The 57,671-nt window shown below is 71.3% G+C and carries 40 protein-coding genes and 2 pseudogenes (2 of these 42 running past the window's edge); 16 read left to right on the forward strand and 26 right to left on the reverse strand.

Going from position 1 to position 57,671, the window contains the following annotated elements; genetic code table 11:
• Both O0S08_RS34765 and O0S08_RS34770 read left to right on the forward strand, forming a co-directional pair.
• On the forward strand, positions 1–345 hold the 3' portion of the coding sequence (locus O0S08_RS34765; RefSeq protein ID WP_269033743.1) for a hypothetical protein. The gene continues 462 nt to the left of window position 1, outside the view; only the last 345 of its 807 coding nucleotides appear in the window; the start codon falls outside the window, past its left edge; it ends in the stop codon at positions 343–345.
• Between the two features lie 330 nt (positions 346–675).
• A complete protein-coding gene (locus O0S08_RS34770) occupies positions 676–2,487 on the forward strand; it encodes a hypothetical protein (protein WP_269033744.1) in 1,812 nt (603 codons plus the stop codon).
• Positions 2,488–2,496: 9 nt separating this feature from the next.
• Here the strand turns inward: O0S08_RS34770 and O0S08_RS34775 are convergent, their stop codons facing one another.
• The 4 genes from O0S08_RS34775 to O0S08_RS34790 form a co-directional block, all read right to left on the reverse strand.
• Positions 2,497–2,865: a hypothetical protein gene (locus O0S08_RS34775; RefSeq protein ID WP_269033745.1), complete on the reverse strand. Its 369-nt coding sequence runs from the start codon at positions 2,863–2,865 to the stop codon at positions 2,497–2,499.
• Entirely contained in the window at positions 2,865–3,998 is a 1,134-nt protein-coding gene (locus tag O0S08_RS34780; RefSeq protein WP_269033746.1) for a D-Ala-D-Ala carboxypeptidase family metallohydrolase, read from the reverse strand. The genes O0S08_RS34775 and O0S08_RS34780 overlap by 1 nt, the downstream gene beginning before the upstream one ends.
• Positions 3,999–4,162: 164 nt before the next feature.
• The gene (locus O0S08_RS34785) at positions 4,163–5,278 is read right to left on the reverse strand and encodes an immunity protein Tsi6 family protein (RefSeq protein WP_269033747.1); all 1,116 of its coding nucleotides are present in this window, start codon (positions 5,276–5,278) and stop codon (positions 4,163–4,165) included.
• Between the two features lie 15 nt (positions 5,279–5,293).
• Positions 5,294–6,316 (reverse strand): PAAR domain-containing protein, encoded by a 1,023-nt coding sequence (locus O0S08_RS34790; RefSeq protein WP_269033748.1) that lies wholly within the window; start codon positions 6,314–6,316, stop codon positions 5,294–5,296.
• Positions 6,317–6,566: 250 nt separating this feature from the next.
• Here O0S08_RS34790 and O0S08_RS34795 point away from each other — a divergent pair, with 250 nt between their 5' ends.
• From O0S08_RS34795 to O0S08_RS34810, 4 genes are all read left to right on the forward strand, one after another.
• Positions 6,567–9,425: a protein kinase domain-containing protein gene (locus tag O0S08_RS34795; protein WP_269033749.1), complete on the forward strand. Its 2,859-nt coding sequence runs from the start codon at positions 6,567–6,569 to the stop codon at positions 9,423–9,425.
• 479 nt (positions 9,426–9,904) lie between these two features.
• The gene (locus O0S08_RS34800) at positions 9,905–10,810 is read left to right on the forward strand and encodes an NAD-dependent epimerase/dehydratase family protein (protein WP_269033750.1); all 906 of its coding nucleotides are present in this window, start codon (positions 9,905–9,907) and stop codon (positions 10,808–10,810) included.
• Entirely contained in the window at positions 10,807–13,155 is a 2,349-nt protein-coding gene (locus O0S08_RS34805; RefSeq protein ID WP_269033751.1) for a glycosyltransferase, read from the forward strand. Before O0S08_RS34800 ends, O0S08_RS34805 begins: the two co-directional genes overlap by 4 nt.
• Positions 13,152–13,880: a WG repeat-containing protein gene (locus O0S08_RS34810; protein ID WP_269033752.1), complete on the forward strand. Its 729-nt coding sequence runs from the start codon at positions 13,152–13,154 to the stop codon at positions 13,878–13,880. Before O0S08_RS34805 ends, O0S08_RS34810 begins: the two co-directional genes overlap by 4 nt.
• 96 nt (positions 13,881–13,976) lie before the next feature.
• Here the strand turns inward: O0S08_RS34810 and O0S08_RS34815 are convergent, their stop codons facing one another.
• The 3 genes from O0S08_RS34815 to O0S08_RS34825 all read right to left on the reverse strand — a co-directional run bounded on the left by O0S08_RS34815 (position 13,977) and on the right by O0S08_RS34825 (position 19,131).
• On the reverse strand, positions 13,977–17,267 hold the full coding sequence (locus tag O0S08_RS34815) for a glycosyltransferase family 4 protein (protein ID WP_269033753.1): 3,291 nt from the start codon (positions 17,265–17,267) through the stop codon (positions 13,977–13,979).
• 52 nt (positions 17,268–17,319) lie between these two features.
• The gene (locus tag O0S08_RS34820; RefSeq protein WP_269033754.1) at positions 17,320–18,225 is read right to left on the reverse strand and encodes an NAD-dependent epimerase/dehydratase family protein; all 906 of its coding nucleotides are present in this window, start codon (positions 18,223–18,225) and stop codon (positions 17,320–17,322) included.
• Between the two features lie 474 nt (positions 18,226–18,699).
• Positions 18,700–19,131: a carboxymuconolactone decarboxylase family protein gene (locus O0S08_RS34825; protein ID WP_269033755.1), complete on the reverse strand. Its 432-nt coding sequence runs from the start codon at positions 19,129–19,131 to the stop codon at positions 18,700–18,702.
• Positions 19,132–19,519: 388 nt separating this feature from the next.
• Between O0S08_RS34825 and O0S08_RS34830 the strand changes: the two genes are divergently transcribed.
• From O0S08_RS34830 to O0S08_RS34840, 3 genes are all read left to right on the forward strand, one after another.
• On the forward strand, positions 19,520–28,072 hold the full coding sequence (locus O0S08_RS34830) for a non-ribosomal peptide synthetase/type I polyketide synthase (RefSeq protein WP_269033756.1): 8,553 nt from the start codon (positions 19,520–19,522) through the stop codon (positions 28,070–28,072).
• A gap of 151 nt (positions 28,073–28,223) precedes the next feature.
• Positions 28,224–28,916: an MYXO-CTERM sorting domain-containing protein gene (locus O0S08_RS34835; RefSeq protein ID WP_269033757.1), complete on the forward strand. Its 693-nt coding sequence runs from the start codon at positions 28,224–28,226 to the stop codon at positions 28,914–28,916.
• A gap of 335 nt (positions 28,917–29,251) precedes the next feature.
• The gene (locus tag O0S08_RS34840; protein WP_269033758.1) at positions 29,252–30,346 is read left to right on the forward strand and encodes a PQQ-binding-like beta-propeller repeat protein; all 1,095 of its coding nucleotides are present in this window, start codon (positions 29,252–29,254) and stop codon (positions 30,344–30,346) included.
• Between the two features lie 166 nt (positions 30,347–30,512).
• Here the strand turns inward: O0S08_RS34840 and O0S08_RS34845 are convergent, their stop codons facing one another.
• The 3 genes and pseudogenes from O0S08_RS34845 to O0S08_RS34855 form a co-directional block, all read right to left on the reverse strand.
• Positions 30,513–31,097, reverse strand: coding sequence for a sigma-70 family RNA polymerase sigma factor (locus tag O0S08_RS34845; RefSeq protein ID WP_269033759.1), 585 nt, complete (start codon positions 31,095–31,097; stop codon positions 30,513–30,515).
• A 45-nt stretch (positions 31,098–31,142) separates the two neighbouring features.
• The gene (locus O0S08_RS34850; RefSeq protein ID WP_269033760.1) at positions 31,143–31,535 is read right to left on the reverse strand and encodes a cupredoxin domain-containing protein; all 393 of its coding nucleotides are present in this window, start codon (positions 31,533–31,535) and stop codon (positions 31,143–31,145) included.
• Positions 31,536–31,617: 82 nt separating this feature from the next.
• Positions 31,618–34,133, reverse strand: a pseudogene (locus O0S08_RS34855) (heavy metal translocating P-type ATPase).
• A 167-nt stretch (positions 34,134–34,300) separates the two neighbouring features.
• On the opposite strand from O0S08_RS34855, the gene O0S08_RS34860 reads away from it, so the two are divergent.
• A complete protein-coding gene (locus tag O0S08_RS34860) occupies positions 34,301–34,531 on the forward strand; it encodes a heavy-metal-associated domain-containing protein (RefSeq protein ID WP_269033761.1) in 231 nt (76 codons plus the stop codon).
• Complete coding sequence (locus tag O0S08_RS34865; RefSeq protein WP_269033762.1) at positions 34,528–36,792, forward strand: amidohydrolase family protein; 2,265 nt, start codon at positions 34,528–34,530, stop codon at positions 36,790–36,792. The genes O0S08_RS34860 and O0S08_RS34865 overlap by 4 nt, the downstream gene beginning before the upstream one ends.
• 9 nt (positions 36,793–36,801) lie before the next feature.
• Here O0S08_RS34865 and O0S08_RS34870 read toward each other — a convergent pair whose 3' ends face one another.
• Entirely contained in the window at positions 36,802–37,104 is a 303-nt protein-coding gene (locus tag O0S08_RS34870; protein ID WP_269033763.1) for a hypothetical protein, read from the reverse strand.
• 219 nt (positions 37,105–37,323) lie between these two features.
• Here O0S08_RS34870 and O0S08_RS34875 point away from each other — a divergent pair, with 219 nt between their 5' ends.
• Positions 37,324–37,749 (forward strand): DUF309 domain-containing protein, encoded by a 426-nt coding sequence (locus O0S08_RS34875; protein ID WP_269033764.1) that lies wholly within the window; start codon positions 37,324–37,326, stop codon positions 37,747–37,749.
• Between the two features lie 124 nt (positions 37,750–37,873).
• Here O0S08_RS34875 and O0S08_RS34880 read toward each other — a convergent pair whose 3' ends face one another.
• Positions 37,874–39,217 carry a TolC family protein gene (locus O0S08_RS34880; RefSeq protein WP_269033765.1) on the reverse strand — a complete coding sequence of 448 codons (1,344 nt, stop codon included), beginning with the start codon at positions 39,215–39,217 and terminating at the stop codon, positions 37,874–37,876.
• A gap of 375 nt (positions 39,218–39,592) precedes the next feature.
• Positions 39,593–40,945: a multicopper oxidase family protein gene (locus O0S08_RS34885; protein ID WP_269033766.1), complete on the reverse strand. Its 1,353-nt coding sequence runs from the start codon at positions 40,943–40,945 to the stop codon at positions 39,593–39,595.
• A gap of 342 nt (positions 40,946–41,287) precedes the next feature.
• Here O0S08_RS34885 and O0S08_RS51120 point away from each other — a divergent pair, with 342 nt between their 5' ends.
• Positions 41,288–43,924, forward strand: coding sequence for a DNA-directed RNA polymerase subunit alpha C-terminal domain-containing protein (locus O0S08_RS51120; protein WP_276082557.1), 2,637 nt, complete (start codon positions 41,288–41,290; stop codon positions 43,922–43,924).
• 51 nt (positions 43,925–43,975) lie between these two features.
• On the opposite strand, the gene O0S08_RS34900 is transcribed toward O0S08_RS51120, so the two are convergent.
• The 6 genes from O0S08_RS34900 to O0S08_RS34925 all read right to left on the reverse strand — a co-directional run bounded on the left by O0S08_RS34900 (position 43,976) and on the right by O0S08_RS34925 (position 48,487).
• Positions 43,976–44,968, reverse strand: a complete 993-nt coding sequence (locus O0S08_RS34900; RefSeq protein WP_269033767.1) for a LysR family transcriptional regulator — start codon at positions 44,966–44,968, stop codon at positions 43,976–43,978.
• 136 nt (positions 44,969–45,104) lie between these two features.
• Positions 45,105–45,536, reverse strand: a complete 432-nt coding sequence (locus tag O0S08_RS34905; protein ID WP_269033768.1) for a cupin domain-containing protein — start codon at positions 45,534–45,536, stop codon at positions 45,105–45,107.
• 100 nt (positions 45,537–45,636) lie between these two features.
• Positions 45,637–46,134 carry an Ohr family peroxiredoxin gene (locus O0S08_RS34910; RefSeq protein ID WP_269033769.1) on the reverse strand — a complete coding sequence of 166 codons (498 nt, stop codon included), beginning with the start codon at positions 46,132–46,134 and terminating at the stop codon, positions 45,637–45,639.
• Positions 46,135–46,141: 7 nt separating this feature from the next.
• Positions 46,142–46,897, reverse strand: coding sequence for an SDR family oxidoreductase (locus O0S08_RS34915; protein WP_269033770.1), 756 nt, complete (start codon positions 46,895–46,897; stop codon positions 46,142–46,144).
• 171 nt (positions 46,898–47,068) lie between these two features.
• Positions 47,069–47,986, reverse strand: coding sequence for an RNA polymerase sigma factor SigJ (sigJ, locus tag O0S08_RS34920; RefSeq protein ID WP_269033771.1), 918 nt, complete (start codon positions 47,984–47,986; stop codon positions 47,069–47,071).
• Between the two features lie 159 nt (positions 47,987–48,145).
• Positions 48,146–48,487, reverse strand: coding sequence for a hypothetical protein (locus O0S08_RS34925; protein ID WP_269033772.1), 342 nt, complete (start codon positions 48,485–48,487; stop codon positions 48,146–48,148).
• Between the two features lie 211 nt (positions 48,488–48,698).
• Between O0S08_RS34925 and O0S08_RS34930 the strand changes: the two genes are divergently transcribed.
• On the forward strand, positions 48,699–48,908 hold the full coding sequence (locus O0S08_RS34930) for a hypothetical protein (protein WP_269033773.1): 210 nt from the start codon (positions 48,699–48,701) through the stop codon (positions 48,906–48,908).
• 79 nt (positions 48,909–48,987) lie between these two features.
• Here the strand turns inward: O0S08_RS34930 and O0S08_RS34935 are convergent, their stop codons facing one another.
• The 7 genes and pseudogenes from O0S08_RS34935 to ltrA form a co-directional block, all read right to left on the reverse strand.
• A complete protein-coding gene (locus O0S08_RS34935) occupies positions 48,988–49,731 on the reverse strand; it encodes a hypothetical protein (protein ID WP_269033774.1) in 744 nt (247 codons plus the stop codon).
• 70 nt (positions 49,732–49,801) lie between these two features.
• On the reverse strand, positions 49,802–50,212 hold the full coding sequence (locus O0S08_RS34940; RefSeq protein WP_269033775.1) for a hypothetical protein: 411 nt from the start codon (positions 50,210–50,212) through the stop codon (positions 49,802–49,804).
• On the reverse strand, positions 50,146–51,051 hold the full coding sequence (locus O0S08_RS34945) for a hypothetical protein (RefSeq protein ID WP_269033776.1): 906 nt from the start codon (positions 51,049–51,051) through the stop codon (positions 50,146–50,148). The genes O0S08_RS34940 and O0S08_RS34945 overlap by 67 nt, the downstream gene beginning before the upstream one ends.
• Positions 51,052–51,255: 204 nt before the next feature.
• Complete coding sequence (locus O0S08_RS34950) at positions 51,256–52,179, reverse strand: hypothetical protein (protein ID WP_269033777.1); 924 nt, start codon at positions 52,177–52,179, stop codon at positions 51,256–51,258.
• 142 nt (positions 52,180–52,321) lie between these two features.
• A complete protein-coding gene (locus tag O0S08_RS51390; protein ID WP_371879569.1) occupies positions 52,322–52,708 on the reverse strand; it encodes an ester cyclase in 387 nt (128 codons plus the stop codon).
• Between the two features lie 12 nt (positions 52,709–52,720).
• A pseudogene (locus O0S08_RS51395) lies at positions 52,721–53,398 on the reverse strand (cysteine hydrolase family protein); the annotation flags it as partial.
• Positions 53,399–53,529: 131 nt separating this feature from the next.
• Positions 53,530–54,957, reverse strand: a complete 1,428-nt coding sequence (gene ltrA, locus O0S08_RS34960; RefSeq protein WP_269032840.1) for a group II intron reverse transcriptase/maturase — start codon at positions 54,955–54,957, stop codon at positions 53,530–53,532.
• A gap of 772 nt (positions 54,958–55,729) precedes the next feature.
• Between ltrA and O0S08_RS34965 the strand changes: the two genes are divergently transcribed.
• Both O0S08_RS34965 and O0S08_RS34970 read left to right on the forward strand, forming a co-directional pair.
• A complete protein-coding gene (locus tag O0S08_RS34965; protein ID WP_269033779.1) occupies positions 55,730–56,812 on the forward strand; it encodes a LysR family transcriptional regulator in 1,083 nt (360 codons plus the stop codon).
• Positions 56,813–56,884: 72 nt separating this feature from the next.
• Positions 56,885–57,671 carry the 5' portion of a Rieske 2Fe-2S domain-containing protein gene (locus O0S08_RS34970; protein WP_269033780.1) on the forward strand. 302 nt of this gene lie beyond the right edge of the window, so 787 of the gene's 1,089 nt are visible here — the first part of the coding sequence; the start codon lies at positions 56,885–56,887; its stop codon lies beyond the right edge, outside the window.

Genomic DNA, 57,671 nt, shown 5'->3' on the forward strand with positions numbered 1-57,671 from the left:
GCGTGGATGGCCATGTCGGACGCCTTCATCATGCTCGCCGATGCGGTCGTGTTCACCGCCACGGTGCGCCTGCTGACGATCGCGGCCCCGGTGCTCGACGGCGCGATCGTCCGGACCTACCTGCTGCTGTGCCTCTCGGCCGCCCTCTCGCTCGGCGCCGAAGTCCTCACTGTCCTGCAGTCGCACCTGGAGCTGGCCGCCCTCGGCCAGATCACGCGCTGGCTGGGCGCGGCCGCCTGGGCGACCCTCTGCGGGGCCGCCCTGGTGCAGGCGTGGATCCTGTGCGCGCTGCGGAGTTCGGCGCCGAGGCGCCGCGCGTCTCGAACACGGTCACGACGCTCGTAGCGACGTCGCTCGGGGCGTCGCCGGCTCGGGTGACGACCTGCCGTGGCTCGCATGACTCGGGCTGCCCCGGGGCGACCTGCTCGGCCTTCGGCGAAAAATCGGCGAAGCTCGGGCGCCCCGATGCGTCGCGTCGTTCTCTCCGCGCTCCTCATGCCCGTCGCCTGCGATGGCCCGGCTCCACACGAGGAGCACTCGCCGTCGACCTCCACGCCGCCGCCGGTGATCTCGCAGGAATCCGCGCCGCCCGCGTCACCGCCGGCGGTCTCGCGGCCGTCCGCGCCCCCGCCCGCGGCGCGCCCTCGCGGGCCGCACGAGATCGACCAGCACGGCGTGGGACCGCTCCGCATCGGCATGCGCGACCAGGAGCTCGCCGCATTGGGCCTACACGGCAATCACCCGCAGGGCAGCGCATCGTTCGTCCAGGACGGCGAGCCCAGCCCGATCACCGTCCGCTTCGGAGAGGCCTGGACGCTCGAGCAGGACGGCCAGCCGCAGGTCGTGGCCGACGTCGATCCGGTCGAGATGCGCGTCACCTCGCTGCGAATCGTCGGTTCGGTCCCGACCACCGCGGAGGGCGTGGGAGTCGGCACCGCGCTGCAGCGAGTCCGGGCGCTCTACGGCGAGCCGGAGCACACCTGGCGACCGATCGGCTTTCTGATGTGCGCCCAGTTCGCGGCCCGGCCCGGGGTCGACTTCTGCTTTCGCGCGCAGACGATGACGCCGACCTGGGCGGACGTGGCCGCGGAGGCGCCCGTCGCCGAGCTGCGAGCGCCCGCGACGCGCCCCTCGCCGCTGGCGCTCGGCGAAGATCTGGCGCAGATCGCCGCGACGCTCGCGGGTCACCTGATCGACGGAGGCCTCGTGGACGGCGACGAGCGGGTCCATCTCGACGGACAACGGCAACCATTCGAGCTGCTCGCGCCGTGCGTCCTGCTGCTGCGAAGCAAGCGCGGCGAGCCGTCCAGTTGGTCGTATATGAGCGCAGTGACGCGCGGCGGCGAGGTGTACCAGATCGACGGCGGCTGGCGGCGCAGCGACGGCACGATGCTGCTGTGCGACGGCAGCAGCGTGTTCGTCCGCGACGGCGACGGGGCCACGGTGCGCTGGAAGTCGAACTCCGATCACCGCTGGCGACCGGAGCCCGCGACGTGTGACGAACGCCGCGATTTCGTGCCACCGCGAGTGGTCTGCAAGGGCATCTCGGATCGCTTCGCCTTCAAGGGCGTGATCATGGGCGAGCTCGTGGTCGCCGAGCAGCAAGCCGACGACTTCGCCCTGCGCAAGGCGGTGCATCGCGACCGCCGGTCCGACCCGTTCACCGCCGAGGGGCAGTGCCAGCGCGTCGCCGACAGGGCCTGGGAGGAGACCGTCCCCGCGCTCGCGTTCGCCGGAGCGCCGACCGATCTCGTGGCCAGGCTGCACTACCTGAGCGCCAGCCTCGACATGATCTCGTCGTGCTCGGCGGAGCCGCTGCGGCAGCGCCTCTGCATGGCCACGACGCCGGCGGTCCTCGACGCCGCGCGCGCGTGCCCGTCCGGGCCGGGGCTCTCCCCCTCGTGGTCGGACGTGGTGCGCGAGCCGGCACCCGAGCCGGCGCCGCTGTCCCCGGCGGAGATGCAACGGCGAGCCGCGGCGCTGACGGGCAAGTGGTCGATGCGTGATTCGGGCGACCGGCAGCCGCCCGAAGATTGGACGATCTCGTCCGGGGGACGGCGGCTGCAAATCGACGGGGGCTCGCGCGAGGGGAGCTACGAGCTGTCGCTGACCCCGGAGGGCTCGCTGATCGCACGTCGTCCGCTGCGCGAGCTGTGGCTCGACGTCGCCTTCCTCGACGCCGATCGCTTCTACCTCGTCGATTCACGCATGACGCGGCTGGTCGATCGACGGCGCTTCGACGTCCGCCTGTCCCCCGGCCGCGACGCGCTGCTGATGCGTGGAGAGGTGTGCAAGACCGTGACCGCGGCCGGGCAGCTCCGCGAGGCCCGCTGTCGCTTCGTCGCCGACGACGCCGGAGAGCGGCTCGAGGTCGAGCACACGGACGACCAGGGCAAAGCGGCGACGATGACCTTCGCAGTCGTCGACGGCTACCTGGCCCCGCAGGCGATCGAGCCGCCGACGACGATGTTCGAACGCCGGCGCTGAGCCGCGCTGCTAGGATTTCCGCGCGGCGTCCTCGTATCGCCGGACCTCGGCGATGCCGGCCTGATACAGCAGATCGGCGATCGGCGCGTTGCCGTCGCGCGCGGCCACGATCTCGCGGGCCCACGCTTCACGCGTGTCGAAATCGTCGCTGAAGCTCAGCATGAGCGCCGCTATTTTGAACACGTCGCGCTCCGCGCTCATCTCGTAGCCGGCGGCCTTGACCGTCGCGGCGCGCACGACCTCGAGCGCCTCCGCGTCGCCCGGCCACACCTGGGTGGGTCCGTAGTGCTGGCGCAGGAGGGCGAAGATCCGCCGCTCCGACTCGTTCCGGGTGGCGGCAGTGATCTCGCGGCGCTGGTCGGGGTCGAGCTTCAGCATCAGTCGTCGTCCGCCTCGTCGGGGGCCGCGCGGTCGATGTGCACATGGCTGGCGATGTCGAAGATCGACTCGACCCGCGAGCCCCCCGAGGTCGCCGCGTCCGGGATGCCGTCCTCGTTGTCGTCCGGCATCTTCGGCGTCGGCGACGGCACCGCCGCGCTGGTCGGGTAGACCGCGTTGGCGCCCTTCTCGAGCAGGACCACGCGCGACCTGACCGTCCGCGCCGCGTTGTACAGCCGGAGGTACGCCGCCCGCCGGGTCGCGCCCGTCATCTGCTTCGCACCGACCGGCTGCATGTCGAGCGCGCCGCCGTGCTGGTGGTTGCTGTTGGGGACCGTGCTGCCGGCGGCGCGGTTGCGCCGCGGGTTGCGCCACCCGCTCGAGACGTAGACCTTCTCGCCGTACGCGGCCTCGGTCGCGGTCAGGAGCTCGGTCATCGCCGAGTCGAGGATGAGCTGGTAGTTACCGCGCAGGTCGGCGCGGTTGGTCTCCTTGATCCGGGTGCGGTACGGGACGTGCAGCGTGAAGCCGTCTCGCCACATGCGCTGGTCGACGTACTCCTGGCGGATGATGTCGCGCTCGTCCTGCGTCACCATCTCGACGATCTCGTGCGACTTGCCCTCGTGGGTGATCGTGGCCTTGATGCGGTACTGGACCGGCGGGTTGGGCTTGCGCGAGGCAGAGATCGGCCGCTGCGCATTGGTGACCTCCGGCGTGTAATCGAAGCGGTTGCCGGTGCCCGTGCGCTTCTGGATCGTGCCGCTGTGATCGCCGATCGGCGTGACCTCCCACGTCGCCGACGCGCCGGCCGGCTCGGCCACGCGGACGCTCAGCGTGCGGAACTTCTTGCTCGCGTCCTTGCCGACGAGGAAGATGAACTTCCTGGCGAGGACCCACTCCTGCTCCGAATAGCGGGTCTTCGCGGTGTACTGGCTGCGATGCTCGAGGCGGATCTGCGGCGGACAGGTCGCACAGTCGCCGCCGGCCGGCTTGTCGCCGAGCTGCTGATCGGCGGCGGCGCCGGCGTTCTCCATCTTCTTCGAGAAGCGGGTCGTGTCGCCCTGGATCGGCTCCGGCGAGACGGCCTTGCCGGTGAAGCTGCCGAGCGGCCCCGAGGTCGTCGGGGACAGCATGTCCCGCGTGAACCTCGGCGCCGTCAGCCCTGTATCCTGAGGTCCGCCCATCGCCCTGCCACCCGTCCCGCACGCGACATTAACAGCCCTCGCCGCGGAAGATCAATCCGGGGCCGCGGGTCGCCCGACGCAGACGCGACGGCGTCCGCGCGAGCCTCGACTCGTCATCCGACCGATGCATCGGTGAGCGCGGCCAGCTCGTGCCCCGACTCGTAGAGCATCGCGTCGAGGTGGCGCAGCAGGTCGGCTCGCTGGTCGGCGGTGAGCACCGGCGCGACCGTCCGCAGCACCCGCGGGTCGTAGTAGCGAAAGAACACGCGGTGCGCTTCGCCCGCGAGGTCGACCATCAGGAAGCGCCGCAGCTGGCGACGCACGACCTCGAACTCGGCGCCGCTGACGACGAAGATGCCCCACGCCTCGCCCCAGCCCTCGCCGACGATCCGCTCGAGCAGACCGGAGCCTCGCTCGAGGTGGACCAGGTACGGCGCGACGTCGTCGAAGGCGCGCCCCTGCTCGCCGTCGTAGAGCGAGGCGTAGGGATCGACGCTCTCCTCGATCAGCTCGAGCGGGCGATCGGCGCGGGCGGCGTCGACGATCGCGTACAGCGTGCCGGCGTCGCGCAGGCCGCGGAGCTGCGCGAGGGCGGCGAGCGCGGCCTCGCCGGGGTCCACGGGCGCCGGCGGCGGGGTGTAATCCTCGACCAGGAAGCGGTAGGTCGTGCGACCGGCCTGCATCCACCCGCGGTTGGCCATCTCGCCGGTCCAGCACGGCTCGCCGCCGACGCTGATCCGGTGCGGGTCGATGGCCTGCACGTGCGCGCAGACCCCGTCCCACACGATCTGGAATTGCGGGCTGCCGGCCCGATCGCCGTGGACCACGACCTCGGCGTTCGCGGTGCCGACAGTGCGCGCGACCCCCGGCTCGAGCACGATCTTGCGGAAGCTCTCGCGCCCCGACCACACTTGCAAGACGCCGCGACGGCGCCGCGGCGGGCCCGACGCGAGCAGGTGATAGCGGGCGAATGTGTAGTCGAGCTCCGCCAGCCAGTCGGCGTATTCGGGGTCGAGCTCGGCGAAGTCGCGGACCGCGAGCGGGCCGAGGTTGGTGCGCCCGCGATCGTCGGGGTGCGGCACGCGGCCGCGGGCGGTCTCGCGGGCCATGAATTCGAGCTGGCCCTCGATCTGCCGCAGCACCGGCCAGCGCGACGGATCGTAGGCCCGGGTGCGCGCGCGGGCCTCGGCGAGCACCTCGGCGAAGGCGTCGCGCGACGTGATGCGCATCAGCCCGGGCACGCCTCAGCCCTCCGCCGACGGGTGGAACTTCCTCGGGATCATCACCTGCGTCGCTCCGCCGGGGCAGTACACCGCCAGCAGCGTGTCCTTGCGCGGATCCTTGAGCGACCAGTCGTCGACGATCGGCGCCGCGGTGCTCTGCAGGCCCAGCGCGGGGTCGCCGAACTCGACCTCGCGCGGCTCGCGGACCAGCGGCGGCGGGCCCGGCTTGCCGTCGACCAGGCCGTAGCTGATCGGCGAGCAGCCGACCTGCTCGGGGGTGATCCTCGGATCGAGCGTGAAGTACTGGCCGACGCCGGCGCCGGGGATCGACCGCTGGTGCATGGTCTGACCGGCGAACGAGCGCACGACGACGGGCTGCTCGAGGTCGATGCCCTTGATGTGGGAGAGGATGTCGCTCGGCTTGATGGGGCCGGTCGCGTGGGCGGCGTAGAACTGATAGGCGACGGCGTAGCGGGCCTGCTGGCGCGCCTCCGACAGGCCGTCGTCCTCGTCGAGCTGGCCGGCGAGCTCGTGCTTGGAGAGGTCGAGGTCGGCGAAGGCGTCGCGCCCCGAGCGCCCGCCCGGCGGCGGCGCTTCGTCGTCGAGGGTGGCGGTCTCGACGTCGGGCTCGTCGGGCTCGGCCGAGTCGTCGTGGCTGTCGAACTCCTGCCGCTTGCGCTCGCACTCCTCACAAAAGGGCGTGCCGATCCTCGCGGCAGTGCGGAAGACGAAGCTCTGCGTCGAGTCGCCGATCACCACCGAGGGGCAGCCGCCGACGATCCGGTCGCCGCCGACGTGGACCGCAGGATCGGTGCGGCGCGCCGCCTGACGGTGATTGATCAGGACCGTCGCCGAGCCCTGCTTGATGCGATCGCTCGGGCCCACCGGGAAGCACACGACGCTGTCGCCCTTGCGCGCGGCCGGCAAGAAGCCGACGAGGACGTTGGCGCTGCCGCTGAAGATCGGGCCGCCGACGTGCGGTACCGGACCGGGCTCGACCTTCGGACAGACGTGAAAGTCGCTGATGCGAGCGGCGTCGGGCATGCGTGCTGGAGCGTCCGGCAGCGTAACAAAAACCGCCGACGCGCGGCGCGCAGGGCCGGCGTGGCGGATCGGCTGCCATTGCCATCATGCGATCCACGGGTCGGCAGATGTGTGAATGTCGATATCGCGCGGCGCGATTTCGCCGGAACAATGGACAGAGGCCGTCCGTCGCGGGCATGATGCGGGGTCCTCCGTGCCCGCTCCCTTCTCGCCGCGCGTGGGCGACCGTGTCCGCGATCGCTATGAACTCATGACTCCGCTGCGCGCCGACGGCCCGGCGCAGGTGTTCGCGGCCGTCGATCACCAGGTCGGACGCGAGGTGGAGCTCACCCTGTTCGATCCGGCGCACGCCAAGGCGGACGTTTGGGACCGGTTTTCCCGCCTGATCACCGCGGCGACCGCGGCCAAGATCCCGGGCCTGGTGCTGCCCCGCGGCGTCACCCGCACGGCACCGACGCCGCCCTGCTGCGTGGCCGACCTGCAGATGGCGCGCGGTCTCGATCGCCGCGTCGAGGAGGGACCGATGCCGTGGCAACGCGCGCTGACGCTGTGCGAGCGGGTGGCGGAGATCGTGGAGCGGGCCCACGCGGCCACCGGCGCGGCCCACCGGGCGCTGACGCCGGCGCGCTGCGTGCTCACGGCGCGCGGGGACGTGAAGGTGCTCGACTTCGGGATCGCCGAGCTGGCGCCCGGCCACGCCGACGATTCACCCTACCGCGCGCCCGAGAAGCTGCCCGCCGGCCCTCGCAGCGACGTCTATGCAATCGGCGTGATGCTCCACGAATTGCTGGCAGGCCAGCGCGCGCCCGCCGGTCCGCTGCCGCAGCGGAGCCCCCCGGCCGATGCGAACCGCGAGGTGGAGGCGCTGCTGGCTCGCGCCACCGCCACCGATCCGGAGCGACGCCACCCCGATCCGGCCGCGCTGCGGGCCGCCATGCGCGCGCTGCTCGACGCGGACGAGAAGGCCGCCGCGGCGAAGACGGCCGCGGAGAAGGCCGCCGCAGAGGCCGAGGCCGAGGCGAGGGCCGCAGAGGCCAAGGCTGCGGAGGCCAAGGCCGCAGAGGCCAGGGCCGCCGCGGCCAAGGCCGCCGCCGAGGCCAAGGCCGCGTCCGAGCGACCGCCGGCCCACGAGCCGCCCCGGGTCCTGGGCGGCACCAACCTGTCCGCAGGGACATCCACTTCGCCGGCCGACGAGCTGCCGCTCCTCCCGGTCGCCGACGACCTGTCCGCAGGGACATCCCATGCGTCGTCCCGGCGAGGATCCGACGGATCGCCGGGCAAAGGCGACCTGTCCGCAGGGACATCCCACGCGCCGCCCCCGTCGCCCCCGCGAGGGGCCGGCGGGTCGCCGGGCAGAGGCGACCTGTCCGAAGGGACATCCGGCCCACCGCCGCGCTCGCCGACGCCGCAGTCGGGCTCGTCGCTCGCCCTCGGCGAGCTCGCGGGCTCGCGCCTCCCCGGCTCGGCGTCTCCTTCGCGCTCCTATCCGACCCTCGCCAGCGATCCATCGCCCTCCGCCTCGTCCTCGACGTCCGGGTCGCGCCCGCGCGGGTCGACTTCGCCGTCCCGTTCTCATCCGACGATCGCTCCCGTCGACCCCTCGGCGTCGTCCTCGACGTCCTCGCCGAATCGCGCCCGCGTCCCCGGATCGGCGTCGCCCTCCCGCTCGCACCCGACTCTCTCGTCCTCAAAGCTCGAGCCCGCAGCCTCGGCGTCGACGTCCTCGCCGAATCGCGCCCGCGTCCCCGGATCGGCGTCGCCCTCGCGCTCGCACCCGACTCTCCCGTCCTCCCAGCTCGAGCCCGCAGCCTCGTCCTCGTCGTCCTCCCTCAACCGCGCCCGCGTCCCCGGATCGGCGTCGCCCTCGCGCTCGCACCCGACTCTCCCGTCCTCCCAGCTCGAGCCCGCAGCCTCGTCCTCGTCGTCCTCCCTCAACCGCGCCCGCGTCCCCGGATCGGCGTCGCCCTCCCGCTCGCACCCGACTCTCTCGTCCGCCCAGCTCGAGCCCGCAGCCTCGTCCTCGTCGTCCTCCCTCAGCCGCACCCGCGTCCCCGGATCGGCGTCGCCCTCCCGCTCCCATCCGACTCTCTCGTCCGCGCAAGCCCAGGCCGCCGCTTCCTCGTCCTCGCTCTCGCGTCCGCGACCGCCCGGCGCCGCGCCCTCCCGCTCCTATCCGACCCTCTCGCAGTCCGGGTCTCCGCCGCCCTTGCCCGCGGACCGCACCGAGGTGCTCTCGCACAGCGCGATCGTGGCCCGCAGCACCGGCTCGCACCCGCCGGTGCCCGCGGCCGACAAGACCGAGGTGACCCCGCGACGCTCGGTGCGAGGCCTGCCCGGCGAGAGCTCGCGCGGCGCGGCGGCCTCCGGCGCGGCCGGGCGACGCGACGACGCCGCCTCCTCCCATTCATCGGGCCTCGGCGATTCGACGGTCGTCGCCCGCGCCCCCACCAATCAGCCCACCGAGGAATTGCCCGTACCAGCCTTCGCCAGCGCGCCGCGCGGCCACGTCGATCCGCCGACCGATCAATTGCCGCTACCGCCCTTCGCCGACGCCCGGAGCCGCCACGTCGATCCGCCGACCGATCAATTGCCGGTACCGCCCTTCGCCGACGTCCGCGGCCGTCACGTCGATCCGCCGACCGATCAATTGCCGCTGCCGCCCTTCGCCGCCGCCAGGGGCCGCCACGTCGATCCGCCGACCGATCAATTGCCGCTGCCGCCCTTCGCCGACGCCCGCGGCCGCCACGTCGATCCGCCGACCGATCAATTGCCGCTGCCGCCCTTCGCCGACGCGACGCAGGTGCTCCGCGCCGACGATCTGCGCGCGCCCCTGCCCCCGGTGAGCGATCCGGACGCCACCCGGATCTGGCGAAGGCCGCCGGATCCGTCCGAGCTCGTCGAGCCGGCGCCCGCGCCCGTCGCTCCCGAGTCGACGATGATGCTGCCCACCAGCGGGGAAACCGTCGTGCGACGCCCCTCGCCTGTCCCCCGGGTCAGGTCGCTGCTCACCGACATCGCCGGGTGGCCGCTGCGGAAGAAGCTGCTCCTCGTCAACGTCGGCCTCGCGCTCGTCATCTTGATCGGCGTGCTGGCGGCCGTCGCCTGCTAGCCGCGGCACGCGGCGGCGGGAAGCAGCGGGGGATCGGCCTCGCCACGTGCGACGGCCGCCCGCGATCCGAACATCGATCTCCGCGATCTTCACCCTCGCCGTAACAGCGCTCTCTGCACCGAACCATCGTTCGGGCCGGTACCCGGACAACGAGGAGGAGCCCGCGAACGCACCCCTGCGGGGCTGAGGCGACGCTTCCCCGCGCCGCAATGACCCCAGCAGTCCTTCGATCGCCTTGCAGGGTCGTCGCCTGCTCTGTAGCATCTTGTGAAGAGCGACCCACAAAAGCGCGGAGGGCCACGCGGAGACCGCCATGCGCCCACCGACGCCTTCGCCCGGCCTGACGGTTGCATTGTCCCGGCGACCGCTCATTACCCAGGGAGGCATGACGCGCGGAGGGGTGATCGTTTCTCACCGCTCGCCGCACTACATCCAGCCGGATGGCTCCGGAGCCAGCCCTCGCCCAGAAAGGCCCCCCGATGAACCAAACGATCTTGCTCACCGGCTCCGCGGGCCTGATAGGCACCGCGCTCACGGCCCATCTACGGCCCCTGAACCTCGACGTGCGTACCCTCGATCTGCGCGACCCGGGCGGCCCCGGCGACATCCGGGACGCTGAAACGGTCCGTCGCGCCGTCCTGAAATGTACTGGCATTATTCACCTCGCCGCCGTCTCACGCGTGGTCTGGGGCGAGCGTGACCCGGCGGCGTGTCGCGCGACCAATATCCGCGGCACGCGCCTCATCCTCGAGGCCGCCCACGCATCCCCTATCCGGCCGTGGGTGATCTTCGCCAGCAGCCGCGAGGTCTACGGCCAACCTCGGCGCCTGCCCGTCACGGAAGACGCCGCGCTCGCGCCGATCAACGTCTACGGCGACACCAAGGTCGCCGGGGAGCGGCTCGTCGCCGAGGCGCGCGGCCTCGGTCTGGGCGTCGCGATCGTCCGCCTGTCCAACGTCTACGGCAGCCTCGCCGATCACCACGATCGCGTCATACCGGCCTTCGTGCGCGCCGCGGTCCGCGGGGCCCCGCTGCGCGTCGACGGGCCGGGGCACACTTTCGACTTCACCCACGTCGACGATACCGCCTGCGGGATCGCCGTGCTCGCCGCAATGCTCGCGCGCGGAGAATCACCGCCGCCGCCGATCCACTTCCTCACCGGCCAGCCGACCACGCTCGGCGAGCTCGCGGCCCTCGCGGTCGAGCTCGCAGGCACCCGCGCCCCGATCGTCGGCGCCCCGCCGCGTGACTTCGACGTCGCCCGCTTCTTCGGCGACCCTGCCCGCGCCCACCGGCTCCTCGGCTGGTCGCCACGAGTCCCCCTGCGCGAGGGCCTGGCTCGCTTCATCGCCGCCGTTCGTGCGGAGGAGGGTGCTTCACCATGAAGATCGTCCAGGTCATCCACGGCTACCCGATGCGCTACAACGCCGGCTCCGAGGTCTACACCCAGACCCTGTGCCACGGCCTCGCCGGGCGCCACGAGGTCCACGTCTTTACCCGCGAGGAGGACAGCTTCGCCCCCGACGACGCTGTCTGCCGCGAGCACGACCGCGACGACCCGCGGGTCTCGCTGCACGTCGTCAACAACCCCCGCAGCCGCGATCGCTACCGCCAGGCCGGCATCGACCGCCGCTTCGCCGAGCTGCTCGATCGACTCCGCCCCGACCTCGTCCACGTCGGCCACCTCAATCACCTCTCCACCTCGCTCGTCCTCGAGGCCGCACGCCGCGAGCTCCCGATCGTCTACACCTTGCATGATTACTGGCTCATGTGTCCTCGGGGACAGTTCATGCAGATGCACCCCGAAGACCCGCGAGATCTGTGGGCCGCCTGTGACGGCCAGGACGATCGCAAGTGCGCCCAGCGGTGCTACGCCCGCTACTTCTCCGGCGCTCCGGACGAGCACGAGCGCGACCTGGCCTACTGGACAGACTGGGTCGCCCGCCGCATGAAGCACGTCCGCGAGGTCGCCGAGCACGTCGATCTCTTCATCGCCCCCGCCCGCTATCTCCACCGGCGTTACCGCGATGAGTTCGGCCTCCCCGAACGCAAGCTCGTCTACCTCGATTATGGCTTCGACCGCTCCCGCCTCGCCGGCCGGTCGCGCCGCCCCGGCGAGCCGTTCACCTTCGGCTACATCGGCACGCACATCCCGGCCAAGGGCATCCATCACCTGCTCGACGCCTTCGGCCGCGTCCGCGGCGACGCCCGCCTGCGGATCTGGGGCCGCCCGCGCGGTCAGGACACGGATGCGCTGCAGGACCTGGCCCGACGGCTCCCCGGCGACGCCGAGGCCCGCGTCGAGTGGCGCCCCGAATACCGCAACCAGGACATCGTCCGCGACGTCTTCGATCACATCGACGCGATCGTCGTGCCTTCGATATGGGTCGAGAACTCGCCGCTCGTGATCCATGAGGCCCAGCAGGTAAGGCTCCCCGTGATCACCGCCGACGTCGGCGGTATGGCCGAATACGTGCACCACGAGGTCAACGGGCTGCTGTTCGCCCACCGTGATCCCGCCGCCCTCGCGCAGCAGATGCAGCGCCTGGCCGACGCCCCCGCGCTCGCCCGCCGCCTCGGCGCACGCGGCTACCTCGGCAGCGAGACCGGCGACATCCCCGACATCCGCGACCACGTCGCCGCGATCGAGGCGCTCTACACCGACGTCCTCCGCCGCCGCGACTCCGCCCGCGTCGGCGCACGCCAGGGCCCCTGGCGCGTCACCTTCGACACCAACCCCGACACCTGCAACCTGCGCTGCATCATGTGCGAGGAGCACTCGCCGCACAGCCTGCTGCAGATCCAGCGCAAGGAGTCGGGCAAGCCGCGCCGGCTGATGCCGTTCGAGCTGCTGCGCCGCGTCTTCGTCGAGGCCGCGCGCAACGGCATGCGTGAGATGATCCCCTCGACCATGGGTGAGCCGCTCCTCTACGACCACTTCGAGGAGATCCTGGCGCTCTGCCGCGACCACGCGGTCAAGCTCAACTTGACCACCAACGGCACCTTCCCGCGCCTCGGCGCGCGCGCCTGGGCCGAGCGGCTCGTCCCCGTCACCTCCGACGTCAAGATCTCCTGGAACGGCGCGACCGCCGGTACTCACGAGCAGATCATGCTCGGCGCCCGCTGGGAGCAGGTCCTCCACAACGTCCGCGAATTCATCGCCGTCCGCGACGCTCACGCCGCCGCCGGTGACGGCCGCTGCCGCGTCACCTTCCAGCTCACCTTCCTCGAGGCCAACGTCCGCGAGCTCGCCGACATCGTCCGCCTGGCGATCGGGCTCGGCGTCGACCGAGTCAAGGGCCATCACCTCTGGGCCCACTTCGACGCGATCGCGGGGTTGTCGATGCGCCGCGACGCCGCTGCGATCGCTCGCTGGAATGACGCAGTGACGGACGCCCGCGCGGTCGCCCGCGACAACCCGCTCCCCAACGGCGAGCGGATCGTGCTCGAGAACATCTTCCCGCTCGACCCCGACGCGCAGGCGGACATCGCCCCCGGCGGCCCCTGCCCGTTTCTGGGCCAGGAGGCCTGGGTCAGCGCCGAGGGCCGCTTCGACCCCTGCTGCGCCCCCGACGCGCAGCGCCGGACCCTCGGCGAGTTCGGCGACCTCCACGAGCGCGGCATCATGGACATCTGGAACGGCGAGCCCTACCGACAGCTCGTCAGGACCTACCGCAATCGCATGCTGTGCCTCGGCTGCAACATGCGCAGGCCCGTGGAGGCGTCATGACCGGCGCCATCGAATGGGTCCACACCCGTGTCAGCGACGACGCCACGCATCACCTGCTCGACGGCCGTCCGCTCTACGCCGACCGCTTCGATACCGTCCTCAAGTTCCACGCCCCGGGCCTCGCTCCCGTGCGCCGCGGCCACGAGGCGTGGCACGTCGACGTCCACGGTCGCCCCGCCTACGCACGCCGGTTCCTCGCCACATTCGGCTTCTACGAGGGGTTGTCCGCCGTCACCGGCCCCGACGGTTGGCATCACATTCACCCCGACGGCCGCGACCTCGCGCCGGCCCGACACGACTGGTGCGGCAACTTCCAGGGCACCCGCTGCACCGTCCGCGGCCCGTCCGGCCGCTATCACCACATCGACCATGAGGGTCACGCGGCCTACTCCGCTCGCTGGCGCTACGCCGGCGACTACCGCGACGGCTTCGCCGTCGTCCAGCGCGACGACGGCCTGTCGAGCCACATCGACGAGCACGGCCGGCCGCTCCACGACCGCTGGCTGCTCGACCTCGACGTCTTCCACAAGGGCTTCGCGCGCGCCCGCGACGGGCGCGGCTGGATGCACGTCGACCGCCACGGTCGCCCGATCTACCCCCGCCGCTTCGCCGCGGTCGAGCCGTTCTACAATGGCCAGGCCCGCGTCGAGTGTCATGACGGCAGCCTCGAGATCATCGATGAGACGGGCCGGCGCCTCGTCGGGCTCCGCGATCCCTCGGAGTGAAGGGCTCCTCGCCACGGTGACCATTCGAAGAATACGCAGCCTCTCCAACCTTCTCGATGAGGGCGCGACAGCCCGTGTCCACGCTGTCGGGAAGAGCTACCGAACGAGTCCGCTGGCGCCCTTCGGGGTGGGTCGTACGTAGCTCTTGGTCTCGACGGAAGCCTTCACGGATTCGACGCAAGCGGCGATGTCTCGCCGCCGTCGCTCGGAACCGCAGTCGAGCGCATCGATCACGAAGACCTTGTCGCGGCAGTCTCCGCTCGCCTGCTCGAGGGCATCGCGGACGCCCGGCGACGAGGCCACGATCGCGTTACAGTAGGGAGCGAGCGCGGCCACGCGGGCGATCGTGGATACGTGCGTGTCCTCGGCGATGGCGATCAGCGCGACCCCCGAAGGAAGCTGCGCCGCGCCCGCCGGGGACACCGCGCCGTCGACGTCGACGAGGACGCACGGAGCGCTCGGTCGGATCGCCAGGTCGAGGCTCGCCTGCCGCGCGGCCGCGTCGTCGCGCCGTGGCTGGAGGAAACGATGCCGAATCGTCGTCCGCTCCGCTCGCGTCGAGGCGGGTGTGAACCGACCGGCGACGAAGAGCGCCTGCGCATCGAAGACGTCCGGATCGAGCGCGCCCGCGATCCGCTCGCAGAACCCCAGCGATGCCGCCGGATCTGCCGCCCCGACGGCGAAGTACACCGGCCAGCGTCGTCCGGATGCGGTCGCGGGCGACGCAGCGAGCCCGAGCCGAGGTAGCTTCGACCCGAGCACGTCCTCGCACACGCTCACGATCCGCTCGGAGTACTCTCCGAATCGGTACGTGGCGCGGACGCGTCGCTCGGCCCGCGCGCCGATCGCCGCACGGAGCGCTTCGTCCTCGACGAGCTCCACCAATCGATCGGCCATGGCGACGCGATCGAACGGCGCCACGACGATGCCCGCGCCCTCCGCGAGCGCTTCGGGCGCGCCTCCCGATTCGGCGAACGCGATCACGGGCAGCGCGCACGCCATCGCCTCCTGGACGACGAGCGGGAACGGATCGGCGCGCGAGGTGAGGAGGAAGATGTCGCTGCACGCGAAGTACGCCTCGGGGTCACCGACGGGTGGGATGAACTTCACGCGCTCCTCGAGCCCGGCCGCGCGGTAGTCCCAGACCGCCCAGTACTTCGACGTGTCCCACTCGGCCGGGAGGGCTCGATTGCCCTTGAGGTAGTCCTTGTCGAAGGTCGCGCCTAGCCAGATGAAGAACACGCGCTTGTCGCCCGCGACGCGGCTCAGGACCTGGCGCGCGATGTCGACGAAGATGTCGATGCCCTTGCGCCCGTCGGCCGTCCCACATCCCATCACGACGATATCGCCCTCTTCGACGCCGTGCGCGCCGAGCAGACGCGCTCGCGTCCCCCAATGACTCCGCCCGAAATTGTCGCGGGTCAGGCCCTGCGGATAGACGACGGACTTCGTCGTGCTCGCCGGAGCGGCGCGGCCGAGCCGAGCGGCGACGAACATGGCCGGGCATATCAGGCGCGAGGAGTCTTCGACCAGCGCGGCGATCGTCGACGCCGGGTAGAACTCCGCGAATTCGTGGATGAGCGATACGATCGGGACGCCGCGCTGCGCGAAGTAGCGGACGTACGGCCACGTCTCCGCGCTGTTGCAGATCGCCAAGACCGGCGGATCGTCCGCGAAGAGGTCGAGCAGGTCGGCGAGCTCTCCGTCGAAATCGGCCTGCGACACCCGGCCGCTCCACAGCTGGCTCCGATGCTTCTGCTTCACGAACACGTGCGAGACCTGCTCGAGCTCCTCGACCAGCGGGCCGCCGACGTCGAGCACCGAGATGCATTCGACGTCGAGGTTCCTCGACAACCACTTCACGACGCCGAGCATGATCGCCGGCGCGCCCGTCCGTCCTCCGTCGTGGCCGACGATCAGGATGCGCGGCCTCCGAAGGCCGGACCGCCGGGCAGCGAGACGCGCCTCGAAGTACTCGACGAACCCGCTCTCGCCCTGGAACGAGCGCTCGGGCCACGAGGACCAGATATAAGGCAGGCTGATCAGCTGATTGGGCGCGCGACCTCCGGCGCACCCGTGTTCGAGGATATGGGTGACCGGACAGTCCTTGGGCTCGTGAATATAGTTCCGCTCGTAGAACGCAGGGTCATGGAAGGGCGTGGTCCGCGGCCGCCGATGAGGCGGTCGAGCCGCGAGGTCGCCCAGCAGGAGCTCGTGCTCCGGCGCGAGATTCTCGATCTGGCGGCGATAGAACTCCGGATCGAACACAGGGTTCGGCCAGCGATCCTCGGCGTGTCCGCTCGTGAGGTAATGCAGGAACGGGTCCTTGCCCGCGAGATCGACGTCCGGATTCGTCCGCACGTAAAAGCCGCGCTTGAACAGGCGGTTCGGCGTCGGACGTCTCGCCGGAGCGAGGCGCAGGTATGCGACGAGAGAGTTCGTCTCGCGATTCGCCTTCGTCCAGGACGGATCGACGAGCGCCATCTCGCGCCTGAACTCGCCCTCGTGGAACAGCGGGTGGAACGAGTTCTCCGGGAGCGGCGGCATCCGAAGGAACTGGGCGAGCACGTTCTCGTCGGGATCGAGCGTCGCCGCGAGCTTCGTCGCGAACCAATCCGTATCGAAGAGCGGATTCGGATCGAGCCCGTGCGCCGCGCCGGCCGCGAAGTAGTGGAGGACCGGCGTCGTGCTCCGCTCGCCGCGGCGCTCGAGCTGCGTTCCGTAGAAGTCGCGGTCGAAGACCGTCAACAGCTCGTCGACGCGCTCCTCGATTCGTGGGTGACGCGTGACGAGCTCGGCGACCTCGGATGCGAGAGGAACCGGGTCGTGCGCCGTCCGGAAATCGTGCGCGAGGTAGTCGACGTACGGATCGAGATCCTCGCGGACCCGCCGGCGTGCGCCGAGGTCGTAGGACGCGTGCTCGAACACGGTCGTCGGGACGAACCCACGCGCCCACCCTCCCTGCAGGTAATGGAGCGGCGGGACGAGCCCGCGCTGAGCGATCACGGGATCGAAGGCGAGGTATCGCCTCAGGTCGAACAGCGGATGAAATCGACGGCCCTCGCGTGAACCGGACACGAGGTAGTGAGCGAGCGGGTTCGTCCCCGAGTCACTCACGTCCCGGTGGATCTCGCAGTAGTACGCAGCGTCGAAGAGCGGGTGCGGTGACGCGAGCGTCGAGCCCCCGTTGCGGAGGTAGTCGAGGATCAGCGGCTCCTCGGGCACCTCGAGACCGAGACGCGCGAGCTCCTGCGCGTAGAACTCCTCGTCGAAGAGCCGCACGAATTCGGGCAGGAGCCGGACCCATTCGGGCCGAAACGCCTCGAGCTGCGCCTGGAGCGCGAAGAGTTCGGTCGCTGTCGGAAGCGTGGGACGGTACGAGTGCATGTTCGCGTGGACTCCGGAGCAGCGTCGCACGTCGACTGTGAGGCTCACCCCGTCACAAGGGTTCGGCCCCGGAACTCTCGGCGCGAATGACCGCGATCATCTCCGCGAGGCCCTCGCGCAAGGACACCTGCGGCGTCCATCCGAGCAAGGCCTGGGCCCGCCCGGGCGAGCCATAGAAGCGGGCGACGTCGAAGCCGCGCGGCGGCGCCTCGACGACGGCGGAGGAAGAGCTCGCGTGCTGGATGACGAGAGCCGCGAGTTCGCCGAGGGTGGTCGGCTGGCCCGTAAGGAAGTGTATCGGCGGCGGTGATTCACCGCCGGCCAGCAAGTCGACCACTCCCAGGAGGCCGCGGGCGACATCCCGGACGTGCGTGAAATCGAAGGTGTGGCCCGACCCATCGACACGTAACAGGGCACCGCGCACAGCGGCGCGTACGAACGCCGGGACGACCCGATCCGGGTGGTCCGCAGGGTTGCCGTACACGTTCGACAGGCGCACGATCGCGGTGCGCAGACCGTGCCGCCGCGCCTCGACCACGAGCTGTTCGCCGGCGACCTTGCTGCGCCCGTAGACGTTGATGGGCGCGAGCCGAGCGTCCTCGTCGACGGGGAGCTCGTCGGGTTGGCCGTAGACCTCGCGGCTGCTGGCGAACACCACCCACGGCCGCTGAGGCGCCGCGGCCGCCGCCTCCAGCACCACGCGAGTACCGCCGATGTTGACCGCCTCGCACAGCGCCGGGTCTCGCTCGCCCCAGATGACCCGAGAGACCGCCGCCAGATGAACGATGCCGCTGCAACCGGCGACGGCGCGGGCGACAGCGCCCCGGTCGCGCACGTCCTCTGCCTCGGGAGCACGAAGATCCAGGGTGCGCAGCTCGCATCCGCGGCCTCGCAGTTGGTGCACCAGCGCGGTGCCGACGAGGCCTTCAGATCCGGTGATCAGAATTGAATGAGTCAAGAGGTTGCCCCGGGCGAGGCGGAACTGGGCAGAGCGGCACGGAATCGATATACGCTCATTCGCCCGGCCGCCGCTCTCGGCGCGCCACGAAATGTGCGGATGATGACACCGGTGGCGAGAACCGCCGCGATCACAGGAGTGCGATCATTCGCTCGAATTTGCCCTCGGGCCCCGCCGATGCCGGATCCTTTCGCCGTGAAGGCTGAATATGCTTTGTGCGGTGGTCAAACCGGATCGGGCGCAGGCGAGAAAACGGCGTCCGATGCAGTTCGAGATCCAGCCGCTCGAATTCAATCGGACAGAGCATCTCCAGGCGCGGCCACGGCTGCACCTTCCGTGTGAGCCCCGCGACAGTCACGTACGCGCGACTTTACGGCGAGCGCCTGCTCCGCGCCCGAGCCCAGGGGATCCGGCGGCCCGCTCGACGAGCGGTGATGCTCGAGAAGCGCCCGCGCGCGGGCGAGGCGCCTCGGGTCAGTGCATCGAGACCTGCATGCGATTGGCGAGGTTGATCAGGCCGATGCCGGCGGTCAGCGCCGCGATCTGCTGGTCGCTGAAGTGCCGCCGCAGGCGCGCTCGCAGCGGCCCGTAGTCGGTCTTGCGGTCGAGGACGGTGAGCGCCTCGGTCCACGCCAGCGCGGCCTTCTCGGGCTCGGTGAAGTCGGAGACGTGCTCCCAGACGATGAGGCGGTCGAGCCGGTCCTGGGTCTCGCCGTGCTCGCGGGCCTCGCGGAGGTGCATCTTGAGGCAGTTGGCGCAGCCGTTGATCTGCGAGGCCCGCGTGACCACCAGGTGCTTGATGGTACGGTCGAAGCCGAGGGCCTCGATCTCGCGGTGCAAGGCCATCACCGCCTTGATGACGTCGGGGAGCAGCAGGTCGAGCCGGATGGGTTGGGTGTCGCTCATGGTGTCGGTTCCTTCACAGGCTTGAAGAGCGAGCCGGCCGGGTTGTGACACGCGACAAAGAATTTTTTCGAGGCGCTCCGCGCGGGGTGCGCGGATCGCCGCTGGGGCGTCGCGCAGTTCGGGCTTCTCAGGGAAGACCGAGCCGAGAGAGGGCCTCGTCCTGCGGTGTCTCTTCGGCCGACCTGCGCGTCGAGCTGGGGGGCGATTTTCAGCCGGCGAAATTGAAACGCGGGCGCTGGTCACTTGCCGGTCGAGGGCCCGCCTGGGGGTCCACGCGAGCGGCAGATCCGAGCCCGCTCGGCGCCGTCGTGCGCAAGTGCCTCGTTCCTCGCAGGTCCAGCCCGGCCGGCTTGCGCCATGGGTGCGTCCAATGCTCGATTCGAACGCCATGGATTCGTCGGAGAGACCGCTCTCCGCCATGCAAGAACAACTCTGGGTGCTCGCTCGACTCGACCCGGAGTCTCCGGTCTACAACACCTTGTGGTCGATCGACCTGCCGTTCGCCGTCGACGCCGACGCCATGGAGCGGAGCCTCGCCACGCTCGTGCGGCGCCACGCGGCGCTGCGGACGATCTTCGTCGCGCAGGACGGCGGCCCGGTGCAGATCGTCCGGCCCGCGCCGGCGCTGCGCCTCCCGCTGCTCGCGCTGGACGCTCCGGGGCCCGACGGCGCGGTCCCGCCGGCGAGCGAACGCGCGGCGGAGCTGCAGCGGATCGCCACGGAGGAGCTGCGGCGGCCGATCGATCTGGCGCGCGGTCCCCTGTTTCGGGCGCTGCTCGTCCGCCTCGCCGACGAGCGCTTCAAGCTCCTCCTCTGCATCCATCACATCGTCATCGACGGATACTCGGGGTACAAGATCCTGCTCCCCGAGCTGCTCGAGTGCTACGAATCACTGGCCGCCGGCCGCCGCCCCCAGCTCACGCCGGCGCGGCTCCAGATAGCGGATTACGCCGCGCTGCAGCGACAGGCCCTGAGCGACGAGGTGCGAGCGCGGCTGCTCCGCTACTGGAAACACCAGCTCGCGGATCTGCCGGCCGGGCTCGCGCTGGCCGCCGATCGCCCGCGACCCGCGGTCGTCAGCGATCGCGGCGATGTCCACGAAGAGCTGCTCCCCGGCGCCCTCCTCGATCCGCTGCGGGCGCTGGCCCGCCGCGAGGGCGTCTCGCTGTTCACCGTGATGCTCGCCGCGTATTACACGCTCCTCGCGGTCTACACCGGCCAGGCCGACCTCGCGGTGGCGACGATCGTCGCCGACCGGGACACCGCGGAGAAGCGGACGATCGTCGGTCCTCTGCTGAATACAGTGGTCCTCCGCGCGCGCGTCGACCAGGAGCTGCCAGGCTGCGAGTTCGTCCGCCGGGTCGACGAGGTGCTCCGCGGGGCCCGCGAGCACGCGGCGCTCCCGTTCGAGGCCCTCGTCCACGAGCTGCGGCCGCGCCGCGATCCCGGCGCGACTCCGCTGTTTCAGGCCGCCATCCATCGCGTCGCCTCCGCCCATTTGCGCGGGGCGACGATGACGCATCACGGCGCCACCACCGGCGCCGCGATGTTCGACCTGACCTTCGACCTGCACGACGTCCCGGAGGGAATTCGCCTGTACATCGAGTACAGGACCGACCTGTTCGCGGGCGAGACAGTCGCGCGGATGGCCGGCCACTACGCGGCGCTGTTGCGCGATCTCGGCGCGCGGCCGGGGCTCCCGCTGCGCGCGCTGACGCTGCTGACCGACCGCGAACAGGAGCAGCGCGCCGCGTGGAACCATACCGAGGTGCGCCTGCCCGAGCAGCAGTGTTTCCACGAGGTGTTCGAGGCCCGCGTGCGCGAGGCACCCGACGCGCTCGCGGCCGTCGACGGGACCACTACGATCACCTACGGCGAGCTGAACACGCGCGCCAACCGACTCGCGCGTCACCTGCGGGCCCGCGGCGTGCGGCCGGGGTCGCGCGTCGGCCTGTGCCTCGAGCGATCGATCGACGTGCTGGTCGGCCTGCTCGCCGTCGCCAAGGCCGGCGGCGCCTATGTGCCGCTCGATCCGGTCTACCCGGGCGAGCGGCTGCGATTCATGCTCGACGACGCCGGCGCGACCGTGCTCGTGACCCAGGCGCACCTCGTCGATCGCCTGCCCTCGACCGCGGCCTCGCTCGTGGTCCTCGACCGCGACCGGGCTGCGATCGCCGCTCACTGCGGCGGCGATCGGCCCTCCGGCGCCAGCCTCGACGACCTCGCCTACGTGATCTACACCTCCGGCTCCACGGGCACGCCGAAGGGCGTGGCGCTGCCGCACCGCGGCCTGTGCAATTTGTTCGGCTCCCAGCGCGCGGAGATCGGCGTGCAGCGGGGCAGCCGCGTGCTGCAGTTCGCGTCGCTGTCGTTCGACGTGTCGGTGTGGGAGATCGTGCTCTCATTGACCGCCGGGGCCACGCTCGTGCTCGGTTCGTCCGCGGCGATGATGCCGGGGCCGGCCTTGATGGCGACGCTGCGCGAGCAGGCGGTCACTGTCGCGTTGCTGCCGCCGTCGGTCCTGGCAGTGCTCCCCGAGGACGCGCCGGCGTCGTTGCCGGCGTTGACGACGATCGTCACCGGGATCGAGGCCTGCCCGCCCGCGCTCGTCGCTCGCTGGGCGTCGGGGCGCCGGTTCTTCAACGCCTACGGCCCCACCGAGGCGACCGTCTACGCGACCGCCTGCGAGTGCGTCGGCGACGACGCGATCGTCCCGATCGGCCGGGCGATCGCCAACATGCGCTGTCACGTCCTCGACGCCTGGCTGCGCCCGGTCCCGGTCGGTGTCCCCGGGGAGCTCTGGCTCGCCGGCCTCGGCCTCGCGCAGGGCTATCTCGGCCGGCCCGGGCTCACCGCGGAGCGGTTCCTCCCCGACCCGTGGAGCGGCACCCCCGGCGAGCGGATGTACCGGACCGGAGACCTCGTCCGCACGCTCCCCGACGGCCGGATCGTCTTCCTCGGCCGCGCCGACACGCAGGTGAAGATCCGCGGCTTCCGCGTCGAGCTCGGCGAGGTCGAGGCCCTGCTCCGCGGTCACGAACACGTGCAGGACGTCGTCGCAGTCGTCGCGGGGGAGCTCGCCGCGGAGCGCCGCCTGGTCGCCCTCGTCGTCCCGCGACCGACCGTCGCCGCGCCGAGCGAGGCCGAGCTGCGGCGCTGGCTCTCGCGCAGGGCTCCCGAGCACCTCGTGCCCGCGTCGTTCCGCCTCGTCGATCGCCTGCCCGTCCTGCCGAACGGCAAGGTCGATCGCCGCGCCGCGCTCGCCGAGTTCGGGCGCCGCGGCCCCGCCGGGCCGGGCGAGCTCGCCGGCGCCACCGAAGCGACCCTCGCCGCGATCTGGCAGCGCTCTCTCCGGCTGGACCGCGTCGGTCCGCACGACAACTTCTTCGATCTCGGCGGCAACTCGTTGCTGGCCGCGCAGGTCCACGACGCCCTCACGCGGGCGCTCGGACAGCCGCTGGCGATGACCGACCTGTTCCGCTTCCCCACGCTCCGCAGTTTGGCGGAGCACCTGGGCGGCGCCGCGATCGCCCTGCCCGGCTTCGAGCGCGCACGGGAGCGGGCGAAGCGGCAGCGAGGCCTCGCCGCGGGCGCCCGGTGCGACGGCATTGCGATCATCGGCATGTCCGGGCGGTTCCCCGGCGCGCGCAGCGTCGCCGAGCTGTGGCACAACCTGTGCGCCGGCGTCGACTCGATCCGCCGCTTCAGCGACGACGAGCTGCGGGCCGCCGGCGTCGAGCTCGACGTCTTGAACGATCCGAAGTACGTCAAGGCCAGGGGCATCGTCGACGACGTCGCCGGCTTCGACGCCTCCTTCTTCGGCTTCACGCCGCGCGAGGCCGAGATCCTCGACCCGCAGCACCGCCTGTTCCTCGAGTGCGCCTGGGAGGCGCTCGAGGACGCCGGCCACCACCCTGCCGCGAGCCCTGGCACGGTCGGCGTATTCGCCGGCGCGAGCGCCACGGACACCTATTATTTACACAACCTCCATCCCAACACCGAGCTGCGACGGGCGATCGGCTACCCGCTGTTCTTGACCAACGTGGCGGACTCGCTGCCCACCCGCGTCTCCTACGCGCTCGATCTCAAGGGTCCGAGCGTGGCGGTGCAGAGCGCCTGCTCGACCTCCCTCGTCGCGATCCACATGGCGTGTCGCAGCCTGCTCGACGATCAATGCGATCTGGCGCTCGCGGGCGGGGTCTCGCTCAGCTTCCCGCTGGTCTCCGGCTACCACCACCGCGAGGGCATGATCCTGGCCCCCGACGGCCGCTGCCGGGCCTTCGACGACCGCGCCGCGGGGACCGTCCCGGGCAACGGGGTCGGCGTCGTCCTGTTGAAGCGGCTCGCCGACGCCGTCGCCGACGGCGACCCGATCTACGCCGTCATTCGCGGCACTGCGATCAACAACGACGGCGCCTTCAAGGCCGGCTACACCGCGCCGAGCGTCGAGGGCCAGGCGGAGGCGATCGTCCAGGCCCACGCGGTCGCCGACGTCGCGCCCGACACGATCGGCTACGTCGAGGCGCACGGCACCGGCACCCGGCTCGGGGACCCGATCGAGATCGCCGCGCTGACGCGAGCCTTCCGCAGCGGCACCGAGCGGCGGCAGTTCTGCGCGATCGGCTCGGTGAAGACCAACCTCGGTCACCTCGACGTCGCCGCCGGCGTCGCCGGCCTCATCAAGGTCGCGCTCGCGCTCGCGCACCGGCAGCTGCCGCCGAGCCTGCACTTTTCGGCGCCGAACCAGGAGATCGACTTCGCCGCCAGCCCCTTCCGCGTCCACACCGCCTTGAGCGAGTGGCCGCGCGGCGAGCTGCCCCGGCGCGCCGGCGTCAGCTCGTTCGGCATGGGCGGCACCAACGCGCACGCGGTGCTCGAGGAGGCGCCCGAGGCGGACGCTGCCGGTCCGTCGCGGCCGTGGCAGCTCGTGCTGCTGTCGGCGCGGACGAGGCCGGCGCTCGCGGCGATGACGACCAACTTGCGCGAGCACCTGGTCGCGCACCCGGAGCTCGACCTCGCCGACGTCGGCTACACGCTCCACGTCGGCCGCAAGGAGTGGTCGCACCGGCGCGCGCTCGTCTGCCGCGACCTCGAGGACGCCGCGAACGCCCTCGCCGCGCCGGACACGGGTCGGGTGCTCACCGCCGAGGCGGACGCGGGCGAGCGCGGCGTGGTGTTCATGTTCCCGGGGCAGGGCTCGCAATACGTCGACATGGGCCGCGAGCTGTACGCGATCGAGCCGGTGTTCCGCGCCGAGGTCGACCGCTGCGCCGACGCCCTGCTGGCCCCGCTCGGCCTCGACCTCCGCGAGGTGATGTTCCCGAACGCGGACGACGTCGAGGCCGCGCGCGCGCGCCTCGAGCAGACTGCGCTCACCCAGCCGGCCCTGTTCACCATCGAGTACGCGCTCGCGCGGCTGTGGATGAGCTGGGGCGTCCAGCCGGCGGCGATGATCGGCCACAGCGTCGGCGAGTACGTCGCCGCCTGCATCGCCGGCGTCCTCGACCTCGACGACGCCCTCTCGCTGGTGGCCGCCCGCGGCCGACTGATGCAGACCGCCACGCGCGGCGCCATGCTGGCAGTCGCCCTGTCCGAGGCGGACGTCGCCGCCTATCTGTCGCCCGCGCTGACCGTCGCCGCAATCAATGCCCCGTCGCGTTGCGTGGTCGCCGGCCCGGTCGACGCGATCGACGAGCTCCAGGCGCGGCTCGCCGCGGCGCGCGTCGAATCACAGCGGCTCCGCACCTCGCACGCCTTCCACTCGGCGCTGATGGATCCGGTCCAGGGGCCGTTCGTCGCGCTCGTCCGCACCATGCGCCTCGGCGCCCCGCGGATCCCGTACCTCTCGAACGTCACCGGCACGTGGATCACCGAGGACGAAGCGCGGAGCCCCGAGTACTGGGGGCAGCACCTGCGCCGGCCGGTCCGCTTCGCCGCGGGGCTCGGGCAGCTGCTCGCAGATCCGCGCCGGCTCTTGCTCGAGGTCGGGCCGGGACGGACTCTGTCGACTCTGGTCAAGCAGCAGCTCGAAGCGACGCCGCAGGTGCTCGCGCTCGCGTCGCTCCGGCGCGCACACGAGGTCGAGTCGGACGTCGCGTCGATGCTGCGCGCGCTCGGCCGCATGTGGCTCACCGGGCTCCGCGTCGACTGGACCGCCTTCCACGCCCGTGAACGCCGCCGCCGCGTGCGCCTGCCGACCTACCCGTTCGAGCGACAGCGCTACTGGATCGACCCCGTGACGCCCGCGCACGCCCCCCGTCCTGCGCCCGCGCGCGAGCCGATCACCGACTGGTTCTACGTCCCGGCATGGAAGCAATCATCGCCGCCGCCGCGGACGCCCGCCGCGGAGCGCGGGCCCTGCCTGCTGTTCGTCGACGGCCTCGGCCTCGGCGACCGACTCGCCGCACGGCTCGTCACCGACGGCTTCGAGGTCGTCTCCGTCGCCGCGGGCGAGCGCTTCGTGCGAGAAGACGCCCGCCGCTTCCGCATCGATCCGCGTCGGCCCGCCGACTACGACGCCCTCGTCGACGCCCTCGCCGCCCAGGGGACGTCGCCGCGGACCATCGCGCACCTGTGGGGCGTCGCGCCCGTCGAGGACGCGCTCGAGTCACGGCTCGAACGCGGGCTCATGCTCGGGGTCCACAGCCTGCTCCGCCTCGTCCAGGCCCTCGGTCGCCGCAACGCCGACCCGATCCGCCTCGCGGTCGTCACCAGCGGCGTGCAAAGGATCGGCGACGCGGACGTGCCTTGCCCCGAGCGCGCGACGGTCCTCGGCGCCTGCAAGGCGCTCCCCAGGGAGTACCCGAACCTGCGCTGCACCAGCATCGATGTCACGATCCCGCCGCCGGGGAGCTTCCAGGAGCGACGGCTCCTCGACCGATTGGCCGGCGAGCTGGCGGCGCAGCGCGAGGACGCGGTGATCGCCTACCGCGGCGGCGAGCGCTGGACGCAGACCTTCGAGCCAGTCCGGCTCGAGCGGCCCGACGCGCGCGCGGCCGTCCGCCTCAAGCCCGGCGGCGTCTATCTGCTCACCGGCGGCCTCGGCGGCCTCGGCCTCGCTCTCGCCGAGCACTTCGCCAGGACGGCGCAGGCGAAGCTGGTGCTGGTCGGGCGCTCGACGCTGCCGCCGCGAGAAGAATGGCCCCGGTGGCTCGAGCGCGCGGACCCGCCGGCGGCCGCGGTTCAACCCAAGATCCGCAAGGTCCTGCAGATCGAGCAACTCGGAGCCGAAGTGTTGCTCGTCGCCGCGGACGTCGCCGATCGTGCAGCGATGGAGGCGGTGCTCCGCCGCGCCTGTGAACGATTCGGGCGCATCGACGGCGTCGTCCATGCGGCCGGCATCGCCGGCGGCGGCCTCACCCAGGGCCAGACGAGCGCGCAGATCGAGGCCACCTTCGCGGCGAAGCTCCGCGGCACTCTGGTCCTCGACGCGCTGCTCCGCGACGTGCCGCTCGACTTCCTGGCGCTGTGCTCGTCCCTCGCGTCGATCCTGGGCGTGTTCGGTCAGGTCGACTATTGCGCCGCCAACGCCTTCCTCGACGCATTCGCGCAGCACCGCGCCGCGACCGACGGCGCCCCGATCGTCTCCATCGATTGGGACGGCTGGCAGGACATCGGCATGGCCGCCCGCTTCTCGTCGCAGTCCCGCGGATGGCTCGCGGACACGAGCCAATACCTGTCGCCCGCCGAGGGCGTCGACGCGTTCGAGCGGGTCCTGTCGTGCGCCCTGCCGCAGGTCCTCGTCTCGAAGCAGGAGCTGCAGGCGCGGCTCGAGCGAGACGCGGCCGTCTCGCTCGCACCGCCTGCTGCGAGCGAGACGGCCGCCGGCCTCCCGCGCGCGAGTCATCCGCGCCCCGATCTCGCCGTCGAATACGTCGCGCCGTCCACCGCGATCGAGCGCCGGATCGCCGACGTCTGGCAGGAGCTCCTCGGCATCGCGTGTGTCGGCGTCCAGGACGACTTCTTCCAGCTCGGCGGCGATTCGCTCATGGCAGTCCAGGTGATCGCCAGGTTGCGCGAGGTCCTCGGCGCCGACCTGCCCATGCACTGCCTGTTGACCGCACCGACGATCGCCGGCCTGGCCGGGCTCCTCGCGCGCCGCGAATCGTCACCCGAGCACGAAGTCGGTCGCGCGCGAGCGCGGAGCGAAGGGCCGACGCTCGTCCAGATCCAGACCGGCGATCCGCAGCGCGCGCTGTTCCTGGTCCACCCGGTCGGCGGACACGTCTATTTCTACCGCGACCTCGCCCGCAGCCTCGGGCCCGGGCAGGCGGTCCACGGCATCCAGGCCCAGGGCATCGACGGCGAGGCCGAACCACTCGCATGCATCGAGGCCATGGCGGCCCGCTACCTCGCCGCGATCCGGTCGATCCAGCCCGAGGGGCCGTACCGCCTCGGCGGCGCCTCGTTCGGCGGCCTCGTCGCCTACGAGATGGCGCAGCAGCTCCACGCCGCGGGCGAGCGCACCGCCCTGCTGGCCCTGATCGACTCGCCCAGCCCGGGGCACATGCCGCCCAGGCTCGACGGCGACGCGGACATCTTGACGTATCTCCTCGGCGTGGGCGGCGGCCTGCCGGTCGCGTCGACGCGGCTGCAGGAGCTCGCCCCCGACGAGCAGCTGCGCTACTTCGCCGCGCGGGCCGGGCTCGCCGGACGCATGCTGCCCGACCTCGAGCCCGCGCGCGTGCGTCACTTCCTGCGCCTCTTCGCCGTCAACTGCGAGGCGATGCTGCGCTACACCCCGCGGCCGTACCCCGGGCGCGCACTGTTCTTCCGCGCGAGCGAGGCCGACGGCTACAACTCGACGACCCCGGAGCGCGGCTGGCAAGGGCTCGTGCAACACGGCCTCGAGGTCCATGCGGTGCCAGGGAACCACATCACCATGAACTTCCGCCCGAACGTCGAAACCATCGCCCACCGCCTGCGCGAGCTCCTCCCGTGAACCGCACCGCGAGCGCCTCCATTGGTCGACGAGCGATCGAAGGAGCGCCTCACGGAGGGGGCGCGTGCCGACACGCGACGCCGACCTTGCAGCGCGGCCACGCTCTTGCTGCAAGGGGTCCCTCCCGTCTACCATGACGAGCATGATGTCCTTGCTTGAAGTAGCCCCTCGCGTCGCGTTCGCCGCTGCGTTCGCCTGGTGCACGCTCGCCAGCGCCGCCCCCGACCCCCAGATCCTCTCACCGCCCGACGGCGCAGTCGTCACCTCGCCGTTCACCGTCCAGGCGAAGTACGGCGACGTCGAGTACTGCGACACCGGCGGATGCACCGACGTCCCCGCCCTGTACGTCGAGCTGTACGTCGGTCCTGACAACAACGCCACGGCCATCGGCAAGTGCGACACCTCGACCGAGTGCCCCGACGGCAAGGCGACCTTCGAGGTCACGCTGGAGCCCGGTGAGCACGTGCTGCGCGTCATCGCCTCCGACGACTTCATCGGAAGCGCGTCTTCCGAAAACATCACGATCACGGTCGAGGCCTCGGCCACGACGACCGACGGCTCCACCTCGACGGACGGCACCGAGACCACGAGCACCACGTCTCCCGGCACCACCGATCCCGTCACCACCGGCGGGACCACCGATCCGGGCACCACGGGGCCCGACACCACGGGGCCCGGCACCACCGGCGACGGCACCAGCACCACCGGTGACACCACCAAGGGCGCGGACACCGGCAGCAACAACTCCAAGGACGACGGCTGCGGCTGCCAGGCGACGAACGAATCGAGCAGCGCTCTCTTGTGGCTCGCCGCGCCGCTGCTGCTGTTCCGCCGGCGCCGCTGAGCAGACGGCGTCGCGGCGGTGGCACAGCCGAGCGCCGCGCCCATGCACCTGAAGACGAGGAGGAGCGCGCGGCGAGCGGTCGATCGCGCGGTGGACACGACCCGGGTGTACCACGCGGTCGGAGCGTCGCTACGACGACGAGATCGCCGCTCACGACCTCCGCGTCGACGGCGGTGCATGCAGCTCGTGGTCCCCGGCGAGGCGGCTGCGATGTCGCTGCAGGGCGGGCTCGGGCCTACACGCTCGTCTGGAGCCGGGATGCGGAGCTGTTCCTCCAGACAGGTCCGGCGCCTCCGGATTGTGGCGCGTGGCGAGGCGGGCTAGGCTTTCCGCCCATGAATGATCCGCGCTTTTGCCTGGCTTGGGTGGTGGCAGTGACTGCGTGCGATCCGGGGCCGCCGGGGCAGGATTCGGCGACGGCCAGCACGACCTCGACCTCGACGACTGCGAGCACCGACGACGACGAGACGACGACTGCGCCCACGACCTCGGGCGGCCCTGACGGCGGCAGCGCGCTCGGCTGCACCGACGTGCGCTGGGTTCATCCGTTTCCGTGGCTCGCGTCGATCCGCGGGCTCGCCGTCGATTCGCGCCAGCACGTGCGCACGGGCTACCGCGACGGAGATTATCACGTGCTCGACATCGACCCGTCGGGGCTGGTCGTGGGAACGATGGACTTCGCCGACACGTCGCCGAACTGGTACGGCATCGACGATCAGGACGACCTGCTGCTGGTCTTCCACGAGGACGACTCGATCCACCGCCTGCGCAAGTTCGACGTCCACGGCGCGCAGCTGTGGGAGGTCGAGTACCAACCCGACGCGAAGGGCCTGTCGCAGCCGCACGCGAAGCCCGGCCCCGGCGGCACCACGGTCGTCACGCGGGACACGTGGATCTTCAAGTACGACGCCGACGGCCAGCAGCTGTGGGAGATGCAAGATCCCGGCTATCCGCTGATCGCCGGCGTCAGCGCCGAAGGCGTGATCATCGGTTTCTACGTCACGACCACGGACTTCTGGGCGCGGGACGCCGACGGCCAATTGCTGTGGCAGGAGGACTGGGGCGAGCACGCGCAGTCGGATCGAGTGTTCGCGGTCGACGCCGGCGGCGGCATCGCGGTCGGCGAGCAAGCCCTCGGAGTGGCTCGCTTCACGGTCGACGGGACGCTCGAGTGGGAGCGCACCGAGGAGGAGCTCGGGGTGCGGGTCGACGCGATGGCGATGAACGCGAAGGGCCAGCTCGCGGTGCTCGGGCAGACGATGGAGCTGGGCGGCGCCTCGGCCGCGGTGGTGCTCGACGCGGACGGGACGGAGACGACGAAGCGGGCGTGCACGGAGCTCGACGGCAAAGAAGTGGCGATCGACGAGGCCGGCCGGGTGGTCATCGGCGCCAACGACCTCGACGACTATTATGTCGTTTCGTTCGATTGAAGCGTGATGATTGGCGACCCGCAGTACCACCATTCCTGGTGGTGCTGCATTTCTTCGCGGCGGTGATTGCGGGCCGTGAGGCGCGGTCCCACGTCGGCCCGGAGGTCTGCCGCCGTTGAATGGTCCCGATCGCCTCGAGACGGGCTCGGTTCGTCCGTCTGCGCAGTCACGAGCCGCAGCCGCCGGCGCCGCAGGTGCAATCGAGGCAGCCGTGCTCGGCACAGGTGCCGCACGAGCGGGCGACCTGCTTCTTCAGCGCCTCGCGCGCTCGAAACACCCGCACTGCGGCGTTGTTCGCGGTGATGCCCGCCTCGGCCGCGTAGTCCTTGACCGCGAGGCCGTCGAGCTCGATGCGGCGCAGCGCCTCCGCGTACTCCGGCTTCAGCGTGTCGGCGAGCCGCGCCACGCACTGGCACACTGCGCCGCGCAGCTCCGGCGCGGGTTCGACCGCCTCATCGAGCTCGGCCGCCAGGGCGTCGAGGCGACGTCCCGCCGCTGCGTCGCGCCGCCGGCGATCGATCACCGCGTTGCGGAGCAGCCGGTAGAACCAGGCGATCGCGGCCTCGTCGTCGCGCAGGTCGCCGAGCTTGTTCAGGCCGCGCACGAACGCGTCCTGCAGGATGTCCTCGGCGACGGCTCGGCTGCCGACCCGCGCCTGCAGGAAGCCGAGGAACTCGCGGTGGTTGGCGACGAGCCGGCTCACCACTTCGGGCGTCGGCTTCGGCTCGGCGTGCGTCTCCTGTGCGCTCATGGCCTGTCCTCCTCGTGCTGTCGTCCAAGAGTGTAGTGCGACCTGCTAGGGCTTGCGCGTCACGACCTCGAGCACGCCCCGGATCATGTTCATCCCGCACTTGAACTCGTACTCGCCGGCGGGGAGCGCGGGCATCTCGAGGATGACCGGCCGATCGGTCGGGAGCTCGCGGCGAAGGTCGAGGGCGGCGAACACGACCTCGCGCGTGCACGGCGACTTGTCCCGGCGAACGAACTTCAGGCGGACGCGCTCACCCTCGACGACGGTGATCCGGCCGGGCCGATAATCACCGTCGACGACGACCTCGATCTCACGCAGCGCCCGGGTTTGCGCGGCGGTCGCGGCACCGGCCTGCGCGGGGAGGACGCTGACGGCGGCGGTGACGCCGAGGGACAGGACGACAGGGAGGATGACTGTGAGCATGGTGATCTCCGGCATTCGCGTTTTTGTCTTTCGTCAAAGGGGCTGACGCGGCCGCCGGCGGGGCATTACACCCGCCGGTCGACGTTCGCCGCCCGGGTCAAGCCGCGGCGAAGCGCCGCAGGCGCAGCGAGTTCGTCAGCACCGACACGCTCGACAGCGACATCGCCGCGCTCGCCAGCACCGGCGACAGCAGCCAGCCGGTCCACAGGTACAGCGCGCCGGCGGCGATCGGGATCCCGATCACGTTGTAGACGAACGCCCAGAACAGGTTCTGCCGGATCGTCCGCAAGGTCCGCCGTGCGAGCTGCAGCGCGATCGGCAAGCTCGAGATCCCGCCTCTCAGCAGCGCGACGTCGGCGGCCGCGATCGCTATGTCGGTGCCGGTCCCGATCGCCACTCCGACGTGCGCGCCGGCCAGCGCGGGCGCGTCGTTGACCCCGTCGCCGACCATCGCCACGACTCGACCGCGGGCCCGCTCGTCGGCGACCACCCGCGCCTTGTCCTCCGGCCGCACCTCCGCGATCACGCGGTCGATGCCGAGCTCTGCAGCGATGGCCTCCGCGGTGCTGCGGCGATCGCCGGTCACCATCGCCACCTCGATCCCCATGTCTCTCAGGCTGGCGACGCTCTGCCGCGCGCCCGCGGTCGGGCGATCCGCGACGGCGACGAGGCCGGCGAGGGCGCCGTCGATCGCCACGAACGAGGGCGTCCGCCCGCGCTCCGCGAGAGCCTCGGCCGCGGCCTCCAGGCTCGAAGCGTCGATCCCCTTGCGGCCCAGCCACGCGCCGGTCCCGACGAGCACGAGCCGGCCGGCGACGTCCCCCTCGATCCCGAAGCCCGGCTCCATCCGGAAGCGGCTCACGCTCTCGGCCTCGATCCCGCGCGCCCGGGCGCCCTCGACGATCGCCCGCGCCACCGGATGTTCGCTCTCTCGTTCGACCGCAGCGACCAGCGCCAGCAGCTCCGCGGCGCTCCAGCCCTCGTTCGGCACGACGTCGGTCAGCGCCGGTTTGCCTTCCGTCAACGTGCCGGTCTTGTCGAGCAGCACGGTGTCGACGCGGCTCGCCGCCTCGAGCGCCGCTCCCCCCTTGACGAGGATCCCGAGCTCGGCGCCGCGCCCGGTGCCGACGGCGACCGCGGCCGGGGTCGCCAGGCCGAGCGCGCACGGGCACGCGATCACCAGCACCGCGACGAAGCGCTCGATCGCCGCCGCGAAGCCCGCCGCGGACGGATCGACGGCGACCCAGGCGAGCAGCGTGACCGCGGCGATCGCCAGCACGATCGGCACGAAGTAGCTGCTGACGACGTCGGCGAGCCGCGCGATCGGGGCGCGCGAGCCCTGCGCCTGCTCGACCGCCTCGACGATCCGCGCCAGCGCAGTCTCACTGCCCGTGTGCGTCACTCGCACGACCAGCGCGCCGCTCTGGTTCAGGGTCCCGCCGAACACCGGCGCGTCCTTCGTCTTGTCGACGGGGATGCTCTCGCCCGTCAACATCGACTCGTCGACGGCCGAGACGCCGCGGACCACCACGCCGTCGCTCGGGATCCGCTCGCCGGGTCGCACGAGCACGTGATCGCCGGGCACGAGCGACTCGACGGGGACATCGTCTTCGCGGCCGTCGGTGACGCGCCGCGCGGTCTTCGGCGCCAGCGCGACCAGGCCGCGGACTGCGTCGGACAGCCGCCGGCGCGCCCGCGTCTCGAGCAGCTTGCCGAGCAGCACGAAGCTGATGATCGCCGCGGCTGCCTCGTAGTACAGGTGCGGCGACACCCCGTGCTCGGCGTGCGGGAACAGGCCGGGCCACATCAGGGCGACGGTCGAGTAGACCCACGCGGCGAGCGTGCCGATGCTGACGAGGGTGTTCATGTCGGCCGCGCCGTGGCGCAGCGCCTTCCAGGCCAGGCGCAGGAACCGGCGGCCGGGGCCGAAGACGACCGGCGTGGCGAGGGCGAATTGCAGCCAGCGAGCGAACGTGCCCTCGGTGCCGGGGATGGTGCCGTGCGACATCGCCACGACCAGCAGCGGGACGCTGAGCGTCGCTGCGAGGATGAAGTCGCGGCGGAGGCCTCGCTGCTCCCGCTGCTCGGACTGCTCGAGCGCCTCTGCGCGAGTCGCCGCCCCGGAGCGCGCGGCCGGAGCGGCGTCGAAGTTCGGCACGGAGTAGCCGGCCTGCGTGATCGCCTCGACCAGCGCGCGCGCGAGGTCGTGTCCGCCGCGAACTTCACGGTCGCGCGCTGAGTGACCAGGTTGACGGTCGCCTCGCGCACTCCCGGGACCGCGCGCAGCGCCTTCTCGATCCGCCGCACACAGTTGGCGCAGGTCATGCCCGCGATCGGCAGCTCGACGCTCGTGTCACCGGCGTCGCCCGGCACTTCGTAACCCGCCTCCTCGACGGCCCGGGCGAGCGCCGCCGGCGTCGCCGCGGATGGGTCGAAGGTGACGCTCGCGCGCCCGGTGACGAGGTTGACGTGCGCCTCCTCGACGCCGGGGACGGCCTTGAGGGCGCGCTCGACCCGGACGACGCAGCTGGCGCAGGTCATCCCCTCGATCGGCAGGTCGGCGTGGGAGGCAGCGTCCTGGGCGCTGCTCGCAATGACTGCGTTGCTCGGCATGGTGTCCTCGACTCGCTGACGCCGCACCCCGCCGGGCATTACAGGGGGGCTGCGCGGAGCTGCGCGCCTCGGGCGCTTCCGACCGGCGCGCCACGCCGTAATGCGCCGGGACCCGCCGCGTCTTCTCGCTGCGAGCCGCGAAACGCCGCGCCGCAAGGAGACCTGCCATGAACACGCATCACGAAACCATCCTCGACGTCCCGGGCATGAGCTGCCAGTCCTGTGTCCGTCACATCCGCGAAGCTCTCGGGCAGCTGGACGGGGTCACCGAGGTCGAGGTCCGGCTGCGCGACGGCAAGGTGCTCGTGCATCACGACCCGAACGAGGCGACAGTCCACCGCTTGATCGCGGCGCTGCGCGAGGCCGGCTACGAGTCCTCCCTCGCGGCGGCCGCGTGAACCGCCGAGCCGACGAGCGGGCTCAGCGAAACGCCGGCAACACCGGCGCCCTCGGCGACAGCGGCGGCCCCACCACCTGGGACGCCGGCCTCGTCGCGCGGGTGGATCTCCGCGCTGTACAGCCGGGCGCTGCGTCCGATATACGGACGGAGATGTCGAGGCTCTCGCTGTTCGCGCTCCTGCTCGCGTGCGTCGCGTGTCGTCCGTCGCCGGGGCCGTCCGTGGCGACCCCGGCTGCGCCCGGCGTCGCCGCCGAAGCGGCGCCCGAAGGCCGCGCGGGGCCGGCCGGGGCGCCGGACGGGAAGCGCGAGGTGGTCGAGACCACCGTCTTTCACCTGCACAAGTTCCTGCAGCGGATCGGGGTCGAGCGCGACACGTACACGCGCGACGGCGCGGGCCAGCTCGAGGCCAAGGCGTCGTTCGGCTTCCAGGATCGCGGCAGCCAGGTGACGCTCGCGGCGGCGTTCCGGCTCGGGCCCGACGGCGCGCCGCGTGACTATCAGGCCTGGGGGAAGACCTCGCGGATGTCGACGATCGACGAGCGCGTCCTCGTCGCGGCCGACGGCTCGTTCATTCACAGCCGCGTCGGCGAGGCGCCCGTGCGCGGCGAGCCGGACGGCGCGTACGTCGTCGCGTCGGGCTACGCCCCGATCCTCGCCCAGGACCTGCTGCTCCGCGCGTGGGTGGCCCGCGGCCGCCCTGCGACCATGACGCTGTTGCCCGCGGCGACGCTGACGATCGAGTCGCGCGGCAAGCAGGAGCACGAGGTCGAGGGCAAGCGAGTGACGCTCGAGCACGTGAGCGTGCGCGGGCTGGTGTGGGGTCGCGAGGACGCGTGGCTCGACGACGCCGGCAGGCTCGTCGCAGTGGTGACGCGAGACGCCGAGTTCGATCACTTCGAGGCCGCGCGCGAGGGGTTCGTCGCGCTCCTGCCGGAGCTCGTGTCGCGCGCGGGCGCCGACGGCGTCGCGTGGCTCTCCGAGGTCGGGCAAGCGGCGGCGCGAGGGCCGGCCGGCGTGGTGGCGCTCGTCGGCGCCGACCTCGTCGACGGCACCGGTCGCCCCACGGTGCGCGACGCGGTGGTCGTCTACGACGGCGACAAGATCGTCGCCGCCGGGCCGCGCGCGTCGACGCCTATCCCGCCCGGCGCATCGACGCTCGACGTCTCCGGCAGCACGATCCTCCCCGGCCTGTGGGACATGCACGCGCACGTGCAGCAGGTCGAGCAGGGCGCCGCGTATCTGGCGGCCGGCGTCACCACGGTGCGCGACCTCGGCAACATCCTCGAGTTCGTGACCGGCATCCGCGACACCCTCGACGCGGGCAAGGGGCTGGGGCCGCGGATCCTCGTGAGCGGCATCGTCGACGGCGACGGTCCGCGCGCGCTCGGGACGGTGCGGATCAAGCGGCGAGAAGACATCGCGCCGGTGCTCGATCGCCTCAAGCGCGCCGGCTGTCTCGAGGTCAAGCTCTACTCGAGCGTCGCGCCCGCGCTGGTGCGGCCGATCGCCGAGGCGGCGCACCGCCGCGGCATGCGGGTGGTCGGCCACGTGCCGGAGGGCATGAGCGTCCTCGAGGCCATCGCCGCCGGCTACGACGGCGTGAGCCACGTGCAGTTCCTGTTCGATCCGCTGTTCGCTCCGGGCGAGGTCGGGCAGCTGTCGCGCGAGGCGCGGGGTCGCCGGATCGCCGACGCCGACGTCAAGGCGCCTCCGCTCGCGCAGGTGGTACGCGCCTTCGCGGCGAAGAAGGTGATGCTCGACGACACCCTCGCGCTCTACGAATTGATGAATCACACCGCCGACGAGAACGCGCGCCGCGAGCCCGGCCTCGCCAAGCTGCCGCTGGAGCTCCGCGGGCTGTTCGATGGTTCGTCGCCCGCGCAGGCCGCCCTCGACGGGGCGATCTTTTCCAACTACCTGGCGATCGTGGGGGAGCTGCACCGCGCCGGCGTCCCGATCGTCGCCGGTACGGACATCTCGGTGCCGGGCCATTCGTTGCACCGCGAGCTCGAGCTGTACGTGCAGGCGGGCTTCTCGCCGATGGCGGCGATTCAGGCCGCCACCAGCGTGCCGGCGCGCATGATGGGCATGCAGGCGCAGGTCGGCACCATCGAACCGGGGAAGCGGGCGGATCTGGTGATCGTGGCCGGCGATCCGATCGCCGACATCCGCAACGTCCGCAAGGTGACGACAGTGGTCGCGCGCGGCCGGATGTACGATCCGGCCGCGCTGTGGCGAATCGCGGAGTTCACCCCGTGACCGCTCCGGCTACTTCGCGCCCGGCATCGGCGGCGGTCCGGATGCCCACCAGCCGGCGGGGGCGCGGGCCCAGAACACGGCCGCGAGGACGCTGAACGCGAGGATCGTCACGACGGCGAGCTGAGAGCTCGCCCTCCTGCCGGCGAGCACACCGAGGACCGGGCCGACCAGCAGGAGGGGCAGCATCGTGACCGCCGGGCCCTGGGGGAACGCGTCGCCGCGGTTGAAGAGGCCGACGAGGATCCATGCGAACGTGAAGCCGGCGAAGGCGCCAGCGGAGGCGAGGAACAACCGGCGAATGCGCGGTGACATGAGACTGGTCGGAACGGCGCGCAGGAGGCCGTATTCACGGCGGTCGCGCCGATCGCCGCAATCCAGGCGCCCCGGGGACCGTACGTGCGGCGCGCTTGTGCGATCGCGTGAGATCGCCGATGCTGCCGAGGTGCGCCTGCGCCGAGCCTCGACCGCGAGCGACCCTCCGGCGGAGGGCGCTTCGTCCGCGGCGCTCCTGTTGCCCGGTCGAGCCCGCTGGTGCGCGCGGCGGCGCGACGAACCGATGAACCCGCTCGCACACCGCGGAAGAAGCCGGGGCCGGTGACAGCGCCGCCGACGAGCCTCGACACGCCGCTCGCGCGCGGCATCGCGCTGTTCAACGCAGGCGCCCATTTCGCCGCCCACGAGGCCTGGGAAGACCGCTGGCGCGCGGCCATCGACCCGGACGAGCGCCGCCTGCTGCAGGGCCTCATCCAGGTCGCCGCGGCCCATCACAAGCTGCGCGTGCAGGGCAAACCAGAGAGCGCTGCGCGGCTGCTCGCGCGGGGACTGGCCAAGCTCGACGCGTGTGCGCCGGACGCCGGCGGCCTCGCGCTCGCCGACTTTCGAGAGGCGACGCGGGCGTGGTTCGCCGGCGAATCTCCACAGCGCGTCACGGGACCGGCGCTGTCGTTTCGACGGTGACCCCGCCCTGCCGTCGACGAATCATCACACCATCTCCCGTCGATGCCGCGGTCCCACGATTTGGCGGGGCAGTCGGCGCCTCGCTATCATGCGTGTGTTCCGGCAGAGGTCCGGGGCCGGGCGCTCACTCGCTCTCTGGACCGATGCGCCCGCCGACCGCCAGCTCGAGGTCGCTGCGGGCGATCCAGTAGTCACGAAGGGCCTCGACGTACCGCCGATGCGCCTCGATCTGGTCCGAGCGCGTCTCGAGCAGCTGGTAAGTGCCCACGAGCATCGCGTTGTACTGCAGCAGCGTGAGATCGGTGATCGACTCGGCGCGGGGCAAGACGGTCTTCTGGTAGTGCTCCACCTTGCGGCGCGCCGCCACGAGCTCGGCTCGGTGCACGCGGATCTCCGAGCGCGCGTGAATCGCAGCGTCTTGCAGCCGGTGCTGGGCCTGCCGCAGGTGGGCCTGAATGCGCGCGAGGTCGGCGTGCCCGGGGTCGAAGATCGGCAGCTGCAGCGCGAGCGATCCGCCGAGGACCGGCTCGTGACCGGCGTCGTCGCCGACCTCGTTGCGCATCACGAAGCCGGCCTCGATCCCCGTGACGATGCCGCGCCGACGCAGCCCGAGGGCGTGGGCGATCGATCTCACCTCCACGCGAGCCGCGGACAGATCGAGCCGGTCGGCGATCCCCTGCTGCTCCAACCGGCCGAGCTCGACCTCCGCGGGCAAGACATCCGCCACCGGGCCCGCGATCGTCCAGGCGACGTCCGCGCCCCACAGGCCGAGCAGACGCGTCAGCGCCTCGCGCTCGACCAGCGCGGCCAGCTCGGCGTCGGCGAGCTCGACGCGGGCGCGGTCGAGCGCAGCGGCGAACAGCTGTCGATCGAGCGGATCGATGTTGCCGGCGTCGAGCTGGCGCTGCGCCAGCTCGTGAGCGACCTCGGCCGCCTGCGCGCGCCCGCGGTACAGCGCGAGCATCTGCTCGGCCGCCTGCGTGCGAACGAACGCGACCTTCACGTCGCGCGCCAGCCCCAGAGCCGCCTGCCCGACTGTCACGATCGCGTGATTCAGCCGAGCCTGCGCCAGGCGCCGCTTGGCGGGGATCAAGAACGCGCTGAGGAGGCTCTGCGTCAGCGAGAGCCCGCCGCCGAGGCCGAACCCGCGGGTCGAGTTCACGAGGTCGCCCGCGATCACCGGGTTCTCCAGCAAGCCCGCCTGCACCAGCTCCGCCTGGGCGACCCCGAGCTCCTCGAGCACGGCCCGCAGCTCGCGGTTGTTGAGCAGCGCGACCTGCAGCGCGCGCTCCGGATTCAGCGGCCGGGACACGAGCTCGGCGACCCGGTCACGCACGCGGGCGCGGCTGTCCGCGTCCTGCTCCGCGGGGACCACGTCGGCCAGTCCGACGCGGTTCTCGACGATCTCCGCGACGTCTCGCCGAGCCCGGGTCGGCTGGACCGATGCGCAGCCCAGGAGCGCCGCCACGACCGACATCATGAGAGCACGAGCTTTCATCGCGAAGCACCCTCCTGCCCGAAAGGCGCGAGCCCGCCTTGCGAGTTCCCATGGTCGTGGCCTGCGTGTCCGAACCTGTCCTTCACGCCGGAGGTCCGCTCCGGGCCACTGCCCCCATGGCCCATGTGCTCGTGCGCGGAATGGTCCATGGCCTCGTGTCCGTTACGAGGTCCGGTTGGCGCGTCCGTGAAAGCCGAAGCCTCGTAGGGGTTCGCCTGCGCCTGGTACGGGGCGGCCGCGGCGTCCGGGTCGGCCGGATCGGCGCCGGGAGGCTCGGGCGGCAGGCCTGCGCGGCAAGCCGGCAGCGCCGCGAGCAGCGCGGCGAGAAGGAGAGCGCGGCGGGCTTCATGTTTGGATGCCGTCACGATCCATGTCCTCCTTCCTTGCGAGATCGGCGACCGTGCCGGGCGGGTGCTTGTACCAGCCGGGGTCCTGGTTCCCGTCGCCGATGTCCTCGTCGCGCACCTTGAGGACGGTGAACATGCCGCCCATCGTGATCGCGTCGAACGGCCCCCTGGCGCCGACCATCGGGATGCTGTTCTTCGGGACAGGCATCCCCATCTCGGCCATGTCGCCCATCCCGTGCTGCCCCATCGGCATGTAGCCGCGGACCACGCGTCCGCCGAGCGCGCCGACCTTCCGCGCGTCGACGCCGATCATGTTCGGCAGATCGTGCCCCATCTGGTTCATGACGTGGTGAGTCATGTGGCAGTGCATCGCCCAGTCACCGGGCGCGTCGGCGACGAACTCGACGTCGCGGGTGCTGCCCACGGGCACGAGCACCGTGGTCTCCGGCCATTGCGCGGACACTGGAAGCGGCCCGCCGTCGGTGGCCACGACCTTCCAATAATATCCGTGCAGGTGAATCGGGTGGTGATCCATGGCGCTGAGGTTGCCGAAGCGGATCCGGACCCGCTCGCCGGTGCGGCACACGAGCGGCGCAGTGCCGGGGTACGCCTTCGCGTTCATCGTCAGGACGTTGAAGTCCGTCATCTCGTTCGGGTCGGGCCGCCGCGCGCCCGGCACGATCTTCCACTCGCTGAGCATGATCACGAAGTCCCGGTCGACGCGGTAGCCGGGCGGCGCGGGGCGCGGGTGGACGACGATCATGCCCAGCATGCCCAGCGCCATCTGGGTCATCTCGTCGTGGTGCGAATGGTACATGAAGGTCCCGGATTGATTGAAAGTCCACTCGTAGCGGAACGTCTCCCCCGGCGCGATCGACCGTTGATTGAGCCCGCCGACCCCGTCCATGCCATTGGGAAGGAAGATCCCGTGCCAGTGGACGGTCGTCGGCGCGGGGAGCTTGTTGGTGACGTAGACCCTCACGCGGTCGCCCTCGACCGCCTCGATCGTCGGTCCGTGGACCCTGCCGTTGTAGCCCCAGCAAAGCGCGCGAAGACCGGGGGCGAACTCGTGATCGACCTCCTCCGCGACGAGGTGGTAGACCTTCACGCCGTCGACGATCCTCCAATCGAGGGTGGCGCCGCCGGGAGTGACGGTGGGCTGGTAGTCGCGCCCCGGCTGCCCGGGCGCTCGCGCGGCGGCGGCCGATCCGCCGCTGTAGCTCGACTCCCACCTGTGAACGGGCGCCGCAGCACGCACCTCTCGACTCGCCAGAGCGGAGGCCGCACCTCCGATGGCCGCGCCGGCCAGGAGGGCTCGCCGTCGACTGAGATTATTAAACAGATCTGTCATGACTGTCCTCGGATGTTCGATGATCCGTGGCCACGCCGACGTGGACCGTCGCAGCAATGTGTGAACGCAGGGCCCTCGCCGCCGGCGGCGAGGGCGACCGGGAGGGTCGAGGCGAGCGCGGCGGAGTGTCGGCGTGGCATGGGCTGGTCATTCCAGGACGCCGACGGCGACGGAGCATTACGCTGGAAAATTCGCCGTCGCCGCGGTCGAGATCGCTCGTGATGCGGCCGTGACCTCGCCGGCGCCCGTCCAGCCCGCATCTCTGCTCACGAGCGACGGATCGCGGGCTCGACACTGGCGCGTCCCGTCCCCGATCGGCCGCGATCGGGCACAATGCGCGCGATGTCCGAGCTCGCGCCGATCACCGCCGCCTTCACCGCCCGCGTCGAGCCCTGCCCCCTCGCTCCCGGGTACGTCGTGGTCGACGCTCGCTTCGCCGACCGACTGCGCACCGAGCACACGCGGCGCTTCGAGGTCACCGCCGAGGGCGAAGACCAGCTGACCCACGACGTGCCCAATACCGGCGAGGAGGCGCTCGCGCACCTCGACGACGACGGCCTCGCGCGGGTCGGCACCGCGGTGATGCCCGGGACGATCCTCGTGGGCAAGGCGACGCCGACCGCCGGCGGGCCGCTGTCGAACGAGGAGAAGCTGCTGCGGGCGATCTTCGGCGAGCAGGCCGCCGAGCTGCGCGACACCTCGCTGCGCGCCCCGCCCGGGTGCTTCGGCGTCGTCGTACTCGCACAGATGGCGGCCGAGCTGGCGCGCGCCAGCGTCGAGGTCGCGTGGGAGCGGCCGCTCGAGGTCGGCGACGTCCTGCTCGTCGACGGACGACCTGTCGTGGTCGCCGCGATCCGCGAGCTCGAGGTCGACCTGGCGTGGAGCGGCGGCGTCTCCGAAGCATCGGTCGCCAAGGCCGCGATGGCGCGCGACGTGCTTCACGCGCGCAGCATCGGACCGTACGAGCCGACCACGCAGCTGCCGGCTCTCGGGCGCGATCGTTTCGGCGGTCAACCACTCGCGCGCGAGCAGATGGGGCCCCTCGCGGTCCACGCCCCGTGGGCGTTGTGGGAGATGTTGACGATCAAGTCGGACAGCGTGAGCGGACGGACGCGCGCCTACGAGGCGATCATCAAGCAAGAGAACCCCGACGTCGTGCCGACTCGCGGCGAGCCGGCCCCCGCGGGCGGCGGCGTGACGCGGGATATCTTCTCGTTCTTCGACCGACCCGCGCCGGGGACCGCCGGCGAGCCCGCGCTCGAGCCCGAGGCCGTGACCGTGCTCGCCGCCCACCTGCGCGCGCTCGGCCTCGACCTCGACCTGCGCGCGGCCCAGGTCGCGCTGACGATCGACGGGCCGGAGAAGATCGTCGAGCGCTCGCACGGCGAGGTGCGCGAGCCCGACGACCTCGCGTGCCCGAAGATCTTCGGCCCCGTCAAGGACTACGAGTGCGCCTGCGGCCAGTACCGGCGCATGAAGGACCGCGGCGTCGTCTGCGAGAAGTGCGGCGTCGAGGTCATCTCGTCCCGCGTCCGCCGCGAGCGCTTCGGCCACGTGAAGCTCGCAGCGCCGTGCCTGCACCCGCTGTTCGCCGGCGACGCGGCGACGCTGCTCGGCCTCGAAGAGGACGAGGCGCGCGAGGTGATCGCCGGTCGCCGCGTCCTCGAATTCGCCGGCGGTTCCGCGTGGCGCAGCGAGCCCGGCGAATCCGCGGCCGGCGGACAGGCGCTGTGGGACGCGCTGGCGCAGCTCGACCTCGACGCGATCGAGGCCGGCGAGTCGGGCCCGCGGGCGGAGCTCGCCTCGTCGCTCGCGCGGCTCGGGCGACCCGCGACCGCGCTCATGCTCGACGTCGTGCCGGTGCTGCCGCCCGACCTGCGCGTCGACCACGAGTACGGCGACCTCGAACCTTCGTACCGCGACCTGATCGACCGCAACCTGCGGGTCGCTCGCACCGCCGAGGCCCGCGCGCCGATCGCCGAGCTCGCGCGCGAGCAGGAGCAGCTCCAGCGCGCGCTCGATCGGCTGCTGCAGGGCGGCCGGCGCCGCGGCTCCGCCGACGACGCGCCGCTGCCGGTGTCCGAGCGCATCGACAGGGCGTTCGCCGACCGCGTGTTTATCAAACCCGTCGATTTCTCCGGCGTCGCGCACCTCGTCGTCGATCCGTCGCTGGCGCCGGACGAGTGCCGCGTGCCCCAGGCGATGCTGCGCGAGCTGTTCCGCCCGCACGCGTACGGCGTGCTCGAGACGCACGGCTTCGTCACCACGATCCAGTCGGCCAGGCGCATGGTCGACGCCGAACAGCCCGAGGCGCTGGCGGCGGTCGCGGCGGCCAGCGACGGCGCTCCGGTGCTGCTGATGGCCGGGCCGGCGATCGTCACCCGCCGCGTGCGCGGCTGGGACGCGCCGTGCGTCGCAGTCGACCCGACCACCGCGGAGCGCATGGCGAGCCACGTCGTCACCCTGCACCTGCCCGTGATGCACGAGGCCGCCCTGCAGTGCGAACGGCTCGCCGACTTCCCCGCCGCCGAGAAGCAGCGCGCGAGCGGCTGGCTGGGCCGCACGCGCCGCTCGCTGATCGCCGCGGCCCGGCGCGCCGCGCTGCACGGCGAGCGCGACGGCCTCGACGATCCGGTCGTGCGTCTCGCGCTCGGCCGTCCCCCCGAAGCCGTCGACGCCGACGAGCGCGAGCGCTACGCCGAACGCGAGCGCGAGCGGCGGGAGCAGGCGTGGGAGCGGCTGCGTCCCCTGCCCGTCCCACAGGCGAGCAATCCGCTCCTCGACCGCCGCCTCGACGAGCTCGAGCTCTCGGTCGCCACAGCCAACGCGCTCGACCGCGCCGGCCTGCAGACGATCGGCGAGCTGTGCCGGCGCACCGAGGCCGAGCTGCTCAAGACGCGAGGCTTCGGCCGCAAGCAACTCGCCGAGGTCAAGGAGATCGTCGCCAACCTCGGCCTGTCGCTCGGCATGAAGCCTTGACGTCGAGGCCGGCGCTGATTTTTATATGTCCTTTCGAACATGTCTTTTTGTTCATCCTGGCGCCGCCGAGAAGGTCGTCAAGGATTGGACGTTCAGGGCCTTCGTGTGCGCGGTCATGTAGTCGATGAACACGCGGACCCGGGACGGCAGGTGTCGGCGGCTCAGATAACAGATGTAGTGCCCGCGATCGTCGGGGGTGTACTGCGCGAGGCAAGGGACCAGCGCGCCGCTCTGCAGGAGGTCGAAGATCTGGTAGCCGGGCAGCTGCGCGAGCCCCTGTCCGTCGAGCACCGCCTGCAGGACCAGCTCGTCATCATTAAAACTGCTCATCGCCTGCGGCGAGAATTTCCGCGGCCGGCCGTTCACCTTGAACTCCCACTCGCAGACCCGGCCCGAGGCCTGGCGCAGGTTGATGCAGCGATGGTCGGCCAGCTCCTCGACGCTACGCGGCAGGCCATGGGCCTGCCGGTATCCGGGCGAGGCACAGACCAGCATCTGCATGAGGCAGAGCTGCCTGGCGACGATCTGGCTGTCCTCCAGGCGCCCGTTGCGGAACGCGACGTCGACGTGGCCCGCCGTGAACTCGGTCGCGGCGTCGTCGAGCAGCAGGTCGATCGCGACCTCGGGGTACCTGGCCTGAAAGCCAGGCAGCAGCGGCGCGACGACCTTGCGCCCGAAGCCGACCGTGGAAGCGACGCGCAAGCGGCCCTGCGGCGGTCCGTCCCGCAGCTCGCGCATCTCTTCCAGCGCCTGGACGATGCGCTCGACGCCGGGGTGGCAGTTCTCGTAGAACAGCTCGCCCTCGCGGGTCAGGGTGGTGGTGCGTGTGGTGCGGAAGAACAGCCGCGCGTCGAGCTGCTCCTCGAGCTTCTGGATGCTGCGGCTCACCGCCGAGCGACCGATCCCCAGGCGATCGCCGGCGCGGGCGAAGCTGCCCTCGGTGACGACCGCGATGAACGCGACGACGCCGGCGTAGCTGGCGGCGAAGCTGGAAGCCAGCGCGTCGGCGCCGTGGCGCGGGGAATGGCTGGGATGGTTCGGCACGTGCGAGGGACCGGCGACCGGTCCGGCTTGTGACAACCACGGACGAAATTTTTCGCCGCCCCGAGCGCGCGCCGCTCGGACGGGCGCGCTCGGCGCTACGCAGGCCTGAATCGGGCCGCGGGCCGGTCGCCGCGCCTCACTCGATCGGGATCAACACCGGCGCGCCCTCCGGCTTGATCAGCAGCACGAGGAACTTCGCGGGTTCGGTGCTGCTCGCGTTCCGGCCGACTGTGTGGATGTCGTCCGGCCCCTCGTAGAAGGTCTGCCCCGGCTTCAGCGTGACCTCCTGGCCGCCCTTCACGCCCATCACGATGGAGCCCTCGAGCACGTAGACGAAGGCGTGGGCGTCGTGACGATGCACCGGGTCGACCGCGCCCGGCGGGTAGTCGACCGTGATGAGCAGGGCCTCCTTGCCCGGGAAGTCGGCGAGCTTCTTGGACATGAGCTCGGTGACTGCGGCCTGCGCAGGGGCGGTGTCGGGGCGAGCGAGCTTCGCACTGCCCGCGCAGCCGAGGAGGAGCGCGCCGAGACCGACGAGAGTGCCGATTCTTTGGATGGAGCGGATCATTGGAGCCTTGCCTTGTCGTGGTGAAACGTGGGTGTGCCGGCGAGAGGCGCCGGGCATGTCGTGGGAATGGGTGGAGTGAGATTCGGAGTCGGGCTCGCGCTCAATCGGCGAGCGCGACGACGCTGGAGATGCCCTGCCGCGCCATCTTGGCGTAGGGGCAGACTCGTTCGGCGTTGCGGACGAGCTCCTCGGCGATCGGCCTGTCGACGCCGGGCAGATCGATCTCGACGTCCGCAGTGACCATGAACAGGCCGTCGCCCGGATCGCGCCCGAAGGCGACGGACACCGTCACGGAGGCGCCGGGGATCGGGATGTTGGCCCGGGTCGCGAGCAGGCTCAGGGCGCCGTGGAAGCAGGCGGCGTAGGCGGCCGCGAACAGCTGCTCGGGGTTGGTGCCGCCGCCGCCGCCGCCGCCCAGCTCCGCCGGCAGTCGCAGGTTCACGCGGAGATTGCCGTCGTCCGACCGCGCGACGCCCGACGCTCGCGCATGCTCGGCCTCGCCGCCAGACACCCGGACTTTCGTCGTGTAGAGCGCCTGAAAGCCGTCGCCGTGATAGCGGTCGAGCAGCGAGATCGGCGGAGGTCGGAGCCTGGCCATGGACGCCTCACTTCGAGGCTCTCGAGCGAGCGAGCCAGGCCTCGAAGTTCACCGTCCCGAGCCGCGGGCCGGGGCCCGGGACCAGAGTGTCGTCCTCGAGCCTGGCGCCGAAGTAGCGCGCTTCGGGGTCCGCGACGACCTCGCGCGGGTCCTGCATCGCGGTCATGTAGCGGCGGACGAGCGCGGGGAGGCGCACGCGTTCGGGGCCGGCGATCTCGACGATGCCGCCGACCGGCTCGCCGAGCGTGTAGTCGGCCATCGCCAGCGCCACGTCGTCCGACGCGATCGGCTGCACGAACGCGGGCGACAGGCGCACGACGTCGCCGTCGGCGGCCGAATGGACGATGCCGCCGAGGAACTCGAAGAACTGCGTGGAGCGGACGATCGTGTACGGGATCGCGCCGCCCCGGATCAGCTTCTCCTGGGCGATCTTGCCGCGGAAGTAGCCGCTCTCGGACAGGCGGTCGGTGCCGACCACCGACAGGGCCACGTGATGCTTCACGCCCGCGACGGCCTCGGCGCCGAGGAGGTTGCGCCCCGAAGCCTCGAAGAACTCGAGCACGGCCCTGTCCTCGAACGACGGCGAGTTGGCGACGTCGACGACGACGTCGGCGCCCGCGAGGGCCGCGGCGAGCCCCTCGCCGGTCACCGTATTGACGCCCGACGCGGGAGAGGCCGCCACTGCGTCATGGCCGCGCTGGCGGAGGAGGTGGACGAGCTTGCTGCCGATGAGGCCAGTGCCCCCGATGACGACGATCTTCATGGTGTACTCGATTCGTTGGCGGCCCGCGGTGCGACGCGTGCTCCGACGCGTGGAACTTACGCGCCGTCCCGGGCTCGGCGGTAGGCACGTCGAGGGACGCACTGTGTTGCGCCCCTGGCACCAATCGCCGCCGGCGAGCCGCCGGCCGTACGTTCGTGCGACGGAAGCGCCTCAGGCGGGGCGGCGCGCGCCCGCCAGCGAGCGGGCGAACGCGGCGAGCTTGCTCGGGCTCATGATCCACAGGAGCTGCTCGATGCCCGTGTCCGAGGCGCCGATCATCAGCAGCGCGACCGCGGTGTCGCCCCGGGAGACGAGGACGCCGGCGCGCCCGTTGACCGCGACCCATGCGGTCGTCTTGCCCGGCCAGAACTTGCGTGCAGTGATCGCCATGAACCGGGCGACCCTGGTCCGTCCGCTCACCGGCACGCGCGCGACCCCGATGACGCCGCCGCCGTCGGAGAAGCTGACCACGTCCGCGGCGAACAACCCCTCGAGCGCGGCGAAGTCACCGGCCTGCGCCGCGACGAGGAAGGCCGAGAGCAGGCGGCGATGCTGGTCGGTACTCACGGGCGCGCGGCGACCCTCGGCGAGGTGCTTGCGCGCGCGACTCACGAGCTGCCGCACGTTGGCCTGTTCGAGCTGGACGATCTCGCTGATCGCCTCGTACGAGTAGTCGAAGGCGTCGCGCAGCACGTAGGCGGCGCGCTGCGTGGGGCTCAGGCGCTCGAGCAGCAGCAGGACCGCGAGCTCGAGCGCCTCGCCTCGCTCGGCGCCGACCTCGGGATCGGCGCTGGTGTCCACGGGCTCGGGGAGCCACGGGCCGACGTACGCTTCGCGCCGCGCTCGCGCCGACTGGGCGACGTTGATCGCCAGCCGCGTGATCGCGGTGGCCAGGAAGGCGGCAGGATTGAGGACGACGCTGCGGTCGGTGTTCTGCCAGCGCAGCCAGACCTCTTGCACGAGATCCTCGGCCTCCGTCGCGTCGCCGAGCATGCGGTAGGCGATGCCGAAGAGCCGGGGACGCAGGCGCACGAACGCCGACGCCACCTCGTCGAGCTTGCTCGTCGCGTCGGACTCTCCCGAGGGCATCGCCGCAGCAGCGTGTAACGCGGGACGGCGCGAATTTCAACCAGGCGGGGGGCGGGCCTACACCGGCGCAGAGACGCCGTGGGGGAGCCTGCGGGAGCGTCGTGAGCCGCTCCTCGACGCGTCGCCGAGCGGCGAGCCGCGCGGCGGACCGCGACGCCGTTACGTCTTCTTGGCGGTCTCCTTCGCCGGGACCTTGGCCCTGGCCGCCTTCTTCGCCGGCGCCTTGGCGGTCTTCTTCGCCGGCGCTGCCTTCGCGGTCTTCTTCGCCGGCGCCGCCTTGCCCGCCTTCTTCGCCGGCGCCTTCGCGGTCTTCTTCGCCGGCGCTGCCTTGCCCGCCTTCGCCGGCGCCTTGGCGGTCTTCTTCGCCGGCGCTGCCTTCGCAGTCTTCTTCGCCGGCGCTGCCTTCGCGTCTCGCCGGACTCGTGTTGCAGCGCCGTCACACCCGGTGCGACTCCGGCAGGCGCCTGGCCCGGGTCGACAAGGGCAGCCGGTCCTCGTCATGGATGCCGTCGTCTCTCGTCGCGTCGGGCCTCGTCGTGCCTGTCGGGATGCCATCGGCCACGCCCTCTCGTGCACCGCCGGTCGCTTGCCCACGCCCCGTCCGAACGGCACCAAGAGGCCGCCCAGCGGCCCAATTTCACGACATCAGGTTTGAAGAAGCGACGGCAGGAGGCGGGCGCTAGAACGGGGGTCCGAAGGAACGGAGGTCCCCTTGAACTGGAACAAGTCGATCCGGCAGATCCACCGCTGGCTGTCCATTGCCTTTACTTTGGCCGTCATCGTCAACATCGTCGCCATGGGCCGGGAAGAGCCCGCCGTCTGGGTGGGCCTCCTGGCGCTGTTCCCGCTCATCTTGCTGCTGATTACCGGCCTGTACCTGTTCGTGCTGCCGTATACCGCCAGGGGACGACGCGCCGTCTGAACAGGTCGAGGCGCAGAGCCCATCACGACCCATCGAAGCCCGCCGGTCAACCCCGGCGGGCGCTCGCCGTCGCGTGCGCTCAAGGATCGACGGTGAGATCGATGTCGATCGTCACCGGGATGTCGAGCCCGGTGTACGTGCAAGAGCACTCGCCGCTGATGTCACCGCTGATGCACTCCGGGTGGTCCGAGGCGATCCTCTGCACGATCGAATCGACATCAAGGTGCAAGCTCGCCTTCAGCCGGCCGTCCTCGAACGTGAACGAGTCGAAGATCTCCAGACCGTGCATCGCGTCGGTCTGCTCGTAGAACTCGCTATGGTCGGACGGATCCGGCGGGAACCGCACCTCCGCCCACAGATAATCGAAGTTGGCCTTGAACGACGCGTCCGAGTGCTCGTCGGCCAGCTGGGGTTCGAACGACAGGTAGATCACCAGGTCCTCGCTCTCGAACATGTAGGCCTGATAATCGGAGGTGTTCGAATCACAGGACCCGCTCCAATTGTCGCACTTCAGGCCCGGCGTCCCCTCCTCGTTGTGGGCGACGACGTGCCACGAAGCCGGCGGACAGAAGTCGATCTCGCACTCGGAGACCTCGGCGCTGCCCGGAATCGGAGGCACACAGACCTCGGGTTCACCCTCCGTCTCCGGCGACCCGGTGGGCGCGTCCGTCGTCTCCGAGCCGGTGGTCGGGGCGCCCGAGCTCGAGGCCCCCGTGGAGCCGGAGCTCGACTCCCCCGACTCGCTCGTGTCGTCGCCGCCGCCCTTCCCCGGCCCGCACGCGATCCCACACAGCATGCACATCATTAGGCTAATCTGCTTCATCGGGGCAGAGTACCACGGCGTCCATGGCCCGACCAGGCTCTCGCGGCACTGCGAGCACCTGTCTCTCGGGTCATCCGGGCGCGCTCGGTCGCCCGTCGCCCGCGGCCGCCGCGACCTTGCGCTTGAAGCTCGCGACCTCGCGTCCGGGCGCGATCACGAGGTCGAGGATCTCCGACTCGTCGTCGAGGACGAGCTCCAGCCGCCAGCGCAGGTCGAACAGCGCCCCGGCGTAGCTGTAGGGCGCCTCAGGCCCGGCGAAGTGGAACCGGCGGCAATCGCTCGCGGCCAGCGCGCTCGTCTCGCCGGCGGCCGAGCGGCGGAACGGATCGTCGAGCGCCTGGGCGAACACCCGCGGCTGCGCCGCGAGATCGAGCGTCTGTTCGGCCACCGCGTAGATCTTGCCGTTGCCGGCCGTTATCGCCTCGCAGACCAGCCGCAACGAGGCGCGGCGCGGCGCTTCGGGGCGCTCCCACGTGACCACACCGGCGATCGGCTCGCAGGCGCGAAGCTGCGGTGGTCGCCGTCGATCCTGACCCCGAACCGGACCTCTTGCGGCGCGAAGCCTGCAGGCGGCCCGAGGTCCGGGGGAGCGCCCGCCCCGGCCCCGCGGACGTCGATCGGCACCTCGAGATGGAGGATCGGCCACAGCGGGAACAGGACGGACAGCCTCAGCACCCACACGATCGAGTGTGTGGTGCCGGGGAACGCCGGGACGCCCGCCGCCGGGAGGACCGCGACACCGGCGGCGGAGACCGGGGCTTCGTACACGATGTGAGTCCTGATATTCGGACCCCGGACGGCGTCGAGCACGGTGCGCTCCATGCCGAGCAGCGTGGCGCTCGCCTTGGACACCTGCACCGGCGAGTCCACCGACCAGCGGACCTGCATCGACTCGCCGAGGCGCGGGGAGCCGGGCGTCAGGCGCAGCGTGACCCGGTTCTGGTAGGCGCAGAGCTGGTGGACGAAGACGACCGCGGAGACGATGCTCCACACGATCTCCCATGAGCGCTCGCCATCCGGCGCCGGCACGACTGCCAGCAGCGCGAACAGCAGCGACAGGACGCCGAATACCAGCAGCCAGATGCCCCGGGTACCGCGGTAGGAGACCTCGCGGCCGCCGTCGTCCTGCGGCGCGTCGCGCTGCTCCGCCGGGGACAACAAGCACAGCGCCATGACGACGACAGCGGCGAGGACCGAGGATGTGGCACTGAGGAGCGTTGCGATCGGCGGCGTCAACTGCGGGCTTCCATCAGCATGCCATACGGAAAGGCCCGCGCAACGCCCTCCCCGCTCCGACCGCGCCGGCGAACGAACCGACACCGGCAGCCACGGCCCGCTCGCCCTCCTCGCCCTGATCGACGCGAAGGGCGAGCCGCGAGCGCCGCGGAAGGCTCAGCGCCGCGAAAGCGCCCCATAGCCGGAACTCCGGGCCGTACGACCGGGCGTGGATGAAGATCGCGCGAGCCCTCCGCACCGTCATCTCCGCGTCATCGCTCGCCCGCAGGCGACCCGCCGAGGGCGCGGCTATGCATCCTCGTCCTCGGCGAGGTCGAGCACCCATTGCTCCTCGTCCTCGTCATAGTCGAGGTTGAGCGCCATGAACTCGTCCCCGTCGTAGCGGAGGACCAGGGTCTCGCCGCCGGCGTAGAGGTAGCGCTCGGTCGCGATCATCCCGAGGCACATCTCCGGGCTCACTCGCTCGAGCTTCTTCCCATTTTGGACGAAGAGCCCCATTCCGTCGTCGTCGCCCACGCAGCCCCAGTAGATCTTGCCCTTGAACTCGCAGACGCTGCCGGCGTGGGACACGTCCTTCGCCAGCTTCATCGCGGCGAGTCTGTCGGGCGGACCCTGGAGCGACCCGCGGTGGCCGGCGACGGACAGCACGCCCCTGCTGTCGATGAGGATCGAGCCGATGTCGCCGACCTTCGTCGCCTTCATGGGCTTCACCTGGTCGCCGGAGATCTGCACGATCGTCCCGTCCTTGCCGCCGGCGTACGCGACGTCCCCGTACACCGAGAGGCAGGTGAGCTCGACGGCCTTCGAGGCGAGCTTCGTCCACTTCTTCCCGTCGAAGCGCGCGACGCCCTCGCCGACGACGTAGAGCTCCTTCGTCGAGCGGCCGCCGATCGCCCGCGCCGCCGCGATCGGGAGCTTCATCGCGGTCCGTTTCTTGATGTTGCCGCCGGCGAAGCGGTGCACCTCCTTGTCGGTGACGACGAAGAGGTCGCCGTCCACGAATGACAGGTCGCGGACGAGATCCTTGATCCCCGCCAGGCGCTCCGTCTCCGCGAAACCGTTGGCGCGGAAGAGCAACGAGAGCTCGTTGTCGAAGTCGTCCATGTCCCAGACCTGGAACCCGAGGATGACCTCGTCCGGCCCCACCACCGCCATGCGGAGCGCCTCCACCATGAGGTCGCCGTACTCCTCGGGATGCATGTCCTTGGGCATCCCGTCGAGTATATCCGCCGCGAGCTCGAGCACACGCGCGTGTCGCCGGCCCGCGGCGGCGACCGACGTGCAGGGCCGCGAGCTCCGGGTCGATCCGAGGCGCGGACGCTGCAGGACCTCGACGAGGTCCTGAAGGACAGGTCTAGAGATCGGCGTCGATCTGCCGCATCAGGCCGAGGAAGTCGGCGAACACGCGGACCTCGGTGAGCTTGCCGCCGGCGACGCGGTAGTGCGTGCTGCCGCCGACCTCGACGCTCCGACCGGTGGCAGCCTTCCCGCGGAAGGGGCCGTGGTGGGTGCCGCGGAGGGTGAAGCGCGCGGCGACGCGGTCGCCGTCGACGAGCAGATCCTCGACCGTGTAGTGCAGGTCGGGGAAGGCGGCGCGCAGGCCCCGGATCGCCGCGAGGACGCCCCCGGGCCCGCGCGCGGTGCCGGTCGCCGGGTTGTAGTAGGCGACGTCGGGCGCGAGCAGCTCGGTGAACGCGTCCTCGCGGCCGGCGTTGAGCGCCTCCTCGTAGAAGCGCAGCACCGGCCGCTCGATCGCCTCGGGCGCGCCCGCGAGCGCGGCGATGACGTCGGCGGAGTCGCCGACCGAGCCGGCGATGCCGCCCTGGGCCGCGATCATGTCGAGGGTGACGCGGTGGTACTCGGGGAAGTAAGAGGCGACGCAGTCGGCGAGCACGAGGCAGCGGAAGCCGCGGTCGTTGGCCTCGCGCACCGTCGTCTGCACGCAGACCTCGGTGGTCACGCCGGCGACGAGCAACGCCTCGACCCCGTGGTTGCGCAGGACGGCCTCGAGGTCGGTGGCGTGGAAGGCCCCCTTGCCGGGCTTGTCGATCACCGGCTCGCCGGGCGCGGGCGCGAGCTCGGGCACGAAGTCCCAGCCGGGCTCGCCGCGGACGAGGATCCGCCCGCGCGGCCCGGGATCGCCGATCCGCAGGCCCTCGCGGCCCTGCGCGCGCTTGGCCGGCGGACAGTCGCTGAGGTCGGAGCGGTGGCCCTCGCGCGTGTGCACGACGAGGAGGCCCGCCGCCCGCGCGGCGGCGAGGACGGCGCGGGTCGGGGCGATGGTCCGCTGCAGCTCGCGCACGTCGTTGCCGAGCGCCTCGCCGAAGCCGCCGGAGAGCAAGAAGTCGCCCTGCATGTCGATCACGAGCAGGGCGGCGGCGCGCGGTCGGAAGCGGAAGGACGCGGGTCGGGCAGGGACGTGCAGCTCCACTGGTAGATCCTACCCTTCCTTCGGTCTTGCCGAGTACGGCTGTTGCCCCGGAGGAAGGGCAGGACCCCCGTTCAAACCGTGCATGCGGATTTCCCGCACACGGCTTACCGGTGGACTTTCGGGCCGTTGCATTACGCTGCCTCCGGGTACTGCACGGTCCCCCGCAGACGATGGAGGCCGTGGTTGTGGAAGAAGTCGCGTGTCCAGACCTTGGCCTCCCCCGCGTGGAGATGTCGACCTTTGCGCTTCACCATGAAGGCGCGGAGTCGACTCCATACGTAGGTGTCGATCTGGTTGAACTTCGCGGCGGCGTTCCCGGTGAGGAAGTAGTTGGCCCAGCCGCGCAGCACCGGATTGATGTCGCGGATGATCACCCGCACATCTTTGACCCCGTGGCGGTTACGACCGGTCAGCTCCTTCACACGCTGTCGCACCCGCGTCAAGCTGCGCGTCGAAGGCCAGCGCTGGAGGAAGTACGCTCTGCGGCGTTCCTTCTCCCAGATCGGACCGGACATGCGCTTACGCAGGTGACAGCCGAGGAAGTCGAAGCCTTGCCGTCCCCGGCTCAGCTCGACGCGCCTCGTCTTCTCGGGATGCAGCTCGAGTCGAAGTCGACGCAGGATCTCGCGGACCCTGACCTCGGCCTCCTCGCACGCCTTCCTGGTCCTGCACAGGATCACGAAGTCATCGCAGTAGCGCACGAGCTCGCCCAGGTGGGCGTGCCGTCGCTGCCACAACTTGTCGAGGACGCCGAGGTAGATGTTCGACAGCAGCGGTGAGATGACCCCGCCCTGGGGTGTCCCCGAGAGCATCGCCGTCACCTCGCCGTCTTCCATCACCCCGGCTTCGAGCCATTGCCGCACCAGCTTGAGGACCCTTCGATCCGAGATCCGCATCTCGACGAGCTTCATGAGTCGCTCGTGATCGATGCTGCCGAAGTAGTCGCGGATGTCGGCGTCGAGCACATGGTTTCCACCTCGCGCTCCCAACACGCGCAGGCGCTCGAGCGCCTGCGTCGCGCTGCGCTTCGGCCGGAAGCCATACGAGCACGGAAGGAAGTCCGCCTCGAATATCGGCTCCAACACCAGCTTCGCCGCCATCTGCACCACTCGGTCCCGGACTGTCGGGATCCCCAGCGGCCGCTTCTTCCCGTCCGCCTTCGGGATGTACCGCCGCATGACCGCGCTCGGCCGGTACGTCCCCGCCTCGAGCTCTGCACCGATCTCTTCGAGGAAGCGATCGACGCCGAGCTCTTCCACCTCGGCCAGCGTCTGGGCATCGATGCCCGCTGACCCCCTGTTCTTCTTCACCCGCCTCCATGCTTCCTTCAGGACGTCACGCCTGAAGATGCGGTCGTACAGCGCATGGAAACGTCTTCCCGGATGCCGCTTGGCTGCGGCCCACAGTCGGCGTCGAAGTTCTCGCACTTTGTCACGTGGCCTGCGCCGCGTGGGGTTGTTGGGACCTGTCCTGCAGGCCATGCCCTCGCGCTTACCTTCTTCTCCGACACGACCACCCCAGGGGCCCTTCCCTCCGGCGGCGTTGTTCTGCGCCGCCATCGCCGGTACTACGACCCCCTCGGACTCCCGCTGCACAGCGCTCGACTTCGCCTTCGGCTTATACGAGCCACCTTGCCCCGACACGGGCCGTGCAGACGGGCCTCTCCTGTTCCGCATCGCTCCTTGAACGCGTGCTGCGCCCCCTACCCCGGGTGGACCCCCCGCGCTTTCTGTTCCGGACTCGTGCGCGGTGGACGTGGCCTTCGCCGCGAAGTGATCGGCTCGGCTCCCCCATTGTTTCTCTGACGAGGCTGCAGGCTTCACTTGATGTTGCGGCCCGCGTTCTTGCTCCCTCCGTAGAGGCTCTTGACGCCCCGCTCGGGCCGCGAGGATCTCTCCTCGCGCCTGGGGCCTGCTACCGGGCGCTCCGGCGCTTACCCGGACGGGACTTTCACCCGCTGGAACGGTGCAGCATGACGCGGCCGACCCGCCCCCTCCGGGGTCCTGCTCGTCCGTGTCTTCAGGACGCACCACCCGGCGAGAGTAGCGGGGCCAGAGCCCGCGGTCGAGGACAGAGCGGGCCGATCGGGCAGATCGAGCGCGCTCGGGGGTCGAGCGTGCGGGCGTAACGCGATCGCGGGCCAGGCTGCGCCGCGCTGTCGGCGACCCGTGCGTCGTCGCTGGGCATAACCTGGCCTTCGAGACAGGCGGCGCCCTCGCGAGTGGTCCGACGCCGAGCACAGCAGGGCGACCGTAGCGCTTCGATCGACGCAGGAGTAATTGTGGTCCGGCGGGCGCAGCGCGCCGCGGTGATGCTCCACGCGTCGGTCCCATGCTCGCAGCGCTGCGAGCATCCGCCGCATGGGAACGCACGCTCGTCGAACATTCTGCGTCCACGCAGTCCACGCCGACGACGGTCGGTCGAACGCACACGGTGTCGGTGGACGGCGAGGTCGAGGTGGGATCGCTTCGGCCCGACGGCAGCGAGCGCGGCTCACACAGGCTCTGCTACGCTGCTGCTGCCCGCGTGCGGGTCGCAGCCATGGATCTACGCCACCTCCACACGCTGGTCGTGCTCGCCGAGGAACTGCACTACGGACGCGCCGCGCGACGCCTGCACGTCGTGCAGTCGGCGGTGAGTCGTACCGTGCAGGACCTCGAGCAAGAAGTCGGCGCGCTGCTCTTTCGCCGCACGCAGCGTCGGGTCGAGCTGACGGCCGCCGGTGCAGCGCTCGTCCGACGCAGCCGGGCGATCCTCGCCGACGCGGCCCGGGCCGCCGACGAGTGTCGGGCGGTGAGCGAAGGCAAGCTCGGCCGACTCCACGTGGCGATCTGCGGGGTGAGCGGCCTCGGCTATCTACCCGAGGCCTTGCGAGCCTTCGCCGCCATGAACCCTGCGGTGGAGATCGAGCTGTCGCGGCGAGGCTCCGCCGAGCTGGGCGCCGCCCTCGCCGAAGGGCGCCTCGACGTCGCGTTCTCCCACACGCCGCTCGAGGACGATGCGGTCGTGGTCGAACCCATCCGCTCCGAGCGCCTGTGCGCCATCCTCCCCACCGACCACCCGCGGGCCCGGGCGCGAGCAGCTCCGGCCGCCGACCTGCTGCGCGACGTCGTCGCCATTCTCCCCCGCGTGAGTGCGCCGGAGATCCACCGCGCTCTGATGGCGCACGCGCGGGCGCATGGGGTGCCCGCTCCACGGGTCGTGGAGGTCGAGGACGTGAGCGTCATGATGACTCTGGTGGCGGCGGGACTGGCGGTCTCGCATCTGCCGGAGGGCGAGGCCCGCCTCTACCGCGGAGTCGTCGCCGTGCCCGTCGAGCCGGTCTACGAGATCACGCTCCATGCCATGTACCGCAAAGACCACGCCTCACCGCTGATCGCCCTCCTCCTGGCCGAGATGCGCCGCGGTCGGTGATGCTCTGCGGGCATCACCGGACCTGAAAGATGTCATTGGCGTCGCGCCCTGGCGCGGCCTCATGCTCGAGTCATGTCGATGACGAACACGGGCTCCGCTCGCACTCCGCCTCCCCTCGAGATCGTCCCCGATCAATGGTACGCGGTGCTGGAGGCCAGGAAGCTCGGCGCCCGCCCCGTCGCGCTGCGGCGGCTCGGTGACGACTTCGTGCTCTACAGGACGGCGAGCGGCGCGATCGGGTGCTTCACCGATCGCTGCCCCCACCGCGGCGTCGCCTTGAGCCTCGGGCGCGTCGCCGGCGAAGAGCTCGAGTGCGGCTACCATGCCTTTCGCTTCAGCACCGACGGCGCCTGCACTGCCATGCCCTGCGACGGGCCCGGTGCGAAGATCCCGGCGGCGATGCGCGCCGCCGCGTTCCCGGCCCGGGAAGCGCACGGGCTCGTGTGGATCTGGTGGGGTGCACCGCGCGAGCGGCTGCCGGAGATCCCGTGGATCCCCGAGGTGCCTTCGGACGATGCCGCCGCGAGCGACACCTCGTTCGTCTGGCCGGTGCCCACATTCCGCGCCATCCAGTCGTCCTTCGATTACCACCACGCGCCGGTGCTGCACGGCAGACGCTCGCTGCGGTTCACGCCGATTCCTCGCTTCATGCGGCTCGACGAAGTGGCGTGCGACGCCGAGGGTGAGCGCATCGAGTTCAGCGGGGTCCTCCGTGATCCGCAGCGATCGGACGAGAGCGGGGTCCGCTGCCACACGAGTTTCCGGATGCCTGGGCTCTCGTACCTCCGGATCGGCGCGTTCGGGCGCTTCGCGGTCTTCGACACGCCGATCGACGCGGGGACGACCTTCCGGTTCTACC

Source organism: Nannocystis punicea (genome assembly GCF_026965555.1).
In the GTDB taxonomy this organism is placed as follows: domain Bacteria; phylum Myxococcota_A; class Polyangia; order Nannocystales; family Nannocystaceae; genus Nannocystis; species Nannocystis punicea.

Coding starts and splice junctions, on each gene's coding strand:
- O0S08_RS34775 (WP_269033745.1), bottom strand. CDS start 2,865: ATGCTGAAGCTCGACCCCGACCAGCGCCGCGAGATCACTGCCGCCACC.
- O0S08_RS34780 (WP_269033746.1), bottom strand. CDS start 3,998: ATGCTGTCCCCGACGACCTCGGGGCCGCTCGGCAGCTTCACCGGCAAG.
- O0S08_RS34785 (WP_269033747.1), bottom strand. CDS start 5,278: ATGCGCATCACGTCGCGCGACGCCTTCGCCGAGGTGCTCGCCGAGGCC.
- O0S08_RS34790 (WP_269033748.1), bottom strand. CDS start 6,316: ATGCCCGACGCCGCTCGCATCAGCGACTTTCACGTCTGTCCGAAGGTC.
- O0S08_RS34795 (WP_269033749.1), top strand. CDS start 6,567: ATGACTCCGCTGCGCGCCGACGGCCCGGCGCAGGTGTTCGCGGCCGTC.
- O0S08_RS34800 (WP_269033750.1), top strand. CDS start 9,905: ATGAACCAAACGATCTTGCTCACCGGCTCCGCGGGCCTGATAGGCACC.
- O0S08_RS34805 (WP_269033751.1), top strand. CDS start 10,807: ATGAAGATCGTCCAGGTCATCCACGGCTACCCGATGCGCTACAACGCC.
- O0S08_RS34810 (WP_269033752.1), top strand. CDS start 13,152: ATGACCGGCGCCATCGAATGGGTCCACACCCGTGTCAGCGACGACGCC.
- O0S08_RS34815 (WP_269033753.1), bottom strand. CDS start 17,267: ATGCACTCGTACCGTCCCACGCTTCCGACAGCGACCGAACTCTTCGCG.
- O0S08_RS34825 (WP_269033755.1), bottom strand. CDS start 19,131: ATGAGCGACACCCAACCCATCCGGCTCGACCTGCTGCTCCCCGACGTC.
- O0S08_RS34830 (WP_269033756.1), top strand. CDS start 19,520: ATGGATTCGTCGGAGAGACCGCTCTCCGCCATGCAAGAACAACTCTGG.
- O0S08_RS34840 (WP_269033758.1), top strand. CDS start 29,252: ATGAATGATCCGCGCTTTTGCCTGGCTTGGGTGGTGGCAGTGACTGCG.
- O0S08_RS34845 (WP_269033759.1), bottom strand. CDS start 31,097: ATGAGCGCACAGGAGACGCACGCCGAGCCGAAGCCGACGCCCGAAGTG.
- O0S08_RS34850 (WP_269033760.1), bottom strand. CDS start 31,535: ATGCCGGAGATCACCATGCTCACAGTCATCCTCCCTGTCGTCCTGTCC.
- O0S08_RS34860 (WP_269033761.1), top strand. CDS start 34,301: ATGAACACGCATCACGAAACCATCCTCGACGTCCCGGGCATGAGCTGC.
- O0S08_RS34870 (WP_269033763.1), bottom strand. CDS start 37,104: ATGTCACCGCGCATTCGCCGGTTGTTCCTCGCCTCCGCTGGCGCCTTC.
- O0S08_RS34885 (WP_269033766.1), bottom strand. CDS start 40,945: ATGACAGATCTGTTTAATAATCTCAGTCGACGGCGAGCCCTCCTGGCC.
- O0S08_RS51120 (WP_276082557.1), top strand. CDS start 41,288: ATGTCCGAGCTCGCGCCGATCACCGCCGCCTTCACCGCCCGCGTCGAG.
- O0S08_RS34905 (WP_269033768.1), bottom strand. CDS start 45,536: ATGATCCGCTCCATCCAAAGAATCGGCACTCTCGTCGGTCTCGGCGCG.
- O0S08_RS34910 (WP_269033769.1), bottom strand. CDS start 46,134: ATGGCCAGGCTCCGACCTCCGCCGATCTCGCTGCTCGACCGCTATCAC.
- O0S08_RS34915 (WP_269033770.1), bottom strand. CDS start 46,897: ATGAAGATCGTCGTCATCGGGGGCACTGGCCTCATCGGCAGCAAGCTC.
- sigJ (WP_269033771.1), bottom strand. CDS start 47,986: ATGCCCTCGGGAGAGTCCGACGCGACGAGCAAGCTCGACGAGGTGGCG.
- O0S08_RS34925 (WP_269033772.1), bottom strand. CDS start 48,487: ATGACGAGGACCGGCTGCCCTTGTCGACCCGGGCCAGGCGCCTGCCGG.
- O0S08_RS34935 (WP_269033774.1), bottom strand. CDS start 49,731: ATGAAGCAGATTAGCCTAATGATGTGCATGCTGTGTGGGATCGCGTGC.
- O0S08_RS34950 (WP_269033777.1), bottom strand. CDS start 52,179: ATGCCCAAGGACATGCATCCCGAGGAGTACGGCGACCTCATGGTGGAG.
- ltrA (WP_269032840.1), bottom strand. CDS start 54,957: ATGGCGGCGCAGAACAACGCCGCCGGAGGGAAGGGCCCCTGGGGTGGT.
- O0S08_RS34965 (WP_269033779.1), top strand. CDS start 55,730: ATGCTCGCAGCGCTGCGAGCATCCGCCGCATGGGAACGCACGCTCGTC.